The 57,671-nt window shown below is 41.2% G+C and carries 34 protein-coding genes and 1 pseudogene (2 of these 35 cut by a window edge); 18 read left to right on the top strand and 17 right to left on the bottom strand.

Going from position 1 to position 57,671, the window contains the following annotated elements; all coding sequences use genetic code 11:
- Window positions 1-327, bottom strand: partial view of an aspartate aminotransferase family protein gene (locus V7L01_RS19380; protein ID WP_335037438.1) — the 5' end (the start) only. The gene continues 957 nt to the left of window position 1, outside the view; 327 of the gene's 1,284 nt are visible here — the first part of the coding sequence; it begins with the start codon at window positions 325-327; its stop codon lies beyond the left edge, outside the window.
- A gap of 439 nt (window positions 328-766) precedes the next feature.
- Here V7L01_RS19380 and V7L01_RS19375 point away from each other — a divergent pair, with 439 nt between their 5' ends.
- Together V7L01_RS19375 and V7L01_RS19370 are read left to right on the top strand one after the other, a co-directional pair.
- Window positions 767-1,783 (top strand): potassium channel family protein, encoded by a 1,017-nt coding sequence (locus V7L01_RS19375; protein WP_335037436.1) that lies wholly within the window; start codon window positions 767-769, stop codon window positions 1,781-1,783.
- Window positions 1,784-1,873: 90 nt separating this feature from the next.
- Window positions 1,874-2,899: a leucine-rich repeat domain-containing protein gene (locus tag V7L01_RS19370; protein ID WP_335037434.1), complete on the top strand. Its 1,026-nt coding sequence runs from the start codon at window positions 1,874-1,876 to the stop codon at window positions 2,897-2,899.
- 366 nt (window positions 2,900-3,265) lie between these two features.
- Here V7L01_RS19370 and V7L01_RS19365 read toward each other — a convergent pair whose 3' ends face one another.
- From V7L01_RS19365 to V7L01_RS19355, 3 genes are all read right to left on the bottom strand, one after another.
- Window positions 3,266-7,207: a DUF2157 domain-containing protein gene (locus V7L01_RS19365; RefSeq protein ID WP_335037432.1), complete on the bottom strand. Its 3,942-nt coding sequence runs from the start codon at window positions 7,205-7,207 to the stop codon at window positions 3,266-3,268.
- 188 nt (window positions 7,208-7,395) lie between these two features.
- A complete protein-coding gene (locus V7L01_RS19360) occupies window positions 7,396-8,979 on the bottom strand; it encodes a glycosyltransferase family 39 protein (protein WP_335037431.1) in 1,584 nt (527 codons plus the stop codon).
- Window positions 8,980-9,203: 224 nt separating this feature from the next.
- Window positions 9,204-9,746, bottom strand: coding sequence for a GNAT family N-acetyltransferase (locus V7L01_RS19355; protein WP_335037429.1), 543 nt, complete (start codon window positions 9,744-9,746; stop codon window positions 9,204-9,206).
- A 214-nt stretch (window positions 9,747-9,960) separates the two neighbouring features.
- Here V7L01_RS19355 and argZ point away from each other — a divergent pair, with 214 nt between their 5' ends.
- Entirely contained in the window at window positions 9,961-12,072 is a 2,112-nt protein-coding gene (argZ, locus tag V7L01_RS19350; RefSeq protein WP_335037427.1) for a bifunctional arginine dihydrolase/ornithine cyclodeaminase, read from the top strand.
- A gap of 68 nt (window positions 12,073-12,140) precedes the next feature.
- Entirely contained in the window at window positions 12,141-12,671 is a 531-nt protein-coding gene (locus V7L01_RS19345) for a DUF2085 domain-containing protein (protein WP_335037426.1), read from the top strand.
- 325 nt (window positions 12,672-12,996) lie between these two features.
- Here V7L01_RS19345 and V7L01_RS19340 read toward each other — a convergent pair whose 3' ends face one another.
- The 8 genes from V7L01_RS19340 to V7L01_RS19305 all read right to left on the bottom strand — a co-directional run bounded on the left by V7L01_RS19340 (window position 12,997) and on the right by V7L01_RS19305 (window position 22,002).
- Entirely contained in the window at window positions 12,997-13,221 is a 225-nt protein-coding gene (locus tag V7L01_RS19340) for a hypothetical protein (protein ID WP_335037425.1), read from the bottom strand.
- A gap of 126 nt (window positions 13,222-13,347) precedes the next feature.
- Window positions 13,348-14,625, bottom strand: coding sequence for a glycosyltransferase (locus V7L01_RS19335; RefSeq protein ID WP_335037423.1), 1,278 nt, complete (start codon window positions 14,623-14,625; stop codon window positions 13,348-13,350).
- A gap of 513 nt (window positions 14,626-15,138) precedes the next feature.
- Window positions 15,139-16,425 carry a glycosyltransferase gene (locus V7L01_RS19330; protein ID WP_335037421.1) on the bottom strand — a complete coding sequence of 429 codons (1,287 nt, stop codon included), beginning with the start codon at window positions 16,423-16,425 and terminating at the stop codon, window positions 15,139-15,141.
- 128 nt (window positions 16,426-16,553) lie between these two features.
- Window positions 16,554-17,021 carry a DUF2141 domain-containing protein gene (locus tag V7L01_RS19325; protein ID WP_335037419.1) on the bottom strand — a complete coding sequence of 156 codons (468 nt, stop codon included), beginning with the start codon at window positions 17,019-17,021 and terminating at the stop codon, window positions 16,554-16,556.
- Between the two features lie 78 nt (window positions 17,022-17,099).
- Entirely contained in the window at window positions 17,100-18,083 is a 984-nt protein-coding gene (locus V7L01_RS19320; protein WP_335037417.1) for a glycosyltransferase family 2 protein, read from the bottom strand.
- A gap of 230 nt (window positions 18,084-18,313) precedes the next feature.
- Window positions 18,314-19,318: an NAD-dependent epimerase/dehydratase family protein gene (locus tag V7L01_RS19315; RefSeq protein WP_335037416.1), complete on the bottom strand. Its 1,005-nt coding sequence runs from the start codon at window positions 19,316-19,318 to the stop codon at window positions 18,314-18,316.
- Window positions 19,319-19,526: 208 nt separating this feature from the next.
- Window positions 19,527-20,705, bottom strand: coding sequence for an ABC transporter permease DevC (gene devC / locus V7L01_RS19310; protein WP_335037489.1), 1,179 nt, complete (start codon window positions 20,703-20,705; stop codon window positions 19,527-19,529).
- An 88-nt stretch (window positions 20,706-20,793) separates the two neighbouring features.
- A complete protein-coding gene (locus V7L01_RS19305) occupies window positions 20,794-22,002 on the bottom strand; it encodes an ABC exporter membrane fusion protein (RefSeq protein WP_335037414.1) in 1,209 nt (402 codons plus the stop codon).
- 1,501 nt (window positions 22,003-23,503) lie between these two features.
- Between V7L01_RS19305 and V7L01_RS19300 the strand changes: the two are divergent.
- The 7 genes and pseudogenes from V7L01_RS19300 to V7L01_RS19270 all read left to right on the top strand — a co-directional run bounded on the left by V7L01_RS19300 (window position 23,504) and on the right by V7L01_RS19270 (window position 40,965).
- Window positions 23,504-23,782: pseudogene (locus V7L01_RS19300) on the top strand (hypothetical protein).
- 173 nt (window positions 23,783-23,955) lie between these two features.
- Entirely contained in the window at window positions 23,956-29,400 is a 5,445-nt protein-coding gene (locus tag V7L01_RS19295) for a beta-ketoacyl synthase N-terminal-like domain-containing protein (protein WP_335037412.1), read from the top strand.
- A gap of 125 nt (window positions 29,401-29,525) precedes the next feature.
- Window positions 29,526-31,253, top strand: a complete 1,728-nt coding sequence (locus tag V7L01_RS19290; protein WP_335037410.1) for an SDR family NAD(P)-dependent oxidoreductase — start codon at window positions 29,526-29,528, stop codon at window positions 31,251-31,253.
- A 188-nt stretch (window positions 31,254-31,441) separates the two neighbouring features.
- Window positions 31,442-36,190, top strand: coding sequence for a PfaB family protein (locus V7L01_RS19285; RefSeq protein ID WP_335037409.1), 4,749 nt, complete (start codon window positions 31,442-31,444; stop codon window positions 36,188-36,190).
- A 204-nt stretch (window positions 36,191-36,394) separates the two neighbouring features.
- Window positions 36,395-38,071, top strand: a complete 1,677-nt coding sequence (locus tag V7L01_RS19280) for a PfaD family polyunsaturated fatty acid/polyketide biosynthesis protein (RefSeq protein ID WP_335037408.1) — start codon at window positions 36,395-36,397, stop codon at window positions 38,069-38,071.
- A 2-nt stretch (window positions 38,072-38,073) separates the two neighbouring features.
- Window positions 38,074-39,588 carry a thioester reductase domain-containing protein gene (locus V7L01_RS19275; protein ID WP_335037407.1) on the top strand — a complete coding sequence of 505 codons (1,515 nt, stop codon included), beginning with the start codon at window positions 38,074-38,076 and terminating at the stop codon, window positions 39,586-39,588.
- A gap of 573 nt (window positions 39,589-40,161) precedes the next feature.
- Window positions 40,162-40,965, top strand: a complete 804-nt coding sequence (locus V7L01_RS19270) for an SDR family NAD(P)-dependent oxidoreductase (protein WP_335037405.1) — start codon at window positions 40,162-40,164, stop codon at window positions 40,963-40,965.
- Between the two features lie 54 nt (window positions 40,966-41,019).
- On the opposite strand, the gene hetI is transcribed toward V7L01_RS19270, so the two are convergent.
- A complete protein-coding gene (hetI, locus tag V7L01_RS19265) occupies window positions 41,020-41,736 on the bottom strand; it encodes a 4'-phosphopantetheinyl transferase HetI (RefSeq protein WP_335037403.1) in 717 nt (238 codons plus the stop codon).
- 292 nt (window positions 41,737-42,028) lie between these two features.
- On the opposite strand from hetI, the gene V7L01_RS19260 reads away from it, so the two are divergent.
- Window positions 42,029-42,994: an acyltransferase family protein gene (locus V7L01_RS19260; RefSeq protein WP_335037401.1), complete on the top strand. Its 966-nt coding sequence runs from the start codon at window positions 42,029-42,031 to the stop codon at window positions 42,992-42,994.
- 158 nt (window positions 42,995-43,152) lie between these two features.
- Here the strand turns inward: V7L01_RS19260 and V7L01_RS19255 are convergent, their stop codons facing one another.
- Window positions 43,153-44,217 (bottom strand): YheT family hydrolase, encoded by a 1,065-nt coding sequence (locus tag V7L01_RS19255; protein WP_335037399.1) that lies wholly within the window; start codon window positions 44,215-44,217, stop codon window positions 43,153-43,155.
- 157 nt (window positions 44,218-44,374) lie between these two features.
- Between V7L01_RS19255 and V7L01_RS19250 the strand changes: the two genes are divergently transcribed.
- Both V7L01_RS19250 and V7L01_RS19245 read left to right on the top strand, forming a co-directional pair.
- Complete coding sequence (locus tag V7L01_RS19250; protein WP_104905330.1) at window positions 44,375-45,118, top strand: response regulator transcription factor; 744 nt, start codon at window positions 44,375-44,377, stop codon at window positions 45,116-45,118.
- Between the two features lie 432 nt (window positions 45,119-45,550).
- On the top strand, window positions 45,551-46,015 hold the full coding sequence (locus tag V7L01_RS19245) for a hypothetical protein (protein WP_335037397.1): 465 nt from the start codon (window positions 45,551-45,553) through the stop codon (window positions 46,013-46,015).
- A gap of 211 nt (window positions 46,016-46,226) precedes the next feature.
- Here V7L01_RS19245 and V7L01_RS19240 read toward each other — a convergent pair whose 3' ends face one another.
- Window positions 46,227-46,394 (bottom strand): hypothetical protein, encoded by a 168-nt coding sequence (locus V7L01_RS19240; protein ID WP_335037395.1) that lies wholly within the window; start codon window positions 46,392-46,394, stop codon window positions 46,227-46,229.
- 166 nt (window positions 46,395-46,560) lie between these two features.
- On the bottom strand, window positions 46,561-52,176 hold the full coding sequence (locus V7L01_RS19235) for a DUF4347 domain-containing protein (RefSeq protein ID WP_335037394.1): 5,616 nt from the start codon (window positions 52,174-52,176) through the stop codon (window positions 46,561-46,563).
- A gap of 357 nt (window positions 52,177-52,533) precedes the next feature.
- Between V7L01_RS19235 and V7L01_RS19230 the strand changes: the two genes are divergently transcribed.
- Window positions 52,534-52,824: an SDR family oxidoreductase gene (locus V7L01_RS19230; protein ID WP_335037393.1), complete on the top strand. Its 291-nt coding sequence runs from the start codon at window positions 52,534-52,536 to the stop codon at window positions 52,822-52,824.
- 43 nt (window positions 52,825-52,867) lie between these two features.
- Here V7L01_RS19230 and V7L01_RS19225 read toward each other — a convergent pair whose 3' ends face one another.
- On the bottom strand, window positions 52,868-53,659 hold the full coding sequence (locus tag V7L01_RS19225) for an SAM hydrolase/SAM-dependent halogenase family protein (protein WP_335037392.1): 792 nt from the start codon (window positions 53,657-53,659) through the stop codon (window positions 52,868-52,870).
- Between the two features lie 285 nt (window positions 53,660-53,944).
- Here V7L01_RS19225 and V7L01_RS19220 point away from each other — a divergent pair, with 285 nt between their 5' ends.
- The 3 genes from V7L01_RS19220 to V7L01_RS19210 form a co-directional block, all read left to right on the top strand.
- The gene (locus V7L01_RS19220) at window positions 53,945-54,850 is read left to right on the top strand and encodes a hypothetical protein (protein ID WP_335037390.1); all 906 of its coding nucleotides are present in this window, start codon (window positions 53,945-53,947) and stop codon (window positions 54,848-54,850) included.
- Between the two features lie 14 nt (window positions 54,851-54,864).
- Window positions 54,865-56,787 carry an Hsp70 family protein gene (locus tag V7L01_RS19215; protein WP_335037389.1) on the top strand — a complete coding sequence of 641 codons (1,923 nt, stop codon included), beginning with the start codon at window positions 54,865-54,867 and terminating at the stop codon, window positions 56,785-56,787.
- Between the two features lie 288 nt (window positions 56,788-57,075).
- Window positions 57,076-57,671, top strand: the 5' portion of a protein-coding gene (locus V7L01_RS19210) for a M90 family metallopeptidase (protein ID WP_335037387.1). The gene runs 229 nt beyond the window's last position; the window shows 596 of its 825 coding nt (coding positions 1-596); the start codon lies at window positions 57,076-57,078; the stop codon falls past the right edge of the window.

Genomic DNA, 57,671 nt, shown 5'->3' with positions numbered 1-57,671 from the left:
AAGCCATTTTGCCAATTCACCTTGCTCAGGAATGTAGTACAAATTAGAGACATGGTGCAGCTTCTGGATTTGGCGTGTTACCGCTTCTACCATAACTGGGTGGGCGTGTCCCAAAGTACAAGTGGCAATTCCCGCTACAAAGTCCAGATATTCTCGTCCCTGTGTATCCCAAACCCGGCATCCAGCACCCCGTTCTAGGGCTAAGGGAAACCGTCCGTAGGTAGACATGACAGCTTCATTAAAGCTATCTGCATCAAAAGGACTAGATGTTACAGACCCTGAATCTGGGGGGATGGTGGCTTGTTCAACGAGAGTTTGTAGGCTCACTACAGCTCCTCCTGAAAGTTTTTCATTATATAGTTATTTACTAGTTTCCTAGAAATCCCTAAAAAATACTTTTTATTCAGCACAACTTGTACTTCTTCTTAGGCTAACGCCTATATCACCTCAAAGACATGGCGGTGCTGAAAAAAATTTTTGTACTCAACGCTTGAGCAACAGGCAAGTTTGCATAAGTGCAGCCCTTCAGTCTTTTGAATCTTACTCAGCAGCCCTACATTTATATATGGGGTTCTCCCCTCTGCTCCAAGCTTTGTGCACCTTATCCTCTTCAATCACCTGTCATAGCTAGATTTGTAGTTTAAATGTACTAAAAAGCACAAATGCGATAAAGTTAGTAAAAAACTAGAAAAAGTAGGCTAAAAGTACTATTTTTACCTCATTCTCAACACTTGAGCAAAAATATCAACGTATCCAAAAGGAGTTAATGGCTGGGGCGATCGCTCTTGGCGGTGTTTTCCTCATTGGCACTTCGTGGTACTCATTAGTGGAGGGCTGGTCATGGGAAGATGCAGCTTACATGACGGTCATCACTTTAGCGACCGTGGGATACGGAGAGACGCACCCACTGGGTAGCCGAGGACGATTGTTTACCATTGCCCTGATTTTGTTGGGTGTAGTCAATATCGGTTACATTGTCAACAGATTTACAGAAGCGATCATTCAAGGCTACTTTCAAGAAGGAATTCGGCTACAGCAACAGAGGCGGTTAATGGAATCCCTAACAGAACACTACATCATTTGTGGATTTAGCCGCACTGGTCGTCAAATTGCCAAGGAATTTCGGGCAGAAGACGCACCTTTTGTAGTGATTGATGCTGACATGGAATCTGTGCAAAGGGCGCAGACTGAAGGTTACACCGCATATCAAGGTGACGCTACATTAGATGACACACTTCTGAAAGTTGGTATCGAACGGGCGATTTGTATTGTTGCAGCACTCCCTTCAGATGCCGAAAATTTATACATTGTTTTATCAGCCAAAACACTTAATCAGGCAATTCGGGTGATTGCACGGGCAAGTACAGAAGAAGCTTTGCAGAAGTTACGACGCGGTGGTGCAGATGAAGTGATATCTCCCTATATTACTGGTGGGAAACGCATGGCTGCTGCGGCTCTCAGACCCCAAGTATTGGACTTTGTAGACGGGATTTTGACAGGTGCAGACCGCCAATTGTATATGGAAGAATTTTTACTCGACCCTGCTTTTTGCCCCTTCGTAGGTCAGAGTTTGCAAAAAGCGAGATTGCGATCGCAATCTGGGGCATTAGTTCTGGCAATTCGCCGTGTTGATGGAACTTTAATCGGTGGCCCCACAGGCGATACGGTGTTAATGCCGGGCGATCGACTAATTGGTATGGGTACAGCAGAACAGTTGCGTAGCCTTAACCAAATTCTCGGCCCAATTGGTTCTCAGAAATTGCGACGACCGAAAAATAGCTGATTTTATTTTTCCTTAACTACTTTTTTATACCAAGTTTTAGGTAATCTTTGTATAGTGTAATTGCATACCTTGAAAGTATAATCTTATGCAATGAAACTTATATTAAGCACCGCCACAATATTGACTTTTACTTTGGGATTTTACACCACACAGACTATTGCTGCTCCTGTAAAAAATCCCAAAAGCTTTACAGATTGGTGTCAGCAGAAATCAACTTTACCTCCACAGACAAAACATACTGTTGAAGTACTTTTAAAAAAAGCCCAGACTCAAAATTGCAAGCAGGCTAACCAAAAGCTGACTAATTTAACTAAACTCTCCCTCAACTCAGATAAAATCAGTGATATCAAGCCTTTGTCTGCTCTGACAAAATTGACTTCTATCGACCTCGGCTCAAATGAAATCAGCGATATCAAGCCTTTGTCTGCTCTGATTAATTTGACTTCTATCGACCTCGGCTCAAATGAAATCAGCGATATCAAGTCTTTCTCTGCTCTAACAAAATTGACTTTTCTCTCCCTCCACTCGAATAAAATCAGTGATATCAAGCCTTTGTCTGCTCTGACTAATTTGACTTCTATCGACCTTGGCATAAATGAAATCAGCGATATCAAGCCTTTGTCTGTTCTGACAAAATTGACTTCTATCGACCTCGACATAAATGAAATCAGCGATATCAAACCTTTGTCTGCTCTGACTAATTTGACTGCTCTCTCCCTCCGAGAGAATCAAATCAGCGATATCAAGCCTTTGTCCCCTCTGACTAATTTAACTTCTCTCTCTCTCCGCTCAAATGAAATTAGCAATATTAAGCCTTTGTCTGGTCTAACTAATTTGACTTATCTCTACCTCAACTCAAATGAAATCAGCGATATCAAGCTTTTGTCTAATCTGACTAATTTAACTATTCTCTCTCTTGAATCAAATGAAATCAGCGATATCAAGCCTTTGTCTGCTCTGACTAATTTGACTGAACTCTCCCTTAGCTCAAATAAAATCAGCGATATCAAGCTTTTATCTAATCTGACAAAATTGACTTTTATTAATATTAGGAATAACCCGATCGCACGCAAAAGATGTCCTGTACAACCAGAATCTATTTGTCAATTTGATTAGCCTGATAATTGACAGTCGTCACATTAACTCCGAAGCAATAACCAAAATATAAAGGATAGCGATCGCAATTAATAAAGTTTCCTTTATTAGAATGATTTAGTTACTGGGTCTTTTCACTTCTGCTTTTTTTGTAGTTCATTTACCAGTTAAGAGGCACTGTAAAATCTGCATATAACTGTCAAACCATCTGATGGCAAATGTTCTCCTTCAGTAGGTGAAGATAGCCATTTTTGCATACGGCTACACGGTATATCCCAAATTCCGCAGGTACGAAATAATTAGCAGAAGTTGCTACAGACTGCACGAAATACAAAAACGTCAACCCTGGAGCAATATTTTTTAACTTTTGACTTCCGCCTTGCGCCCCTATTGCCATGATTGAAATTCATCAATGGCGCTACGAATTAAGGAAGTTATTTGAGCGCGACGAGTTTCAAAGTTGGCGGCGATATAAATCAGTAGGATGCCAACTAGCAAGCCAACAACCCATTTTAAAAAGGAGTACTGCAAGCTGAAAATTACTGATTGATAGATTGTAGTGATTAAAAAAGTGGCTGTACCAATGTAGAGAAAAGCCCGCACTCGCAAAGCTAATCCAGCAAAAATGGCGATGAGGCTGAAAATTCCAGGTATCCAGGCTGTATCTTGATTAAATAAAATTGCCCACCCACAAATTAAACCACTACCGAGCACTCTCAGCATATGGCGAGCTGCTTTGTACTCTGGTAGCCTCAGTTGGGTATCTACTTGAGCAATATAAAGCAGTGATAACCCAATTGGTGTCACATACCACAAAGCATCAGTCAGGCGTAATTCATCAAACCAACGGTAAAGCGCCCAATTAATCAACGCCACACTTATATAGGTAAAACGGATGTTTTTACCCACTTTTGTAAGGAAGATGTAGAACCCAGCTGCGAGTAGCAAGGTAATGGGGTAAGTTTGCAGTCTGGTTTCCCATAAAATTATCAGTGGTATAATATAAGCCACTTGCTGCCAAGGTCTTTTAGACCAACCCCAATTCTCCCAAGGCAGAATGTACAGAAAATAAGCTACCACACAGGCGATCGCACCGTTCCAAGGAACTAACGGCCCAGCCCAAAATTTTCCTACTGCTGTCTCGCGCCAATAAATCCTCATGCCAGCTACCTCTAATAAGCCGAGGTAAACCCATATCTCGGCGATTGTGATTCTTCCGAAGATGCTGGGGGAAGTGCGCGAATTTCTTCCCTGAAAAATAGCATAGCGAATCAAAAATGCCCCCGTTCCCAATCCCACTAAACGGTTAACTGCAATGGGAAGAGGAATGGCAGCCATTAATAAACAGCTACTCCAAGCCCAATGAATATGGGCAATTCCTTTCAGTTCTTGGGGAGTTAGGCGTAAGTAGCTGACTAGCCTTGGCGATAGAATCCGGTAGGCATACATGATACTGGCGCCAAGGGCAGACATGGCAATCAATCCATCACCTAATGCTCCTCCTGAAGTTTGTGACATTTGATAGAACAAAAGTTCATAGGCAGAAATCGATACGCCAATGATGCCTAAATACAGCAGGGGTTTAAAACTCTCGCGCCGTCGCCCCACGCCAATGATAATTAAAGCTACACCCAAGGAATACAAACCAGTCCACTCGGTGAAGGTGTTCAAACGCAGCAAGATACTGAATGCACCATAAATTAATGGCAAAATGTGAAAACTGCTAGGAAGCCTTTCTAATTGATGTCGTCGTCGCCACCACTCGCCGACAAGTTGAGCAATTAAACCTAAGGCGATATTTGCGATCGCAATCTTAACTATTGAGCGTTCTCCAAATCCCAGCGCTTGGGCAGTCAACAATTCCAAAGACCAACCGATGCCATAAAATGCCAAATTTGTCGGTTGTCGCCAACTGCGATAAACAATGCTTCCCAAGGTGATAGCAGTGGCAGCTAAATACAAAAATCCAGAAGTGATAAACCCTGAGTAAATCAAGATTGAGTGCAGCGTCAAACAAAACAACTCAAAACCACACAATGCGATCGCCCATTTATCGCTGGCGGCTGCATATATAACTGCTAATTCGTTACCGCGTCGGCTCAAAACTGTCCGCGCTAACCATAAACTTAGGGTTGCGATCGCTCCTACGACAAACCAACCTGCTAGCGCGAGGTGAGGTAAACCAGGTACACCCACCCATAACAGCGCCACAATGAAACTCAGAAGAAATCCTTCTGTAATTACCGCAGATATTTGGTTTCGCAAATAGCGCGTATTTGCGAACATCAATCCCGTACCCACCGCCAAACCGATTAATCTGGTTGCTGGTAGCTGTAAAATCAGTAGTTGGGCAACTATCACAGTCAGAACACTCAAGAAACGACTAGTAGTCCGACGCTCTATAATTGTGGCATTGCCAACACCCGTGAGAGCTATAGGCGTAACTAGCCAGATGACTCCCCAATAAGCTGTGCTATCAGCTATGCCATACCAAGATGATTCTGCATTCATCCACAATATCAAAAAACTGGCGGCGGCTAGTCCTAAACCGATGTCCCATGCACTACGTTGCCATTGTCCATTGCTCAGGCTAAATCTCCATTCTGCAACCATTAGAGCTAATAAAATACTTGCCCAAGCTTGTTGACTCAGGGTTGGTAATAAGCAATTAATGGTAAAGCAAAACGTCAGCACTCCCATGATGTGAGTTAGGTATATCAGGGGAAGCGATGAGGGAGAGCGGCGTTGAGTAACGAATCCCAGAGCGATTGTGGAAAATAGCAGATTTAGCGATCGCAATGCGGGATTTACTAAAGCGATCGTTGTTAAAAAAGCTCCAAATAAGAGGGTAAGCAATTCGCCAAACTTAGCCAATTCTCGCTTTTGGCTGCGATACAAGCTATCTGTGAGCGCCACCATCAAAATTACATAGGGAAATAAAGCTACACTCAGCAACGCCGAAGGTTCATTTTGAGAATTGGTAAGTTGAGTACCAATTGCGATCGCCAATTTCTGTAAGTTATCAGGTACTAATCGCCAACCTAACCAAATCGTCTGTAAGCCAATAAAAAAAACTGCTGCGAAGTCTATCTTTAAACTGTACCGCCGCAAGCGACTTCCCACAAACCACAAACTCAAACCACTTACAGCTATTGCTTGCCAGGGATAATCGACTACCGAAACCAGCCAACCCAGAAAAAGTAAAACGCCACCAAGTCTTTCCCAAATTAACAGAGATGAAGGGAATGGAGAAGATGAGGGAGATATTACCGTTACCTCCCCTGCTCCCTCTGCTCCTCCTCCCCTTTCCCCTCCCTGCTCTGCTAACCAAGTCATTAACCAGCCGCAAATACCAATAGCTAACCCTAGCTGAGTAACATTTACGCCAGTAACAAAAATCGCCCGCACTAACAGAACTATCAAAGCATAAATAATTACAGCAGCAGGCAAACTAATATTTGATTTATGGCGATCGCGCCGATCTTCTTCACTGATAAAATTAGGCTGTTGGTAATTTTGATAAATAGTAATGATAGTTGTGCCGATCGTTGCCGCATAAACGGCAATCAACGGAAATCCTGATAATTGCCAACCCCAATGCAGATAACTCAGCCCCAGAATATTTGTTAGAGGTAATTTGCCAGGATGTAAATTGGCAAAAATAGTCCGATTTTTATAGAGTAAAACAGTAATAGCAGTGAGAGTTGGACAGGCGATCGCAACTACAATCCAATCCAGAGGATTTTGCCACAAGCGAAAGCTATCCATTGCCCAAAAGTTCACCGGGACTAACAAAAGGGTGGCAATCAGCAATGTTTGAGCCGTCAATCTGAGGTTGTTTTGCTTAGTCGCCCAGAAGCTTAATCCCCAGAAAGTCAAAGTATAAGCAAATAAAACTCCATACTGCCCAGACGGAGGAAACCTCTCCCACTGACTCGCAGCCAGTACCCCGGATGACACCACTACCAAGAATACCCCTAGAAAAAGCAGCCAACGGACACTCAGTTCTGCCCCCAAGGACTGCAACATTGCGCTGATAAAGTTGGGTTTAGCTGGTTTTTGTTGCGGTTGTCTATGGCTGCTAGCTTGTAAAGTTGGTAAGGGCAACTGCTGCACGGGAGCAGAAGTGACAAACGCTACCTTTGTTTCAGCTTCAGCCTGGGGTTGTAACACCACCGCACAGACGAGAAAATCTCGACATAGCTGCCTAACTTGGGCATCGGATATCAAACCTAAGCGCAGCCATATATCCAGTCCTTCTAATAACTGAGGATGGGAGGATGGCAGCCTGATTTCAAATTTTAGCGGGTGGTCAAGAGGCAATGACATAAGCCGCAGCCATATGAGTATATACTTAAAGCATCGGTTTAATTAAAGTATATTTTGGCTCTAATTGTGCCACTTCTTAGGCTGATTGATATTAATTTTTAACCTCCGAGCAATATTCAAATGCCAACTGTCTGCTTTTTTTTGGTTCCGCATTGCAGTCTCTCAAGCGACGCGCCTGTACATTTGGTTTAGGTGGATTTTGTTATTTTCCAGAGGAAGTCGTTTATCTGCTCTAACTTGGAGTTATAAATTTTCTCAATTCCAGCTTTTAAGAAATCGGAGGGATTGAACAAGAATATGTCAGTAAATCCGTTAGTAATCTCTGGTAACTGATTTTGATTTACGAGTTGAAATCGTACTTTTGGATCGACTAAATAACTAATAGTTTCTATTGATGGAATTATGCTATAGTCACTAATTAAAAGCGGTTTTTCACCTTGAGTAATAATGTTAGCAATTTTAGGATACTCTTGGTACTTTTCAGGAAATTGGTTCCACCAAATTTGGGTTTGAGAGTGCAGCAGACAAGATATAACTCCGCCTACAATTACTATAACCGCTACAAGTGACCAGAGCTTTTTTTGCCAAATTTTAGGATAAATAGACGTGAATTTAGTCGTAAATAGGTAAGCAACAGCTAACTGTATACCTAAAACTGAAGGAAGTGTATATCGACTAGTAGCGTATCGCTTTTGAAAGACGAAATCCACTACCAGTAAGGGAAGCCCTAGAGATCCAATTAAGGTTAAAACAAATAACCAAACTTTTTTAGAGGTTCTTCGACAGAGAAAATAAATTGAGTAGCTCATAAGAGCTAAAATAATTAAAATAAAAGGAATTAAGGCAATCTTAAGTTTTCCTGGATCGCTAGGGCTAATACCTAAATCAAGAAACGTCCGGCTAAAGATACCTGCCCACCTTGCAACTGATGCAAATAATGTTTGTTTAACATTCGCCCAAGTTACTGCTTCTGGCTGAGGGTTGATAATAATAATCCAAATCCAAGGTATAAAAGTTGCAAACCCCGCAAGCGATGATAGTAGATAATAAATCGATGTTTTATTCAATCGGAAGCGTTCGATTGCAATTAGATAAATTCCCTGTGAGAAAGCAACCAAGGTAAAAAATATATGAGTATAAAACCCTAGTGATAATGTTGCTGCATAAATACACCAACTAACCTTTGTTTTAAGGCGCATAGCTCGCAGCAGTGCTAGGCTCGATATTAAAATGGCTACTATCCATAAACTGTATGCTCGTGCTTCTTGTGCATACACGATATGAACAGGTGAAATGGCTACTAAAGCGATGGCTATCCACCCTGTTAGTGAAGACTCAAATAATTCTTGACATAGCCAATAAATACAAGGGAAAGTCAGCAGACTAATCAATGCCGAAAAACTTCTCGTCACGGCTACAGAATTGCCAAACAATTCCACCCAAAACCGGGACATCAAAATATATAACGGCAAAATCTGTGAGTCTTCTAAAATAATTCCTTTAATTGTATCAATTGTGTTTTTTTCATGATTTGGATATTGGTATTTATGCAAATCTTCTATGCCGATTAAACGACCATTACGTAATTGCTGATTCATTTCTGACTGCATATAGCCAGATATGCGTAATGAAGAGAACACTTCATCAGCCCAATAAATTTTTTTGTCAATATTGACGAAGCGAAAAAACACACCTAATACTAATAAGATGATGATTAAAAAACGTAACCAAGAGCAAGAAAAAATCCAGTTCTGTGACAATTGCTTTTTCATTCAGTTTTCAGTCTCCTCAAAGCCTTAATCAACGGCGATCAAATTTTATTTTTTTCGCCATAATCGTTCTATTAGCAGATATTTTGGTTCTAAGATTATTCTCAAAGGGACATTAACGTTTATTTAAACCCCAACCTGGCAACAGAGGAAGATCCTGAGCCTGGTTTATCGAGTAGACTAAGCTAGCGATCGCCTATTCATGGTTTACCTAACTCGTTATGTTTTTAACCCGATGGTTGATTGATTCGTCGCTCTATATTTAAAAATTGTAAAAAATACCGTTTATGCCCTGGAGGAAAGTCTTTTAAAACGCCAAATACCTCATAGCCTAGACGCTCATAAAAACCCAAGGATTGAAAACTGAAGGTATCGAGGTAGACATGAGAGCAACCGCGCTGTTTGGCTACTTCCTCGGCTTTTAGCACGAGTTGGCGTCCATATCCTTGACCTCGTAGCACTTGTGTAACCCAGAGATGAGATATAAATAACCATCCCCATTGGGTTTTACCAACTAACCCAGCAACAATGGTGTTGTTAGGATCTCGCAGCAAGATAGCCAATGGCTGGTATTCGTCTTTTTCTAGCTGACGATCGTTGTTATATTCCACCAGATTGCTGATGAGGAGCCGAATTGATTCTGGGTCGGGATTATCATCAACTGTGATTTTTAGCTCTGCCATCCGAGTTATCAGCACCAAGTGTTTTAGAGTAACATGAAATTGCACCGCCAGTGACAGCAAGAAAGGGGAGAATTCAACGTCATTCATTTGTAAGATTAGCTCTAGCCTGACGCTATTTTGCCACCTTCTGTACTTATTCTCCTAACTTTGTCTCTTCGAGTAATAGAATTAGAACGAAGCCTTTGTACAGCCTTCAACAATCAAAAGAGAGAAGCTTTAGTAGCAGATTTTACAAAATCTAGAAAAACGAAAATCTGTATTCAAAGTAAGCTTGTAGCATCTAAACGCTTGTAAGATTTTTATGACTTCCCGTATTCGCTTTTTAATGTGTCCCCCTGACCACTACGACGTGGACTATGTGATTAATCCCTGGATGGAAGGGAATATTCACAAATCATCGCGCGATCGCGCCGTAGAACAGTGGCAGGGACTGCACCAGATCCTTAAACAACACGCCATTGTAGATTTAGTACCACCTGAAAAAGGTTGGCCGGATTTGGTTTTTACCGCCAACGCTGGCTTGGTACTGGGGAATAACGTCGTCCTCAGTCGCTTTTTGCACAAAGAACGTCAGGGCGAGGAGCCTTTCTTCAAACAATGGTTTGAGGCAAATGGTTATACAGTCAATGAACTTCCCAAAGATTTGCCCTTTGAGGGAGCAGGAGACGCACTGCTGGATCGGGAAGGACGCTGGTTATGGGCGGGTTACGGTTTCCGTTCGGAATTAGATTCTCACCCTTATCTAGCTAAATGGCTGGATATTGAGGTGCTCTCCCTACGATTAATAGACGAACGTTTCTATCACCTGGATACCTGTTTTTGTCCCCTAGCAAATGGCTATTTGCTGTACTATCCCGGCGCTTTTGATTCTTACTCCAACCGCTTAATTGAAATGCGAGTCGCACCAGAAAAGCGGATCGCGATTGAAGAGGCTGATGCAGTCAACTTCGCTTGTAATACGGTGAATGTGGATAGCATCGTCATCATGAACAAAGCGAGTGATGCTTTGAAAACCCGCCTTGCAGATGCAGGTTTCCAAGTGCTAGAAACACCGCTAACAGAATTTCTCAAAGCTGGTGGTGCGGCTAAATGCTTAACTCTGCGGGTGACAGAACCAGTTAGAGATGAAATTCATGCCAATGTTTCGGTAGAAAGCCGCGTCATTCGGATGGAAGGGCATTTGTTAGATGCTGGCTTAATTAACCGCGCTTTGGATTTGATTATAGATGCCGGCGGAAGCTTCCAAGTCCTGAATTTCAACTTGGGAGAACAACGGCAAAGTACCTCAGCCGCAGAGGTGAAGGTATCAGCACCATCTCATGAGGTGATGGAAGAAATCATCTCAATGTTGATTGATTTGGGTGCAGTAAATTTACCCCATGATGAGCGAGATGCTATCTTGGAGCCGGTAATCCAAGATGGCGTTGCGCCTGATGATTTCTACGTCAGTACAATTTATCCCACAGAAGTGCGAATTAATGGTCGGTGGGTGAAGGTGGAAAATCAACGGATGGATGGCGCGATCGCCATTACCCAAACTGCCAATGGCTTCGTCGCTCGGTGTAAAATACTCCGCGATTTAGAAGTTGGCGAACAGGTAATTGTAGACGTGTTAGGTATCCGCACTATCCGCAAAACTGAATCGCGCGAACTCCGCAGCACCCAAGAATTCAGCTTTATGTCGGCGGGGGTTTCCAGCGAACGGCGTGTGGAATTGGTTGTTGAGCAAGTGGCTTGGGAATTGCGGAAAATCCGCGATGCTGGTGGTAAAGTAGTTGTCACGGCTGGGCCTGTGGTGATTCACACTGGTGGCGGCGAACACTTGGCGCAACTGGTTCGGGAAGGATACGTGCAAGCGTTGCTGGGTGGTAATGCGATCGCAGTTCACGACATCGAGCAAAATATCATGGGCACTTCCTTGGGTGTAGACATGAAGCGGGGTGTCGCCGTTCGTGGTGGACACCGCCATCACCTGAAGGTAATTAATAGTATCCGCCGTTATGGCAGCATTCCCAAAGCTGTGGAGGCGGGAGCAATTAAGAGTGGCGTGATGTATGAATGCGTCCACAATAATGTACCTTTTGTGCTTGCGGGTTCGATTCGGGATGACGGGCCTTTGCCTGATACCGTAATGGATTTGATTAGAGCACAGGAGGAATATGCCAAACACTTAGAAGGCGCGGAGATGATTTTGATGCTGTCATCAATGCTGCACTCCATTGGCGTGGGGAATATGACTCCGGCTGGGGTGAAGATGGTGTGTGTGGATATTAATCCAGCTGTGGTGACTAAATTAAGCGATCGCGGTTCTGTGGAATCGGTGGGTGTGGTGACAGATGTGGGATTATTCTTGAGTCTGTTGATTCAGCAGTTGGATAAGTTGACAAGTCCTTATGTGAATAAGGTAGGTTAGGAGAACGTAGACGGGAAACGGCTTCCCGCAGGGTACCGCGAAGACGCAAAGGGCGCGAAGAAAGGAAGATGACAAGAGTAGCTTTCAGTGAATTGCAGGTTAATTGGGTTAGTTTGATTGCTGATTTCTTGTTGGTAGGGATGGTTTTTGGCCCGCCTATCGCTCCCTTTTTGGCTGCGTCTGGAGTGTCTTTGCTTCCTGGGATTGCGGACATCATTTATTTCATGGGTAATCATGTCTGTCCGCAACCAGATATGGGGTTAGATTTAGCACCACCGTTTATTATGGCTGTGTGTATGCGTTGCTACGGCACTGTAACGGGTTTGCTAATTACTCGTCTGCTGTATGGGATAACTGGTGGTAAGGGATTTTACTGGTTAAGTCAGTATGGTTGGAGTGGTGTTGCTTTAGCTAGTGTGCTGATGATGGCTTATCCTTTGGAATTGGCAGCACAGATTTTCGGCTTATGGAGTTTTAATAATTATCTGGTTACGCCTTTTGGGTTGATTACGGGTTTGGCGTGGGGATTATTTACTATGCCCATTTTGCATGGGTGGCTGGGTGTCAGCCGATACATTAATAATAAGGCGTCAGCGTAACTTTTGCGTAGGCGTAGCCCGTCGTAGACATCACTTAGTCAGCATTCCTTAAATCGCTGCTTTGACAGCAGTTAGTCGCTCATGATGGGACTGACTTTTTGCGGCGGGGACGCTTGTGTTCTGATTTTTGCTAGCTGAACCGGAATTCAACTCGTTGGATAAATTGCTGAAAAAGTTGGCGATCTCCCTGACTCAACCCAGAAAATGCTAGAAATTCAATTTTACTAATAATCTAAATCCCGATCCAATCAGCATTTTGTAACAGTTGCAGCAGTTTTGAATTCCCTTGTAACAGTGCTACGATCGCTAATCCAACAAGTAGCGACTACCACTCATCCCGCAGCACCTTTTGCATGGTTAATGCATCTCCCTCCCAGACCAATTTCCCTGCAAGATCGGAAAAATCATAATCAGATTTTTGTGTTTTGTCTGATGCAACTGGATTCCGAACAACCACAATATTCACCTGTCCAGGCGCTAGATGTGTTGGGATATCAAGATGCAAATGTCCCGACGCATCAACAATTGTCGTCAGTTGAAAAACTTCCATTATTATCCCAGCTATTGAACCTGGTTTTATTTTAATGCCATCGCACCCTTTAACTAACAGCTTTAATCAAAGTCACAAACAGATCGCTAGTACTGTAAATACTAGCGATCGCGGTGTTTGTTATCGTTATCGTTTTATACTGCCTGTACTTACCTCCACTTTCTGCGATCCTTCAACAATTTGGTAAAGTTTGTGTTCAAATTTTTGCATACATGCTGACCAATCAAAATCGAGTATAGAGGGGCGAGCGTGCCTAGTCATATCTGCTTTCAAATCGGGATTTTCTAGAATCGCAATTACCCTTTGGGCAAAGTCTGTGGGATTGTTAGGTTGGGCAAGGAAGCCGTTACGACCAGGAAATACCTGTTCTGAGGTTGAGGGTGCAACAACGGCAACTAGAGGAGTTCCAGACGCTAACGCTTCGTTATTTGTAGTGCAGAAGTTTTCGGTAACGGAGGGGTTGACAAAAACATCCGCTCTAGCAAACCAACCTAAAAGTTCTGTACCGTGAGACTCACCCCATACAGTAATACCCGATCCAAACTTTTTAGCACGCTCCCGGATCTCCTCATCTAGCGGGCCACTACCAACAATCACCAAATGGACATCAGGGATTTTGGCAGCGATGAGTGGAAATATATCTATGAGTTGGTTGACATTCTTTTCGGGAGTGATGCGTCCGACAAAGAGGAGAGTCGGTCGGTTGTCGTTAGGAATTGGGTTGTAACAAATGTTTCGCGGGTGAAATTTTTCGCAATCGATGCCTTGATAAGCAACGTATTCGGCGCGTTGACATTTCAGTTCTTCGTATTTAGTGAGTTGTTCTTTTGAAGAGAAGTAATTGAAGTCATAAGACTCACTAAATTGCTTGACTAAAATGGGAATAATCGGACGAACGAAGCTAAAGAATTTATCTCCAAAGTAATATTTGATATACGCAACAATATCTGTATGGAAGAGTGATATTATTGGCGTGCCTGTTCGTTTTGCGTATTCGGTGCCGACTGGACGACCATAACCTTGCAAGAAAAATGAGTATAAACCTCTCATTTGCGCGGCTTCTTCAACCACTATAATGTCAGGCTTAAATTTCTCCAGCAACTTGGTATCGCTCCAATGTCGATAATTCAACGGTTGAGGAAGAGACTTATAGAACAGCAGTGGCTCTGTGGGGAATGCGTAAGCAGAGAAGTTGGGGAAAGACTGAATTTCTTCTAAACCTACCATAGGGCGATCGCCTACATTTTTGGGGTAGCGATCGTTAATTTGCGGATGGATTAGAAAAACCTCATGTCCCTGCTCTAGCAACCAACGAACCCGTTGGTGTACGGCGACGGAAACTCCAGTCAAGAAAGGAGCGTACAATCCTGTAAACAGTGCAATGCGAAGTTTTTGATTAGTCATAAAAAAGGGAATATTTCACGAAAATGCTGGTTTTGAATTTAGGATTTACGCAGCAAATGTTTCATGAACATCCTGATTATCTGGTTCAGGAATTCCCACTCATCCGATTAAACTAAGGATTTACGCATTTTCAAATAGCCGAAAGTGTCGATGGTGAAGTAGATGTTTATAATGCTTTTCATTTGTGTGTAATACACTCTGAGCACTGTCCAACGCTAGTAGGGAATGAGTTGGGAGTTAAGTCTGTATTAGACTCAACTGAAACAGCTATATAAACTAGGCTTAGAAACTATCAAAACATCCAAAATACTAATTCAAAATCCCCCTTAATATATTTGTCTAAACCCTTGTCATTAATGCAAATACATTTTGGTAATCAACAAAGAAAAACGTGTATTTTAACAAGGGTTATAGCTAATATAGTTTTACTAAATATAAGATAATATAATTTAATGACTAGGGAATGTTTAGTGTAATAACTTTCATGCCCTAGTTCATATATAGCAATTCAATTCAAAGAGAAACCTTGCTATCAATAGGTTGATCCAACCATTGATAAGGGCGATATTCCACTAGACGGACATTCCAGGGCCCTTGAACCCGATAGGCGACACCGCGCCAAGTAACTGTTGATATCCACAGAGATGATAGCATCGCTAACCCATAAACCCACTGTGTCAGCGGAATCGCAATCAACATTTTGATAATTGTAGCAGCTGATAATTTTGCGTAGACGTGAAACGGCTTGCCGATAGGCATCGCCTGGTCATTAGAACGAACCACTCGCTGTATCTCTAATTCCAACACGAGCATTATTAAGAGCAATCCGACAGTATAGACTCCATAGCAGCCTAACAACAGAGTTGCAGCTTCCCATTTTGCCTCTAACAACGACTCTAGAACTAAAAAAATGAGTGCAGTAGGAAACAAAATGCTAGAAACAGCTTCACTAACTAAAGCTAACCAACGTGGGTGATAGAGTCGAGAGTAAAGAATCAGCCGCTTGAGATAATCTATTAAGTTGAATAAATTAGTCTCTTCACGATTTACAATCATCAGCGAAGGCACAAACTTTACCTGCAACCCATGTTTTTTGAGGATGTTGTGCATCATAAAATCTTCGCCTAAAGCTTGTCCCCACTTATCTAGCAGTTCTGTTTGGCGAAGTACTTCTGTTTTCACAGCCAAAGTCCCACCCCAAGGAATCTGGAAGAGAAACATTTGCACTACTGTGGATACATTGCCGACGTAGCGCACTAAAGATCCCCAATACTTGCCTGTAGGTACATACCAACGGTTACCTGTTGTTGCCCCCACTTTCGGATCGCCTAAAGGACTGACTAATTCTCGCAGCCAATTTACATGCACTATGGTATCAGCATCTACTAAGGCAACCACCTTGTAAGAATCATCCAGCTCGCGGACAGCTTGGATTAAAGAACTGCATTTGAGACTACAATTGTTGCGTACTATTCTTAAAGGGCTGATTTGAACGTTGGTTGCTTCTTGCTCTGTGATAGTTTCACTGGCAATTTTCCAAGCGGGATCTTCGTGACTATCAACGATCAACTTTAAATCATACTGTGGATAGTTTTGATTTAGGAGCGATCGCAAACATCTAGGCAAAAACGGATCGGCTCCGCGTAAGCAAAGAATCACTGCGGTTTTGGGCAACTGGTCATCTGGTAATAAGTTTTTTTTAGATGAGCGCAGATACCATATAAAGACAAGCGTTAAACACACCTGAATAACCAACCAACCTGTCAAAGACTTAGACAGAAATATTGCCAAATCTTCCATTAAATTTTTAGTCTCCGGTAGAATATCGGCTTGTTTATATGTAGGTGTGAGCTAAACCGTAATTCTGAATAATTGGTAATTAGGGGACAGGTGACAGGGAATAATCTGTACCCTGTCCCCTATTCCCTTTACGAATCCAGCGAATATTTCATGTTAATATTGACTGTTGTATTTTTGTTTACAACAAAACTGGCATCACGAAACTTTGGTGTACCTGTTTGTATGGACACAGTTGGATTTTTGGAAATCCCAAAACCTTCTTTGGGAATACCGAAAAAGTCTTTATTGAGTTTGCGATCGCCATTCTGATCGTCAACCACAGCTACAGCATAAGTTCCAGGTTTCAAACCGGAAAATTCTTTTTTTACAGTATTTCCAGTAATCTTAGCGCAGCCACTTTGAGAGCCACTAGAACTACTCATCGGAAATCCTTTTTCAGTTGCGTAAACTCGAAAGCAAATCTCACCTTTTTGGTGATGTATTCCATTTACCACAACATTTAGTGTTGCAGTTGGCTCTGCATTCACTGTTTTAGCAAAGCTGATGCTCGCTAAAGTAGCAAAGACGAAATAACAAACTTGAGATAGCTTCAGCATAATTTTGTAGCCAGAATAGGTAGTTTTGGGGTTGATGAAAAGCTGTATTCTTCAGCTTTTATTTTTGAATTGATTCGTTCAAAAGGTAGTTTGCTGTTTTTTAATTGCTGCTGGTTGCCAAATTTTCCAAAGCCTTTGCAGCGCTATTAGCAAATCTTTCAGCAAAAGATATTCTGTCCCATTTAACTGCTGATGTAGACTTCTATGACAACGCAGCCGCTCATTCAAACTCATGGGACTACGCCATATGGAGAGTATATACTCCCAGATTATTCTCCAATGTGGCAATAAAATTTGTCCTTTCTTTGCTGAATCAAACCACACTGCATATGCATAAAAATCAGGCAGCATACTCAATGGTGATTTTTGATTGTTGTTAGCAAACAACAAATAATTGGGGAAAAACATACTCATTGATTGTTGCGGATGACTTCTGGCAAAAAACAGGTATTCAGGGATTTCATAAAACCTACCAAGAATACCAAGTCTTAATAACAGAATTCCATCTGCATTACCATAACCACCCATAGGTGGTATCCTTCTCAGGGCACTAGCGCGAATTACACCATAACATTGATAACATAAATGCTTGGTCAGCAATTCGTGAAAACGCTCGTGTGATTTTAGTGCATCTGCCTTGAGTTTGATATCGTAACTTTGCAGATAACTCCCCTCTTCATCAATGAAATATGTCCGGGAGTGACACAAGATTATGGTGGGATCTTGGTCAAGCACCTCGACACACTTCTTGATAAAATCTGGAGCATGTAGATCGTCATAGGCTGCCCATTTAAAGTACTCACCCGAAGACAATTTAAAGACGCGATTGAAGTTACGAGCGCAACCGATATTCTTGTCATTGCGGTAGTAACAAATACGTCGATCTTGCTCTGCGTATGCTCTACAAATTTCTTCAGTTTTATCTGTAGATGCATTATCTGAAATAATTAGCTCAAAATCTTCAAAGCTCTGAGCCAAGAGTGAATCTATGGCTTCTTTGATAAATTTCTCACCATTATATACAGGTAATCCGATGCTCAATCGTGGCTGATTGCTACTCATAGAAAACAAGTACTCGGAAAATCCGTGGTTTATTTTATGCTTAATTGCAGATAATTGTTAGGCAGATGCAACGTAAGAATTCAAGAGTCAGAAGTCAGAATCCAGAAGTTAGAATACTTTGATACCAAGCTTAATAATTTCCAGAAAATCAAGCGCGATCTAGCTTATTCATTTTGTAATTATTCTGGATTCCAACTATTTAAAATGCAACAAGGATTTCAAAATTTGGACTATTTAATCAAGCTTTGAACATCTGTTTTTTGTAGCCATTCATGTGTTCGCTGCATTCCCGATTCTAGGTCAATTTTGGGTTTATAATTTAACAGAGTTTCTGCTTTGACAATGGAATAAGCATAGGGACGAGTCATAAAATCTATTGACTCTGGTAAAATATCAACTTTTTTCCGAAAAAGTTTTTGTCCTTGAACGCGTAGCTTTAGAAACAACTTGATTTCATCTTTCGGTAATGAAAGGGGTGCTGATAAACCTTCCATTGCTGCTACACGCATAAAATACTCTTTCCAGGAAGTTTCTTGTCCGTCGGTGATATTAAATATTTCACCGTAGGTTTCTTTTTCTATTGCTAGAAAAATGCCATCAATCAGGTTATCTATATATACATGATTCATTACTCCTTTACCATCGTTGGCACAGGCAAATAATTTTTGACGCATCATCAGAATTGGTCTGACTATCCAGGGAATACTTCCTGGCCCGTAAACATCTCCGGCTCGAATAATGATGATGCCAAAATCTGGAGGATTATTTAGTTCTAAGAGTGCTGTTTCGGCTTCTATTTTCGTTTGACAGTAGGGATTATTTTCGCCAGACAGTGGGCCGGATTCTGTAACACCATCAGGATAGTTGAAACCGTAAACCATCACACTGGATAGATGCACAAATGTTTTGATACCAGCCTGTTTTGCGGCTTTAGCTATGTTGACAGTACCACCAACATTGACATCACGAAAATGGTTAATTGCACCAGCTTCTTGGGCAATTTGCTCAGTATGTAGAACGACATCTACTCCCTGACAAGCCTTTTGGGCAGTGCTAGGATCGGTGATACTACCAATAATTACTTCAACGCCTAAATTCTGTAATTGTTTGTTCTGTTCTGTAGAACTTTGCAGTCCACGAACCTTCATTCCTTGCGCTATAGCTAACTCGGCTGTACGCAAGCCAACAAGTTCATCAATCCCCGTAATTAGGAGGGTTTTGTTTTGGAGGTTCATAAAGTTGGAACTATTGTTAAATAGGTGAATTTGAGTTGTTAGATTAAAGACTTCAAAGTTACACAAAATTGGAATTTTGGTAAAGACTTGTCATCTAAAATCTAAAATTGGTATAAGGAGTAACTTTTCTGTGGAAAGACTGCACAGTACTTAGTTATGAGTCTATGGCAGGGCAAAATGATTTGATTGTTTTGCTGCTAAGAATCAACTAGAAAATATCTCCCGGATCTGCGGAGCGGAGTTTGTTGATAGCAAGTGCCCCTGAAGTTACACACATTAATACTGTTGAAGTTAAGACAAGTAGTGCATTATTAGTAGTCATAATTATTGGTAATTTAGTTGCTTCTGCTGCAAAACTATATAACAATACAGAAGTAATAAATCCGGGAATGTAACCTAAAATTGCCAAAATTAAAGCTTGTTGAAATACCACATTTAATAAATAACTATTGGCATAACCTATAGCTTTTAAAGTGGCGTAAGCAACGAACTGTGTAGCAATATTGCTGTAAAGAATTTGATAAACAATAACTACACCAACAACCGCAGCCATTGTCAACATCAAGTTCAATATAAAGCCAATAGGTGTTCTGACTGCCCAATATTTTTTCTCAAAATCAATGAAGCCTTGGCGCGTAAAAACTTGGACATCATTAGGCAAACTTGCTTGCAAATTTTTCAGGACTGTTTCTGCATTAGTACCAGGTTTGAGAGAAATCAAACCGATATCTATCATATCTGCCGGGCGAGTATTAGGATTTATCCTCAAGAAAGTTGAGTCACTAACAAGTAAATTTCCGTCTACGCCAAAGGAAGGGCCTAAGCTGAATAAGCCACCAATTCTGACTCTATAGCCAATTAATGAATTGAAGGGAAATATTTCAATTGTCTGTGCAGTATCTCCCGCATCAAAATTGCCAGCTATTGGCCCAAACTCTGGACGAGAACTCCGGTCAAAAAGCACGACATCGGGAATTTTGAGTTTATCTAAATTTTTCTCAACTTCTGGGAGATTTATCACAGGTCTACCTGGATCGAAACCAATAACGTATATTGAATATTTCTCACCAGTTGCCGGATTTTTCAGTTTGGCAAATTGCAAATACATGGGGCTAACTGACTCTACGCCATCAAACCCCAGAGATTGGTACAAACGAGTCCGCGAAAAGCTTTGATTTGAGGTCAAAGATTTATATTGCGAACTAACTAAAAATAAATCTCCCTTGAGATTTTGATGCACTGCGGTTGCACTTGAATAGAGGGCATCTTGAAAACCAAGTTGCACAAACATTAGCAGCACAATAAAACCAATCCCGGCTACAGCTACTAATAAACGAACTTTTTGCTGGGCTAGCTGTAGCCATGCTAAAGGAATTTTGAAAATCATGGATTTATTTATCATTTGTCATTTGTCATTTGTCATTTGTCATTTGTTAATGACTAATGCTCTATGCCTCATGTCCCATGCCAAATGACTATATTTGAATGGCGACATCCACTTGTAAGTTAGTTAAACGAGCTACCCGCTCGCTATCTGCGGGATTATCGATAGAGATTTTCACTTCAATTATTCTGCGGTCTGTATCTGAACCAGGGTTGATGCTGAAGATGCTTTGTTTGTCAACTTGCCAACCAATCTCTTTTACAGTTCCTTTTAATTTTCCAGTAAATGCAGTGCTGCTAATGGTGGCTTTTTGTCCTACACGCACTTTTTTAACATCGGTTTGATACACCTCTGCAATCACATACATTTGAGATGTCTTACCTATCTCAGCAAATCCTGTGCTAGTGCTGATTACTTCTCCGGTTTTGGCATGAATTTTCAAAATTTTGCCATTTATGGGAGATTTGATGTAACTTAAATCCAAGTCGGCTTTGGCTTGCTGAACAGAAGTTATTGCACTGTTAACTTCGGTTTGTGCTACCTGAACATCTACACTACGCACTTCGCTAATACTCGTGAGTTGCGCTTGTGCTTGCTTGCGTTGTTCTTGGAATGTGTCTTGAGTCCGCTTGAGAGTGGCTTGAGCTTCTGTTAATTGCTGTTGTGTAGTTTTTAGTTGCAAAGCTTTGGTATCTGCTACAGAAGCCGCGATCGCACCTTGTCTATATAATTGCTGATAGCGATTATTCTCGGCTTGAGCATTGTCTACTTCCGCCTGGATGCGGGCAATTGTTGCCTCTTGGGTAGCAACGTCTCCTTTATATTGTGGCTCTAACCGGGCAATTACAGCCTTTTGAGCATCAACATCTCCCGTTTTACCTCCAGATTTCACTTGCGCTAGTTTGGCTTTGGCAACTTGCTGTTGGTCTAAAGCTTGTTGTAAAGCTGTTTTAGAACGACCATAGTTTTCGAGATAGGCCAATAATTGCCCTGCTTTAACCGTATCTCCTTCTTTCACTAACAGTCTGTCTACTCGCACCCCATTATTGGAAGCGGGAGCAGTCAAAGAAGTAACTTCACCTTCTGGCTCCAAACGTCCTAAGGCAGTCACAGCAACTTTCGCTGGAGCAGCAGCTTGTGGAGGAAGCGCTTGCTGCGTCTGAACTTTAGGTTTAGACCAAAACGGTGCCAAACTATAGAAAGTGATTAATCCAGCCGCTAAAGTAAGAGAAGCTGCTAAAATTACTTGCGATCGACCTACGGGTTTTCTGAATAATCGACTTTCTTTATTTGCTGCCATATTTTCATTCCAATTATGATTTTTTAGGGGATATCCTGGTTATATTTAGTCGATTAGAATAGACTCATCAGCAAATTACCAAGAGGGCTTTTCCTCTAGGGCTTCTACCTTAATAAAGTGGATGGGTCTAAATTGGTTTTATATGAATTGTTGTACGCTTTTATCGCCCAAACTTACTATTGTGGCGTGAAAATTAATGGCGTGTTACTTCAAAGCTTCCTAAGTTATATCCTAATTTGTCATCTAATCCCGTAGCGTAAAATACAATAGCGCTAGCCAGCAAACTTAACTCTCAAGAACAACGAAGCGCTAATAAAAATGAACTAAAAATTTGGAAAAACTTGTCATTAAGTATGGCAATTAAATTGTAATTTGTCAAGCAATTTACTTTCCATAAGTCCTGATTCTCTAACTAAAATATTTCATCACAGTAATATTAGAGACTGAAGAAATTTACTCATTACTAATTTTTCGCCTAGTAATTTAATACCAACATATAGTTAGTTATTAAGCAGATTTAATATTACTAACAGATTATTGTTAAGAAGGTTGTGTACTATAAGACATTCCGATCTATTTTGTTAACAACATCCTAAAAGCCCTCTTGACGGTATTAAAAGTTTTAGATCCCTCTAAATACCCTGTTTTAAGGGGAGGATCAATAAGTGCTTAAAATCACAGCTAAACACTTTTAAAATATCCTCTAAAGAAAACTTTAGCTATTAGCCTCATAATTAATTCTGAGGCGATTATGACAACTAGTGCAAGATATTAGTTTTGACTGACTTGATCTATTAACCCTGCAATTGATTGTAGAGCTGCTCGGTTGGTAAATGTAAAATCTGAGCTTTGCTTCAGTTAATTTTTTACTGAATACTCATTTAACTCATATTATGTTTATCAAGTAACATACTAAAAATTAATATTTGCTTTATAAATAACCGCTTTGCTTCTTAACTTGACTTATATTGAAAAATAACCAAAAACTTTGACTCAATTATCAGGTTTCTCTGAGAAAAGATACTTATGCTTATTCCATCTATCTATGTATTAATGAAATTTTTACTTACTAGACAACAGATTTACATTGTTAACTTAATTCAGCGCAAATTTTTGGCTAACCCGTAGATAACAAAATATCTCAGACATTTATATAGTCACAAATTATACTATTATGCTGAATTGTATTGAAAATTTAGATCGGTAATGGTGAAGAGTTATTTATAAAATAAGTTTAAAGGAATGATTTAGTTTCTGTAAAGTATGCTAGTGTTTTTATTAATTCAATGCTTTAAAGTAGTTATACAAACTAGTTATTTAATTAAAATTTTGAAATCAAAAATAACTAAAAATAACTGCTTTGTCATTACCTTGCGGTCGTTTAATTACTTTTTGAAGTTGCATAAGCTTGGATTAAAGTGGTGTCTTTTCTGTAACGAATTTGTCAACTTCACTGGGTCAAATCCCATAAAATATATTATCCTGGACACTGAAACTGGCTATGACATTGATCGAGATACAGAACGTTGTCATTAACACCAGTTATGTTGCTGTGGTTAGGCTAGATTATCAAACGGTTTCAGGTGAGAAAAGCATTTCTGTTTCTATCGTTACTCCTCAGTTTTCATCGCTCCAGTAGGATACCATTGCTCAAAATCTCTACTATTACAAATGGATTGAATTCACTGGTCAAGCAGCTATTACACTCCAACACTATTTTACCAGTTTTAACAACGTCATTGACCTATTGCCACAATATCAAGAGTCTAGCGTTGTATAGCATTTTTGTGCGATCGCAGTTCTCAGGGCAGTATATGTCGTGTGGTGTCGATTTAGCAAAAAGCATTTAGCACAGACACAATAGCTAACTGCTTACAAGACGAGAAATTTTCATTATTTAGTAGGCAACAGAAATTACTGTAGCTACACAATCCACAGTACTCACTATGCCCTATGTCTGCTTATTCAATTGATACTGCCTTAGCGGAGTTAGAGAGCCTTGTCAATAATTGTGAACAGGCTGTGATTAAGTCTATCGAGGGAAAAAAAATGAAATCGGATAAATCAGTGTCAATCAACAAAATTAACAGACAATTACAACACAATCCTATCGCCATTGTTGGGATGGCTTCTCTATTGCCTCAAGCCAGAAATTTGCGGGAATACTGGCAAAATATAGTAAACAAAATTGACTGTATTACTGATGTTCCTTCCACTCACTGGAGTGTCGAAGATTATTACGATCCAAATCCCAGAACTACTGAAGATAAAACCTACTGTAAAAGAGGTGGGTTTCTTCCAGAGGTAGATTTTAACCCGATGGAATTCGGTATACCACCCAGCATTTTGGAAGTCACAGATGTATCGCAACTATTAAGTTTAGTGGTTGCGAAAGAAGCGATGGAAGATGCAGGTTATGGCGAAAAACGTGATTTTAACCGCGAGATGGTTGGGGTAATCTTAGGCGTGGCTATGGCCAAGCAATTAGGAATGCCACTTTCTGCTAGGTTGGAATATCCGATTTGGGAAAAAGCACTCAAAAGCAGTGGTTTATCCGATGAGGATACCAAAAAAATCGTTGATAAAATCAAAAGCGCTTATGTGAAGTGGGATGAGAACGCTTTCCCTGGAATGTTAGCTAACGTAGTCGCGGGTAGAATTGCCAATCGCCTAAATTTTGGCGGGATGAATTGTGTAGTTGATGCCGCTTGTGCTAGTTCCTTTGGTGCTTTAAAAATGGCAATTAGTGAGCTAGTTGAGCATCGTTCTGACATGATGCTGACTGGTGGCGTTGATACCGACAACACCATCATGGCTTACATCTCGTTCAGCAAAACACCTGCGGTTTCTCCTAGCGAAAATGTCAAACCTTTCGATGCTAAATCTGATGGAATGATGTTGGGTGAAGGTATCGGAATGATTGTCCTCAAACGGTTAGAAGATGCTGAACGGGACAACGATAAAATATATGCCGTAATTAAAGGTATTGGTACTTCCAGCGATGGACGTTACAAGAGCATTTATGCTCCCCGCAAAGAAGGTCAAGTCAAAGCCTTAGAACGTGCTTATGAAGATGCTGGCTTCTCTCCCGCTACCGTTGGTTTGATGGAAGCACATGGCACCGGCACAATGGCTGGAGATCCGACAGAATTCGGTTCTTTAAAAGACTTCTTTGATGTTCATGATGACAAAAAGCAGCACATCGCTTTGGGTAGTGTGAAATCGCAAATCGGACACACAAAAGCGGCTGCGGGTGCGGCGAGTTTGATTAAAACTGCTTTGGCTTTACATCACAAAGTATTACCGCCCACAATTAACATCACCGAGCCAAACCCCAAACTCAACATTAAAAATTCATCCTTTTATTTGAATACCGAAACCAGACCTTGGATTCGTCCAGAAGGGGAAGCGCCAAGACGCGCAGGTGTAAGTTCTTTCGGATTTGGCGGAACTAACTATCACGTCGTTTTGGAAGAATATGAAGCTGACCAAAACGCCGCTTACCGCTTACACAGTGATGCTAGTGAAGTGCTGTTGTTTGCTCCTACGGTAGACCAATTGTTGAGCAAATCTGAAGAGATTTTAGGTAAGTTGCGATCGCCAGATGCACCAACACATTATGCACAATTAGTCAAGGAATGCAAATCGCCACAGATTCCCCTCTCTGCTGCCAGATTTGGTTTTGTAGCTGAGAATCTGGAAGAAGCTTGCAAGTTGCTGCAAACTAGTATTGACTGGCTGAAACTCAAAGGAACAGCAGCATCTTGGGAGCATCCCCAAGGGATTTATTACCGCTCCTCTGGTATGGAGTTGGGCGGAAAAGTTGTCTCTCTATTTTCTGGACAAGGTTCGCAATACTTGGAGATGGGACGCGAACTGGTAATGAATTTTCCTTTGATGCGCCGTCTTCATGGTTATATGGATAGCCTGTTGCTCAAAGATAATTTGCAGCCGTTGTCAGAAATCGTTTTCCCTCATCCTGTGTTTGGAGAGGCAGAAAAAAATGTCCAAATTGCTGCCTTGCAACGCACAGAATACGCTCAACCAGCGATTGGGGTGTTGAGTGCAGGGATGTACAGCATACTGCAACAAGCTGGGTTCAAGTCAGATTTTGTGGCGGGACATAGCTTTGGCGAACTAACAGCGCTATGGGCTGCGGGGGTTTTGAGTACCGAAGATTACTTGTTCTTAGTGAAAGCTAGGGGGCAAGCAATGGCTGCACCCGAAGATCCAGATCATGATGCGGGTAGTATGTTGGCTGTCAAAGAAGACATCAGCAAAGTGGAAGCAGTGCTGAGACATTTTCCCCAAGTTGCGATCGCTAATCAAAATTCTCCCACTCAATTTGTCTTGGCTGGGCCTACCGCAGAAATAGCAAGAATCAAAGAGGCTTTACACGAAAAAGGATATACAGCTGTATTGTTACCTGTTTCAGCAGCGTTTCATACACCGCTAATTGCCTTTGCTCAGAAATCCTTTGCGATCGCTACCAAGTCTGTCAAATTCCAAAGTCCCAAAATCCCTGTTTACAGCAACGTTACCAGTAAGCAGTATCCCAAGGAACCCCAAAATATTCAAAAAATCCTGGAAACGCACCTTTCTAACTCGGTGCTGTTTAAGCAGGAAATTGAAAATATCTATGCGGCGGGTGGTACTTGCTTTGTGGAATTTGGGCCGAGAAGAATTCTCACCAACTTGGTGAAAGATATCCTTGGCGATCGCCCACATATTACCGTATCTTTGAACCCCAGCACTCAAAAGAATAGCGATCGCTCTTTGCGAGAAGCAGTTGTGCAGTTGCGGGTAATTGGTATGGCTTTGAATAACCTCGATCCTTACCAACTTCCCCAAACTATCCCCCCAATTGAGACGAAGAAGACATTAAATGTCCGTTTAAACGGCATAAACTACAGATCCGAAAAAACGAAAAATGCCTTCGCTCTAGCTTTGCAGGATGGGCATAAAGTCACATTACCCGCCCCCGAATATTCTGAAGCGGCTCCTTTATTTAGCAGCCCAGGTGTAACTCCACCTGTAGCAGTGATAGAAACTAACGGACATAAAAAACTTACCCCAGTAACGAACGGTGTGACTGCTAGTATCATCACCCAGCCAGAGCAACAGATGAATCCTGTTACCCTGTCACAACCAGTCCAGGAATCTAAGATGCAACCAACACCAGAAAAACTTACAAATTACGAACAACTTTTAGCAAGTTTAGAATATCTCCTGACACAGTTTCAGGAAAATCAAGCTGAGAATTTACAAGTTCACGGTACTTATCTCAACCATCAAATGGAATACGCCAAAGCGTTTTTCCAACTGATGCAGCAGCAGAATTCATTGTTGAGTGAAAGTAAATCAACAGCCGAAACTGCCAAAATGAAGCTAGTTGTCATGGAAAGCTTAGAGCGTAGCATGATGCAGTTTCATTCCCAACAAGGTGAAACTCTACGCATCCATGAGCAATATCTCCAAGAGCAGTTGGAATATACTAAGAGCTTTTTCCAACTCATCCAGCAAGAATATTCTCTAATCATCTCAGGTGACGGAGCAACTCAACTAACAGAGAAACTCAGCAATTTCACTCCGTTCACAACAGAAACAACTGTTACTGATGCGCCAGTACCCGCTACTACCAAGATAGTAGAAAGCCAGCCTTTGCCTCTAACTGAGCCTGTAGCGAAAAATGGCTCAACTGTTACCCAAGCACCTCTCCCACCTGTTGTAGAGCCTGTAGTTGCAACTTCTGTATCCGCTACTTCTAAGAAGGATGAAAATTCCTCTTCTTTGCTCCCCAATCTCTTCTCTCCACTCCCTACTTTTGAGACAGTGGAGCCTGTAGCGGCGTCACCTGTTCCCCCAGTAGTAGAACCCCAAGCCGAGGTTGTAGTCAAAATTAGCTCACCTCCAGCCAACGAAGTTGTTGCCTTTATCCCAGAACCAGCGCCCACAACTGCTGCACCTGTATCTGGCGCAACCATCGATATTGTTGACTTGGATAAAAACCTCTTAGCCATCACCAGCGACAAGACCGGCTACCCAGTCGAAATGCTGGAAATGGACATGGATATGGAGGCTGATTTAGGAATTGACTCTATCAAACGGGTGGAAATCTTGGGGGCGCTACAAGAAATGTACCCCAACTTACCCAAGCCCAATTTAGAAGAACTGTCAGAAAAACGCACCATTGGTCAAGTTGTAGAGTATCTGCAATCCCACGCTTCCAAAAGTATTACTGTAGAAATTGCAGTTCACGAAGTACAACAAGCAACTGAGATTCCAGTAGAGGCTGCACCAGTAGTTGAGGTAGTCATTGCACCGGAACCAAGCGTAGTTGTCGCATTCACTCCAGAACCAGAACCCGCTACAAGTGATGAATTTGCAAACTTAGGTGAAACCCTGTTAGCCATCACCAGCGATAAGACTGGTTATCCAGTCGAGATGCTGGAACTGGAAATGGACATGGAAGCTGATTTAGGGATTGACTCGATTAAACGGGTGGAAATCTTAGGGGCGATGCAAGAAACGTACCCCAACTTACCCAAACCAAATATCGAAGAACTCGGCGATCTCCGCACCATCGGTCAAATAGTCGATTACCTACAGCAGTTGGCTGGAGGTGAAAAAAAAAAGTCTGAACCTGAGTTTGTCCAACAGCAGCCACCGGAATTAGAGCATAATATCCAGCGCCATCTCGTCAAACTCAGAAGTCTACCACAGCCCGATTATTTGGATTTTACGTTACCAGAGGGACACATCGGTTTAATCACCGATGATGGTTCCCTCACCACCTATAAATTAACTGAATCCCTAATCGAGAAAGGCTGGAAGGTAGTAGTTATCAGCTTTCCCCAATCGCTCATCGCCCAACAAGCGCCTTTACCTACAGGAGTAACCCGCGTCACCTTAGCAAACTTGAGTGAAGAACATCTTCAACAACAATTGCAAGCGATCGCATCTCACTGCGGAACGATTGGGGCCTTCATCCACTTACATCCAATGTTTGTAGGAAATCATACCGGAAGTATTTCTTATAACGAATCAGAAAAGGCGATCGTCAAGCACGTATTTTTGATGGCGAAACACCTAAAACCCTCGCTCAACGAAGCCGCAAAACATGGACGTAGTTGTTTCTGCACAGTTGCTCACCTTGATGGAGCCTTCGGTTTAGAGTACAAAGTCAACTTCGGTGCGATCGGCGCTGGTTTATTTGGATTAACCAAAACCCTCAAATGGGAATGGCCAAAAGTTTTCACTCGTGCGATCGACCTAAGCCCCAGGCTTGACGCTAAACAATCAGTACAAAACATCATCGCCGAACTTCACGACCCCAACCTTTATATAAGTGAAGTTGGCTACGGCTCACAAGGGCGAGTCACCATCATCGCCGATTAAAAATCTTTTCATCTCTTCTCTCTGCGCTCTCTGCGTCTCTGTGGTTCGTTTAAAAAAAAACCGCAGAGGCGCAGAGGACACAGAGGAAGAAAAAACCAAAATTATGCAGGTATTCACGAGGATTTATGACACAAACAGCCCAGCTTAGTCCATCATCTGTCTTTGTCGTGAGCGGCGGTGCAAAAGGGATTACGGCTGAGTGTACTATCAGATTAGCCCAACAGCAACCCTGCAAATTCATCCTCCTCGGTCGCTCCGAACTATTAGAAACCGAGCCAGATTTTGCTCAAAACTCTGATGATTCCGCATTGAAAAAATGCATCATGGAAAATCTTCTTTCTCAAGGAGAGAAGCCCACACCCATGAATGTGCAAAAAATATATAACAAAATTACCTCCAGCCGGGAAATTAAAAAGACTTTAGCAGCAATTGAAAAAACCGGAGCTAAAGCAGAATATATCAGCGTCGATGTCACAGATACGCCAGCTTTACAAGAAAAACTTGCCACTGCTGTACAACATCTCGGCCCAATTACCGGAATCATCCACGGCGCTGGAAACTTAGCTGATAAGTTAATTGAAAAGAAAACAGAAGAGGATTTTGAAAAAGTTTACACCGCTAAAGTTCAGGGATTAGAAAACCTGCTAACTTGCGTCAACCCTAATCAACTTCAGCATTTAGTTTTGTTCTCTTCAGTAACAGGCTTTTACGGAAATCCTGGACAATCTGATTATGCGATCGCAAATGAAATTCTGAACAAATCAGCCCATATATTTAAGCAAACTTATCCCTCATGTCACGTAGTCGCTATCAACTGGGGCGCTTGGGATAGTGGCATGGTGACAGCAGAATTAAAGAAAATTTTTCAAGAGCGAAAAATTGATATAATTCCGATTGCAGTCGGGGCACAAATGCTTGTGAAAGAAATGGGTAATAGCAACCATGCAACCGCACAAGTTGTTATTGGTAGCCCATTAGTTCCAATGGCTACAGAACTAGATTCAGAACTACGAACCTATCGTATTCGCCGCCAAATGACATTGGAGGCTAATCCATTTTTACACGATCACACTATTGCTGGTTCTCCAGTTTTACCAGCAACTTGTGCAATGACCTGGATTATCAATGCTTGTGAACAATTATATCCCGGTTACAGATTGTTTAATTACCAAGATTTCAAAGTTTTGAAGGGGATTACTTTCAATGAGACATTAGCAAAGGAACATTTTTTAGAGATAGAAGAAATTTCTAAAGTTAATCTTGAAAGAATCGAACTTAAAGCCAAAATTTCGAGTAAAAACCCACAAGGTAGAATCCAGTTTCATTTTAGCGCCCAACTCAATCTCCAGCGAGAAATCCCAGATGTACCCACTTATGAATCTCTCAATCTCGAAGAAGATAATATTATCACCGCTACAGGAAAAGCTTTTTACCAAAATGGTGGGGCTACATTATTTCATGGCCCTGCTTTTCAAGAAGTCAAAAGAGTTTTAAACATCAGTCCTGAAAAAATCACAACAGAATGTCTTTGGCCAGAACTCACCGCACAGCAACAAGGACAATTCCCTGTCCAATGGGTAAATCCTTACACGACTGACTTGAGTATGCACGCTTTATGGATTTGGACACAACACTTTCATGAAGAAGGTTGTTTACCTGGGAAAGTAGAAAAATTTGAACAATTTGAAATGATACCACATAACGAAACATTTTACGTTTCTTGTGAAGTATTAGCTAAGACACCAAGTAGTGCGATCGCAAACTTTATCATACACGACCGCCAAGGTAAAATATACTCACGAATGCTCGGCGCTCATGCCATTATTTGGTCAATGAAAATGCTCAGAAGCTAGTAATCTCTCAAATTCAAAGTTTGTAGTAAGGACTTTAGTCCTTCTTAATATAAGCACTAAAGTGCTTACTACAAACTATCAAAATCTTAGGATTGCTATAACTTGCCTCGTTTAAAGTTTGGGGAACAGCGTAAATCCTGCCTTTTAATTATCTCTTGCTAAATACCCAAACTCGGAGCATATAAATCGTGGAAAAAATAGCCATCATCGCATTATCATGCCTATTCCCCGATGCAAAGAATCCTGAAGAATACTGGCAGAATATCGTTCATCAAAAAGATTCGACATCCTCTGCAACCGTCGAAGAAATCGGAGTAGATCCGACAATTTTTCACAATCCAGTCAAAGGTACACCAGACAAAACCTATTCCCTCAAAGGCGGATACATCCGCGACTTCCAGTTTAATCCATCTGAATACAATCTACCATCAGAATTTGTTGCTAGTTTAGATAACACCTTCAAATGGTCATTATATGCCGCTAAACAAGCAATTGAACAAAGTGGTTATTGGGGTAATCAAACTGTTCTGTCAAAATGTGGCGTAATTTTAGGTAATTTGTCATTCCCGACAAAATTATCTAATCAATTATTTTCTCCAATTTACCAGCAAGCTATTAATCCTGCTGTCAGAGAACTTTTGCAGGATGAAGACTTTAATTTAGCTGTCCCAAGTGCAACTAAAGCATCTTTATACAATGCGATGATATCTGGTTTACCAGCATCTATCGTAGCTCAAGCTCTCTCTCTATCCCAGATTAATTTATGTCTGGATGCTGCTTGTTCATCATCATTTTATGCGATTAAACTAGCATCTCATTACTTATGGTCACACAAAGCTGATGTCATGTTAGCTGGAGCCATCAGTTGTGCAGATTCGCTATTCGTGCGGATGTTATTTTCCGGTGTTCAAGGGTATGCAGAAAACGGCATCAGTCGTCCCTTAGATAAATCATCTAGAGGGCTAATTCCCGCCGATGGTGTTGGGATGGTAATGCTGAAGAGATATTCTGATGCCGTTAGAGATGGTGATAATATTCTCGCCACTATCTGCGGTAATGGACTATCGAATGATGGCAAAGGTAAGCACTTACTCAGTCCTAATCCTAAAGGACAAACCTTAGCTTTTGAACGAGCCTATAATGAGGCAAATTTTAGTCCAAAAAGCATCGATTATCTAGAGTGTCACGCCACTGGCACATTACTAGGAGATACAACCGAATTCAACTCCATCGAAACATTTTTTAGTCAAAATCAAGCTGCGCCTCTGGTGGGTTCTGCCAAAGCAAATACTGGTCACTTGCTAACTGCTGCTGGCATGGTTGGCTTGACTAAAGTGATTTTGAGTATGTCTCATGGTGTAATTCCAGCAACCATGAACGTTTCTGAACCTTTAACATCAGAGAATGGTACAATTTCCGCCGATAAAATTGTTAGAACAGCTACAGCATGGCCTAGTAATAACGCACCAATTAAACGGGCAGCTATTAGTGCTTTTGGTTTTGGTGGCACTAATTCTCATCTGATTTTAGAACAAGGAAATACAGCAGAATCAGTTGAATCAATTCCACCTGTTCCACCTACCAAAGTCGCTATTGTCGGCATGGATGCCTTTTTTGGTAACTGCAATGGTTTGGATGCTTTTGAACGCAGTATTTATGATGGAACACAGCATTTTACTTCCCTACCGCCTCAAAGATGGCATGGGATAGAAAATCAAGAAAGTGTTCTGAAAGAGTACGGTTTAACAGACGGGAAAGCACCAGTAGGGGCATATATCAAGGATTTTGAAATCGATACTTTATCGTGCAAAATCCCACCAAATGAAATCGAGAAGTTAAACCCACAACAATTGTTGCTTCTGAAAGTTAGCGATCGCGCCGTCAAAGATGCGAAACTACAGGAAGGTGGCAATGTGGCTGTGATTGTCGCCGCCGAGACAGAATTCTCTGTGCATCAGCTACAGCAAAGATGGAATTTGTCTTGGCAAGTTAAGGATGGCTTACTCAACCAAGGAATTTCTCTACCTGCTGAACAGCTTTCCCAACTGGAAACCATTGTTAAAGATAGCATTCACCAACCAGTAGAAATCGGCGAATATGTAAGTCACATCGCCAACATCATGGCGAGTCGGATTTCTGCTTTGTGGAATTTCACTGGCCCTGCATTCACCGTCAGCGCTGGCGAAAATTCTGCCCTCAAAGCCTTGGAAATTGCCCAAATGCTACTCGCTACGGGAGAAGTTGATGCAGTCGTTGTGGGTGCAGTAGATTTAGCCGGTGGTGTGGAAAATGTCTTGTTCCGCAGCCAATTTGCCCCAATTAATACGGGTGTAAATACCTTGGGTTACGACCAACAAGCCAATGGTTGGACGGTTGGCGAAGGTGCGGGTGCAGTTGTCCTCAAACGCTACAAAGCTGCTAAGGAAGATAATGAACGCATCTATGCAGTAATTGATGCCATGAGTTTTGCACAAGGTAATTCTACTTTGAGTGACGCTTTGGTAAAACCTGATGCTTCAGCTATCAGTGATGTCTGCAAACAAGCTTTCGAGATGGCGGAGATTCAACCCACAGAAGTTAACTATGTGGAAGTTTTCGGTAGTGGCGTTCCCCAGGAGGATGAAGCCGAAATCACAGGTTTACTGCAAGCTTATCCGAAAGTGGGCAATGGTTTGCACTGTGCGTTAGGTAGTGTTAAATCCAATATCGGCCACACCTATACAGCATCGGGAATTGCTAGCTTAATCAAAACCGCTCTCTGTCTTTATTACAGGTATATTCCCGCCACTCCCAAATGGTCTGGTGTCAAAACACCGCAAGTATGGGAAGGTAGTCCTTTCTATGTGGCGATGGAATCAAGACCTTGGTTTGTCGATAAAGGCGGCACACGCAGAATAGCAGCAATTAATAGCATGGGTATAGATGGGAGTTACGCCCATTTAATCTTATCGGAGGAACCCAGCCAAGAGGAACGCGACAACAGATATTTGCAACAAATGCCTTTTCATCTGTTTCCTATCGCAGTTAGCGATCGCTCCACTATACCCGATATACTAAACCATCTCCAAAAATCCATCGAAGCTAGTTCTTCTTTATCAGCTACCGCCAGCGAAACATTTGCCACCTTTCAACAGCAATCTGATCCAAAATACGTCTTATCAATTACAGGACGTAACACAAAAGATTTACTCAAAGAAATTGAATCTGCCCGCAAAGGTGTAAACAATGCCTTTGAAAATGGTACAGATTGGCAAACACCACTAGGTAGTTATTTCACAGCGAAACCATTGGGTAAAACTGGAGCAGTTGCTTACGTTTATCCCGCAGCAGTTAATTCTTATATCGGCATTGGTCGCACCGTCTTCCGCTTATTTCCGAAAGTTTTTGAGGATTTAAAAAGTAACAATCTCTACAATCGGGCTGCCGATGTCGAAAAGTTAGTTTACCCCAGAAGTTTACCTAAATTGACAACTAGACAATTAGAAACTCTCGAAAAGCAATTGTTAGATGATTCGCTGGCAATGTTTGAAAGTGAAATTGCCTTTGCTAGATACATGACAGCAATTTTCCGAGATGATTTTAAAGTCAAGCCGCAATCCGTATTTGGGTATAGCTTGGGTGAAACTAGTATGATGGTTGCCCAAGGAGTTTGGAGTGATTTTGAGGGCGGAAGTAATACCTTAAACTCATCACCTTTATTTGGCGATAAGTTATCTGGCCCTAAAAATGCTGTGCGTGAATATTGGGGATTAACAGATTCACCAAACAACAATTTTTGGAATACCTATGTTCTCATGGCTACTCCATCTCAAGTGCGAGAATGCCTGAAACATGAGAATCACGTCTACTTAACTCAAATCAACACACCAGAAGAAGTATTAATTGCTGGTGACGATGCAGCCTGTAAGCGAGTGATAGCAACTTTAGGTTGTAATTCTTTCCCTGCTCCCTTCGACCATGTGATACATTGTGAAGCGATGCGATCGCAGTTCGAGGAAATCAAGAAGGTAAACAGCTTACCATCACAAAATTTTCCTGGGATTGTGTTTTATTCTGCCGCCGATTATCAACCAGTTGCACTCGAAAGAGATGCAATCGCTCACAACATCGCCAAAGGATTGTGCCAAGAACTTGATTTTCCGCAATTAGTTAATCGTGTATACGATGATGGGGTGAAAATATTCCTAGAAGCGGGCGCTGGTAGTGTTTGTTCACGATGGATTGATAAAATCCTCGGAAACAAAGAACATATCACAGTTTCTCTGAATCGTAGAGGGATGGATGACCATGCTTCGATGGTCAAAGCATTAGCAAAATTACTCAGTCATCAGGTGAATGTAGATTTATCACCACTGTATAGTAAAGCTCAAGAAACGGCTAATTCAAATAAAGCAACATTGAGAACAGTTACCTTGGGTGGAAAAGCGATCGCTGCTACAATTTTGAGCGAAGATAATCGTAACCTTGTTAAAGATTTCGCTGGTGAGCTTAGGAGCGATCGCTTCAAAATACAGCATCCAGATATACCTAATGTCCAACAATCTGAAATCACAGATTATCTTAACACTTCCAACCACATAACCCAAGAAGAAAGTCATTCCTATAACATCTTGCCTCTGTCAGAAGAAGTAAAACCGAAAAATATCATTGATAACGTTTTTGAACCGAAAGAACAATTACAATCTTCTGAGTCAAGCGCAATTAGACAGCCAACTTCTCTTTCCTCCCCACGCGTCAGAACTCAAAAAATTAGTAGCATCATCAGCATGTTCGATTTAAATAAGACCCAGTATCAAAAGCTCAATGCTAATAATTCAAAGATAACTAAAGCACACACTGCCTTCTTACAAGCTAGACAAGATTACAGTCAGCAAATGAGCGAAATCATTCAATTGCAACTAGCTTGCGCCCAAAACTTGCTTAACGACGAATCTTAATATCTCATACCAATTCTCTCTAAACCTTCTCTTGCTTCGCGCCCTTTGCGTCCTTTGCGGTTCGTTTAAAAATTATTACGTACATCTCCGAGAGAATTGGTATTAGTCTCTTACTCTGTGCCCTCTGCGCCTCTGCGGTTCGTTAACAGAGTCTACACCCTTTAACTTTATCATCCATTGTTTGTAATCCGAGGGATAACTGCCGTGACAACCGTAGATACGGTACTAAGTAAACACGATAATGGCCTTAATTTCTCTTCTTGGTCTTATAACAAAAACCAGGTTTGGAAAGGTTCTTTAGAAACTGTATCTTTCGAGAAACAAACCATCAAAGATAAATTGATGGTGTTAAATAAACCCTGCTACATCGTAAAAGTTGCCGGAAAAATCGGTGTCACTAATGAGGGGTATTTATCTCCTGGTGATAATGGCACAACAGCACAAGTAGAACTGCTAACATTTGCAGCCCCAATCCACATTCAACAGTTTGGAGATCCTACTTTTCTCTCCTCTTATGGAGTGAAATATGCCTACGTTACCGGCGCAATGGCTGGCGGAATTGCTTCTGAAGAAATGGTCATTGCACTAGGAAAAGAGCAAATTTTGAGTTCCTTTGGTGCAGGTGGTTTAACTCCAGAACGTTTGGAAGCAGCCATAAATCGTATTCAAGAAGCTTTACCTCAAGGGCCTTACGCATTTAATTTAATTCACAGTCCTAACGAACCTGCGATTGAACGCCGGGCTGTAGATTTATACCTCAAATATCAAGTGAGAACAGTAGAAGCCTCTGCATTTCTCGACTTGACCCCCAACATTGTTTATTACCGTCTTGCTGGATTGGGATTAAATAACGCCAATCAAATTGAAATCAAAAATAAAATCATTGCCAAAATTTCTCGCCGAGAAGTTGCGACTAAATTTCTGCAACCAGCACCAGCCAGAATAATTAAAGAACTTCTTGAACAAGGGCTAATTACTGAGTTACAAGCAACCCTTGCAGCTAAAGTTCCGATGGCTGATGATATTACCGTCGAGGCTGATTCTGGAGGTCATACAGATAACCGTCCCTTGGTTTGTGTGTTACCTTCTATTATTGCCTTGCGGGATGAAATTCAAGCCCAATATCATTACCAAACACCCATTAGAATTGGCGTAGCAGGAGGAATTGGAACACCACAATCAGCATTAGCAGCCTTTATGATGGGTGCTGCTTATGTAATGACCGGTTCCATTAATCAGTCATGTGTTGAATCTGGGGCTTGTGAACATACCAAAAAGTTACTAGCCCAAGCAGAAATGGCTGATATGATAATGGCCCCAGCAGCAGATATGTTTGAAATGGGAGTCAAATTGCAAGTTCTCAAACGGGGTACAATGTTCCCCATGCGAGCGCAGAAATTATTTGAACTCTATCGCGCTTATGATTCCATCGAAAGCATCCCTCTTGCAGAAAGAGAGAAATTAGAAAAGCAAGTTTTTCGCAAAACTATTGCCGAAGTATGGGAAGGAACTGCGACTTATTTATCCCAAAAGAATCCTGAGAAACTTGGGAAAGCAGTCAATAATCCTAAACTAAAAATGGCGTTGATTTTCCGCTGGTATCTAGGATTATCTTCTCGCTGGTCGAGTTCTGGTGAAAAAGGTAGAGAAGTCGATTATCAAATTTGGTGTGGCCCGGCAATGGGCGGTTTCAATGACTGGGTACGCGGTTCTTACCTATCTGAACCAAATAATCGTGGTGTAGTTGATGTTGCTAATCAAATTATGACTGGTGCAGCCTTTTTGTACCGTGTCCAAAATTTGAAAATTCAAGGACTGCAAGCTTCCGATTATTACAGTCAATATCACCCTGTTCGTTCTACATCATTGTTGGAGATTTAAAAATGACTATAAAACAGTCTTTCACCGCAGACGATATTCAAATATTTTTGGTATCTAACTTAGCTAAGTTGTTAGGAGTTGCAACTGATGAAATAGATATCAAAGAACATTTAGAAAACTATGGCTTGGATTCAGCCCAAGCAATGATTCTAGTCAGTAACTTAGAAAAGTTACTAGGATTTCAACCATCTCCGCTGCTTCTGTGGCATTATCCAAATATTGAAGCTCTTTCACAGCGTTTAGCTGAAGAAGTGCAAGAAGGTTTACCAGTTCAAGATACAAAGGTAGTAGCCTCTAATGCCAACACTCCACCCTCTGTTCTAGATTTAGGTGCTGAGGCTGTTCTTGATCCTACCATCCATCCTGGTGCTGCATCGAATGTGCTTGTGGATGAACCCAAGAACATCTTTTTAACTGGCGGAACAGGCTTTTTAGGAGCCTTTATCATCCGGGAATTGCTACAAGAAACTAATGCGGATATCTATTGCTTAGTGCGTGCTGCTAATGCCGAAGAAGGCAAAAGCAAACTCCAAAAGAATCTGGAACAGTATGCAATTTGGCAAGAAGAATTTACCTCCAGAATTATTCCCATTGTCGGCGATTTATCTCAGCCATTGTTAGGTATTGGTTCGGAACAGTTTCAAATTTTAGCTGCCAATATTGATACTATTTATCATAGTGCTGCTTTATTGAATTATGTTTTTCCATACTCAGCACTGAAAGCAGCCAATGTTTTAGGCACTCAAGAAGTTTTGAGATTGGCTTGTCAAATTAAAGTCAAGCCTGTACATTACGTTTCTAGTGTTGCTGTTTTTGAATCCACTGCTTATGCTGGTAAGGTTGTCAAAGAGCAGGATGAATTCAATCATTGGGAAGGCATTTATCTTGGTTACTCACAAACAAAATGGGTAGCTGAAAAGTTAGTCAAAATTGCTCGTGACCGTGGACTGCCTGTAACTATTCATAGACCGCCACTGATTTCCGGTGATAGCAAAACAGGCATTTGTAACACACATGACTTTATCAATCTGATGACTAAAGGCTGTCTACAAATGGGATATTTCCCTGATGTAGATTATATGTTGGATATGTCACCTGTTGACTATGTAAGTAAAGCGATCGTTTATCTATCACGCCAAAAAGAATCCATAGGTAAGGCTTTCAATTTACAACATCCCCAACCTGCCGCTTTGAAAATGCTAGTTGAGTGGATACGCTCTTTTGGTTATTCAGTTGAGATGATTCCTTACGAAAAATGGCAATCAGAGTTAATCAATAATGTCACTTCTGCTGACAATCCTTTATACACTCTGCGGCCATTTTTACTGGAACGCTGGTCTGATGAACAACTGACTATTCCTGATTTGTATTTACAAGCTAGAAGACCTCATATTAGCTGCCAAGACACTCTTCATGCACTAGCAGGTAGCTCTATTGCTTGTCCTGCCATTGACTCTCAATTGTTTATGACTTATACAGCTTACTTGATTCAAAGCGGTTTCTTGAATATCGCTTAGGAGTTCATAGCTTGCGTAGGATGTGTTAGGAACGTAACGCACTATCCCGAATACTTTCGCTGCGTTACGGAAGCCATAACACACCCTACAACTACAACAAAACAAGTTTATTTAGTCGATGTTTTTTAAAACTCAGTACTGCTGAATAGTTAATATTTCAGATGCCAGCAACAACTTATATACCAACAGTGGCAATATAATTGCCCTGTTTTTTTATGCTCAATCATGTAAATTTTTAGTATTCACCCCTTGACAGAAGCAATCGAGGATAGAATGGTTAGTGTCGGGCATAAAAGTTTGATTTTACCTGCTGGCTTTTGTGAGTAATCAAAAGCCAGCACTAGTAATTTGAAATAACCGAACTTCTTTAATGCTCAACTTATTCGCTGCATAAATCCTAAATTGGCGTTTGGACTGCTACATCTATCCAAGGCATCACACAAGCATTTGAAAGGGTAATCACTCAAGACATTTCTCGTCAGTTGAGATATTACGCGTACTTAATTGTAGAACGAGAACGACTGTAAATGCAACGCAGCTTCATCATCAAATTGAATTCACTAACATTCTTACATGAACACAACACATCAAAGACAGAGCAAAAAAACTGCTCTTATTACTGGAGCCGCCGGTGGAATTGGCTACGAATTAGCATGTATTTTTGCTGCTCATGGTTACAATCTGGTATTAGTAGACAGAAATGGGCCAAAGCTTGTAGAAATTGCAGTCAAATTCCAAAAAGAATTTGGAATTTTTGTCAAGGCTATTGTTAAGGATTTATCTATATCAACAGCTCCTGAAGAAATTTTCACGGAGTTGCAACTCGCCGATATTAATGTTGATGTGCTGGTAAATAATGCTGGATTTGGTATCTATGGATTATTTCACGAAACAGACCTAGATACTGAATTGGAAATGCTACAGGTCAATTTGGTGTGCCTCACCCATTTAACCAAGCTATTTGTGAAACACATGGTAAAGCAAGGTGAAGGTAAAATATTAAACGTTGCCTCGGCTGCTGCTTTTCAACCAGGGCCTTTGATGGCGGTTTATTTTGCTACTAAAGCTTATATCTTATCTTTTTCGGAAGCGATCGCTAATGAATTAGAAGGTACAGGTGTCACTGTGACAGTTCTTTGCCCAGGCTCAACTGCATCTGCTTTTCATGAGCGAACCGGGATGGCTGACTCTAAGTTGCTCAAGGGTAAGAGGATGATGGATGCAAAAACAGTAGCCGAAATTGGTTTTCACGGCTTAATGAAGGGCAAAACCATTGTTATTCCCGGTTTTATGAATAAACTACTTGCAAAAAGCGTCAGATTTGTGCCTAGAAAACTGGTGACAAAAATTGTGAGAAATATGCAGGAAGATAAGTAGGGGCGTTGGGCATGGGGCATTGGGCATTGGGGAAAAATGACTAATGACTAATGACTAATATTGCCAGCATTTTAAGTTCCAGCCAAAATTCTCTACAGCAACAGCAGCAACATAATTGTTAGCAGGTATTAGTTCAAAAAGACTCCAGTCTTCAGATATTTGTAATTTGGCTGGTTCTGTGGGAGTCAGCGATACTTCAATTTGCTCTAACTGGGATAGTCCGTCTCCAGTTGCCTTTAAATAAGCTTCCTTACAAGTCCAGTAACGGAAAAATACCTCTTGCTGTTGGTTGAGAGATAGCGATCGCAACATCTCATATTCTCTCGGTAAAAAAAACCGTTTGGCAAGAGCTTCCAAATCAGACATCGGGCGAATATATTCTAGGTCTACACCAATTGGGTGGGTACAATTCACCGCACACAAACCCAACCCTTGGGAATGAGATAAGTTAAACGCCAGCCCACTATCACCAAATACATCTGCTAATACTGGTTTGCCACGCTGTTGATAATTAAACTCTACTTGTGATGGCTTGATACCCAAGTAGCGCCCTAATATAGTTCTGAGAATACCGCGACCAGCAATGAAACGCTGCCGATGTTCCTGAAAATAGAACCGTTCAGCACGAGCTGTTTCATCACTGGAAAGAGTTGCTGCTAAATTTTGCAATTGTGATTCTGGTTGGTCAAGGTCTATGCGCCAGACATGAATCTCATCCTGTAATAGAGTTAAATCTGTCAGTGCAGGTTGCCAGATATTATGAGCGGTCATAATAATTCGTAATTCGTAATTCGTAGTTCATAATTAAATTTTGAATTGGCTGTGAGATTAACTTTGAGTAGGTTCTTTGTTGGTGTTGACATTGTAATTCGGGAAAGTAAAAAGTAGTACTTTAGCATAAAGTGAGCGTTAGAGCCAAGCTATTTATACTCCAGCCCAATCAAATACTTGCTGGCTTTCGTGTTTTTTCTATGTAATTGAATAATTGACTTATGTTATAAAATAAACTATTTACTAATCATACTAGAATAACACTAAGTAATTTTAGTTTTGGAGATGTCTAATGGGAATCTATCGTTTCCTGTTATCAATCTTTGTCGCGATAAGTCATGCAGGAGTACTTATAAATGGCTTAAATCCCGGAGTGATAGCGGTAATATCATTCTTTGTTATAAGCGGATATGTAATGACAGCCTTGATCTCTAAAAATTATTTTGCTCCTAACAAAATTGTTTGGTTCTATCTCGATAGAATTTTGAGAATTTATCCGCAGTATTTATTTAATCTAATAGCAGTTTTAATTATTTATTCTATCTTTGGATTAAAATCCCATTTTCTTATTCAACCTACAGTAATTGGATTATTACAAAATCTTTTGATCCTACCTATGGGGTTTTATATGACTCCTTGGGTAGGAGACAAATTCATGATTATTCCACCTGCATGGTCGCTGGGTCTTGAAGGATGTTTTTATATCTTAATTCCATTTTTATTAATATATAAATTAGAAAAGGTGTTTTTTTTATTATCATATATAGTTTTTCTGATAGCTTATTTAGGAATTATTAATACAGATTATTTTGGTTATAGATTAATATTTGGAACAATATTTATGTTTTTTTGTGGTAGTTTTTTACATAAGAATAACAATATATCTACAAATCAGCCAGTAAAGTATACATTAGTTTTTTCTTGTTTATTATTGGCAACAACTTTTTTCTATCCTTCCTTAATATTGCCCTACAATCGAGAAGTATTGATAGGATTAATATTAGGAATTATCATTCTACCTTTATTAATAAAAATTAAAAGAACATATTTTGATGACTTTTTAGGCAATCTATCCTACGGATTATTTTTATCTCATTATTTGGTTATTTTTGAGTTCGAGACACTAGGAATACAGTGGAACTTAAAATGGATTTTGCTAATGCTATTATTTTCTACATTTCTTTCAGCAATAGGGTTTTTATGTTTTGAAAACCCAGTAATTACTTGGCGTAAAAACATTAGAAATAAACATAATTAAAGGATGTTGATAGACAGAATAAGACGCTAATAATAGTAGGCAAGCATATATGGCAAGACATAGATTTTAAATACAATCAAACTAGGATTTGCTTGTACCCCACTTCTTATGAATCTTAATTACAAATTACTTAGCTTGTTTCTTGCCAAAGGTAAGTATTATGAATTACGCTTTTCCTCCAACCATTGTAAAACCCGATTCCATGCCCACCAAGGGTCAGAATCTTGTACTTGACGCTGACACTCTTTACTGCTCAAATAGCCAACATGTCCGCCGTACTGAGTGAGCAACAAATCTATTGCAGGATTGCGATCGCACGCTTCTTCTAATTCCGGTATGATACTTGGGTCAAAAAGTGGATCATCGGCAGCATATAAAATCAAAGTCGGTTTCGAGATTTGCGGCAATATTTGTAAAGCACTACTCGCTTGGTAATATGCTTCCACAGAAGGAAAACCTAGTCGGTTAATTACCAGTTCATTATCAAAACCCCAGATACTGTTCGCCCGTTCAATCGCTTCTGGTTCAAGGCTTCCAGGATGAGCATCATGTATCCGCCATGCCAGTTTTTTTAAATTTTGGGCAATCCCTGCTTCCAAATATCTGCCGAAGGGCTTTGTAACTAGATAAGATAGCGATCGCTCCGAATCCAAACTCGGACAAATCACCATACCACCGCCAATATCGCTATCTTCTAATCCTAAATCTTCATGCTCCTTAATCACCTCAAGAGCAACTTTCACCGCCCATAACGCCAACTGTCCTCCTAAAGAATATCCTGTAAACCAAAATTTACCCGGACATCCCATTGCCTTTGCACCAGCAGCGATGCGAACAAAATCTTCTCCCTCATACAAACCATCAGAGGTGAGAGTCGGGGACAACTCGGCAGTTTTGCCATGGGCCCGCCAATCAAATAACACCACAGCGTATCCTTGAGCGTAGGCTTTACGCGCTAACACTCTCAAAAACCATTCTGTCTCTAGCTCTCCAGTAATGCCATAAGTACCGATAATCGTGCTATGAGCATTTTCAGGAATGGCAACCAAGCCAAAAATTGGCACACCTTGGCCACCAATAAAAATTTTCTCGTGATAAGAAGGTTCTGGTAAGAGAGTAGTACTTTCCCAGTAACGTTTTCCCCACAAAGCGGTGTATACAGTCATGATCGCACCGTTTTGTAAAAACCAAGACGGATTGTAGGGGGGAGTATAACACATCATAGACTATAAGATTTCATGTAATTGAGTCTTGATTTCACAGTCATTTAATCTTAATATTTATGTAAGATTTAAAAACTTTTTTAGAATCGATTCAAAAATCTTTGTATCTATCAAAGGTTGTTAATTATCCTTAATAAGTAGTAATAATTTTTTAAGAATGCCGAGGATTCTTGTCATAGACGATGACCCAGCGATTTCAGAACTAGTTGCCGTCAACTTGGAAATGGCTGGCTACGATGTTAGTCAAGCTGAAGACGGTATCAAAGGTCAAGCGCTGGCCCTCCAGCTGCAACCAGACTTGATCATGCTCGATTTGATGTTGCCCAGAGTAGATGGGTTTACCGTTTGCCAACGCCTGCGTCGCGACGATCGCACCTCTGAGATTCCCGTGTTAATGTTGACGGCTTTGAGCCAAACTCAGGACAAGGTGGAAGGCTTCAATGCTGGCGCAGATGACTACCTCACCAAGCCTTTTGAAGTTGAAGAACTGCTGGCGCGAGTGCGGGCACTTTTGCGGCGGACTGACCGCATTCCCCAAGCCGCAAAACATAGTGAAATTCTCAACTATGGCTCACTCACCCTCGTTCCCGAAAGATTTGAGGCAATATGGTTCAACGAGACGGTGAAATTGACTCACTTGGAATTTGAGTTACTTCACTGCTTATTGCAACGCCACGGTCAAACAGTTTCTCCTAGCGAAATCCTCAGAGAAGTTTGGGGCTACGATCCTGATGATGACATAGAAACGATTCGAGTGCATATTCGCCACTTGAGAACCAAGCTAGAACCCGATCCTCGTCATCCCCGCTATATCAAAACAGTATATGGTGCTGGATACTGTCTTGAATTACCCGGTATACCTCCATCAAACGAAGGGGCTTCGGTAACAGTAGTTGAATGAAATCGCGCTAAATTCCCTTAACTAAGCCATGAATTAGGCAAGAACTCTCAGAAACTCTTGTTTTTCACCGCTTAGTTAAGGTTATTTGTAGTATTTACTGGTGTGTAGAGATGTTGCAATACAACGTCTCTACAAGCGTATCCTTGAGAGTTTAAAATAAAGCATATTTTGTCAATGAGTTAAAATACTCAAAATAAGCTTAATGAAAATGATAATCTTGTGAGAAAGAGGAACAGGATTCGAGTGTAGATCGCACTTCTTTGCCTCTTTTTGATTATCATTATTTTTAAAGTCTTTGACAGCTTAAATATTATATGAAAAAGTTATGAAAAAGTATTGTAACGACAGAAGAACTTTGTCAAAAACGTGCTTAATTCTTAGGTAAATTCAATTATGAAACTGAAATAAGTTACAAAATTGGAGTTAAGAATAATGCGGTTTTTTATAAAAGGTTATTTGGTGAGTATGTTGGCTGGAGTTATAAGCTTAGTGGCAAACCAAGCTTTGGCAGTAACGGGGCCAGGAGCTACTATGAAGAATTCCTATCCCCAAGACAATTCATGTTTAAGCACTTCGAGTTATGGGGGAATTATCAATAACTGTAGTTACAGTGTTCAAGTGGTAGGAACTCTGCAACTATCACCAGGTTCTCACCCAACGTCAGTCAGAATTAATGGAAATAATAGCTCGTGTCAAGCAATTTCGATTAATGGTGTTGGAAATGGTGCCGCATTTAGTTCTCTAGTTAATACTACTTCTGGGCCAAAAGTTTGGCAAACCCTGAATCTTGGTACCCTTTCTGTATTTGATGGGCCTGATGGGAATAATGAAACTGGTACACTTTTTACGTGTTCGCTCGAAGCTGGTGGCATTATAGCTAATTTCACAGCAAAGTAAGTTTCTGAAGCTATAGATCGAAAGTTTTTGCCTATATAACATACGCATGATGGAAGGCTGTTGGGCAGTGGCAATCATCGATGAGAGGTTAACAATAAATGACAAAAGTGCAGCTACCTTAACCTCTCACCGATGCTATATGCGTAATCGATAGGCAAAATATTTGATCTCAAGGGTATTAGTCTAAAATCATGTAATTACGAATTACGAATTACGAACTACGAATTATTTTAGTACCTTGCCATAAACTACGATTGGGTTGAACATGACGCAAGGACTTGATAAAAATTACAGGTACATTCTCTTGATGAAAACAAGTTTCTAAAGCTGCTTGTTTTACACAAAGTTGATCGCCTAATATCCAAACCCAAATTGTCACATTGTTAGTACCATTAACACCGATACCTACAGATAAACATAGATAGTGCTTATCTGTAGGGTGTGGGGAAGTGGATTTGATTTAGGAGTTTTCCTCTAGAATTTCTGGAGGCGATCGCTTAAACTCCATTCCAAAATAATCATGCCGGAACACGAGGATGCAGATTTTAGAGAACTGGTATAAAATCACTCTCTGTAATCAAGCTGGGATTGATGCCACTCAAAATGGCTAATGTCTCATTTGTGGAAGTAATCCGAATAGAAGTCTTATTACTACTTGCAGAGATAGTTAAAGCCCCATAAGTTAAACCGCCGAATAAACCAAGTTTGTCGATGCCATCCTTAAAATCAAAGATGGTATCACTGCCGTTTCCTGATGCGAGAACAAAAATATCTGCACCTGTTTGTCCATAGACTAAATCGTTGCCAGCACCGCCAATCAGGATGTCATCACCTGCACCACCATAAAGGTAGTCATTGCCAGCATTACCAATCAGGCGATCGCTGTCATTCTGACCGTACAGGTAATCATTTTTACTCCCGCCTAAGAGACTATCATTACCATTACCACCATAAAGATAGACACTAGCAACGGTGAATGATGAAGCATCTAAGGTATTTTTACTAATGCCACCTGTCAATGTTACCCGTTCAATATCGATCAGGCTATCACTACCTAAACCGCTAAGTTGAGTGTTAGTTAAGGTAAAGTTGACATCAGCTGATTCATTTACGTAATCAATGCCATCACCACCGTCGATAATATCATCGCCTTTACCGCCATAAAGGTAGTCATTGCCAGCACCAGCAATCAGGCGATCGTTACCATCCTGACCGTAAAGATAGTCGTTTCCTGCATAGCCGTAGATAGTATCATCAGTTGTACCGCCATTTAGCCTATTGCCTGAAGACGTACCATAGATGGTCTTTTCGCTGACATCATTCAGATTGACAGCGATCGCTTGTTTGGTACTCGTATCAGTGCCATCACTGACACTAACCTGTAATTTAAACTTAGGATTGCTCTCAAAATCAAGGTCATCGCGATCGCTAACAGTAATTTGTCCAGAAGTGGGGTTGATGCTAAAAGCAGCTTTCCCATCTCCATCGAGGTCAAGATTGCCATCAATAATTGTCCAGTTGGAAAATGAGGTAGTTCCCTCGATATCGGTAGCAACTACAGTACCAACCACCGTGTTATTACTGCTATTTTCCTTAATGCTGAAGCTTTGATTTGCAGTAACAACTGGGGCATCGTTGACAGCAGTCAAGTTAATCGTCTTAGAAACTATGGCACTAGTACCGCCATCACCATCAGTCAACACAAAGCTGATAGTACGGGCAGTAGTGGAGGGATTCTCAGAGATGTTGGCATAAGTAATACTGCGTATCAAGGCTTGGATAGCAGCAGGTGTAGCTTTAGAGTTAAAGTTGATTACCAAGTCTTGAGTGCCAATACCGCCACTGAAAGTAGCGATCAAGCTAGTATCGTACAAAATACTTGTGTCGTTGACTTCGATTTTATTTGTTGTGTTGCTTTGGATAATGAGGCGATCGTCAGCACTTCCACCATTACTGAATTGAACAGTTAATTTACCTGAATCTAAATCTTGGGAATCAGGGTCTAGGACGGTTGCACCAGGGTCAATGAAGATAGCAGGGTCATTTTCAGTGTACGTGGGATTAGTTCCTGGCAAACTGATTGTCGGAGAATCGTTGACAGCAGTAATATTAATCGTCTTCAAGACAGTACCACTAGTACCGCCATCACCATCAGTCAACACAAAGCTGACAATACGGGGAGTAGTGGAGGGATTGTCAGAGACATTGGCGTAATTAATGCTGCGTATCAAGGCTTGGATAGCAGCAGGCGTAGCTTTAGAGGTAAAGTTGATTACCAAGTCTTGAGCGCCAATACCGCCACTGAAAGTAGCGATGAAGCTACTATTGTACAAAATGGTTGTATCGTTGACTTCAATTTTATTTGTTGTGTTGCTTTGGATAACGAGGCGATCGTCAGCACTTCCACCATTACTGAATTGAACAGTTAATTTACCTGAATCTAAATCTTGGGAATCAGGGTCTAGGACGGTTGCACCAGCGTCAATGAAGATACCAAGGTCATTTTCAGTGTAGGTGGGATTAGTTCCTGGCAAACTGATTGTCGGAGAATCATTGATAGCGGTAAGATTAATCGTCTTGGAAACTGTGGCACTAGTACCGCCATCACCATCAGTCAATACAAAGCTGACAAGACGGGGAGTAGTGGAGGGATTTTCAGAGACATTGGCGTAATTAATACTGCGTATCAAGGCTTGGACGCCAGTAGGCGTAGCATTATAGTTGAGGTTGATTACTAAATCTTGGATGCCGATACCACCAGTGTAATTACCAATTAAACTAGTATTGTAAAAAACATTTGTACCAAAGTATTCAATTTTATTTGTCGGGCTGTTTTGAATAGCAAAACGGTCATCAGGAGTACCGCCATTACTCAAGCGAACAGTTAATTTACCTGAATCGAAGTTTAGAGAATCAAGGTCTGCGACAGTTGCATAAGGGTCGATGAAGATGCCAGGTGCATTTTCAAAGTAAGTGGGGTTTGTGCTGGGCAAAGTGACTGTAGGCGCTTGATTACCAACATTTAAGGTTACTGTGGCAATATTAGAATCTGCGATCGCATCATTAGCTTTATAGCTAAATGTATCAACACCTTGAAAGCCAGCATTAGGAGTATAAGTAAAAGACCCATCAGAATTAAAAACAAGGCTACCGTTGTTTGGCCCAGACACTAAAGTTGTTTTCAGTGGCGTATTTTCAATATCTGAGTCATTGGTTAATACACCAGCAACTAAATTGTTAGGGGTAGCGCGGTATTGAATGCGGCCTTTGAAGCTTTCGCTGGCAGGGTCGCCATCACCGTATTCTTGGAAGGTGGCATCAAAGTTGAGAATTTCGTCGCCAGAACCGTAGGTGATTTGGTTGACTGTAAACTGACCTGTTAGACTGTTATAGCCTCGTCCATTACCACTGACATCTAAACCAGGTTGATTAGAGGCTTGGAATGGAAAACGCGCCGCACCTGTGTATGTAGTGCCTGCTGTCAGTGGAGCATTAAATGGAGCTGCAAATGAAAGATCCCACGAATCGCTAATACCAGAGAAACTAATTCGGATAGCATTATTCTTACTATAATTTGTGGGGTAGGCACGGACAGCGCTAATCTTATTTGGAGTGGGACTATAGCTATAGTAATCACTTTGACCGATATAGTTACCGCGATCGCTATCTAAAGTCAGCGATGTAATCGCAGCAGCAGTCTGTAATTGTGTGTTTGCCGCTACAAAATAAGTATCGTTTTTAACTATTGGTGGCTGATTAGTGCCAATAGCGGCACTGCTAACCTTGATATCATCAACCCCAATCCACTCATCTTCTCCATTCGCATCAGTAGTAATAAAGCGAACTTGGACTTTTGCTTGATTGGTAGCTTCGGGTGGCAATAAAACAATTAGGCGTGCTTCCCGTGCGTCAGAAGACACTAAAGTTGAAGCGTTATTAGAAGCATCGGGTACAAAAGCTGTTGGCAGATTTATGAAATCTCCTGTTTCCCCAACGCGGTATTGTACAGCAACAGATTGAATCGCATTGCGTGTTGAGGTATCTATGTCACGTAGGGTGAAATAAAGTAGAACATTCTGCCGTCCAGTAGCATCTAAATAAATAACTAAATTCGGCGCTGTAGCAGTTGATGAGCCTCTGAGGGCAACAGTTGGGTTGCTCAATGCGAATTCCGTAATTCCACTATTCGTATAAGTACTTGGATTAGTTTGATTAGCATTCACATCAACAGGAGTTGCAGAAGCATCAGCTAGTACTGTTTGTGGGTTAACACCCGTGCTAGTAACTAAACCATCACCTCGAAAACCCCTAATGTTAGGTAAATTACTCCAATCATCATCCGTAGTAATCAAATTAGTATTTGACCAGTCTTGGAGAAAGTCGCTTGTTGCTAGTTGGTAATAAGGTAAATTCAAAGGAGTAGGAAGATTGCTAGAGGGTGCCTCGTAACGTGTTACAACAAAATTACCGTTGTCACTTCCTGTAACCACAATTTTACCGTCAGACTGAACGGCAACCGCCGTGTTTTGAAAATAACTACTGCTAACAGGAGTTATGACTTTACCGCTATTGCCAAAGCTGGTATCTAAGCTGCCATTGGAGTTGTAGACAGTTAAAGCAAAATCACGGCGATCGCTGTTTTGAGCAAACCCAGACACAACAATTTTGCCATTCTGCAAAATAGCCAAACTTTGGCCAACATCAAGGCTGCTGCCTAAATCTGTAACAACCTTACCGCCATTACCAAAATTAGCGTCCAGAGTGCCATCAGAGTTATACCGTGCTAGAGCAAAATCTGCATTAGCACCAATGTTTCCAGTAGATCCGGCCACAACAATTTTGCCATCAGATTGGAGAGCAACACTATCTGCAAAGTCATCTGTGCCAGGAAAGTCTGTGATTACTTTACCGTTACTACCAAAATTAGTATCTATACTGCCATTGGAGTTGTAACGTGCCAAGATAAAATTATTGTTGCCATTAATGTTCATGCCACTGCCAGTGACTACAACCTTACCGTCTGGCTGAATCAAGATACTTGCTATAAATTCTTGGCCGTTGCTCATTGAGGTAATAACCCTACCCCCATCACCAAAGCTAGTATCCAGACTACCGTCTGAGTTGTAACGTATCAGGGCAAAGTCATTATTGGGAGCAGTACTCATGGAACCGTCATTCGGGCTAACATATCCTCCCACAACAATTTTGCCGTCTGACTGGACGGCAATGCTTTGTATCCATTCGTTTTTACCCTCAAAGTTTGTAACAACTTTTCCGCCATTGCCAAAGCTGGTATCTAAGCTGCCATTAGAGTTGTAGCGTACAAGAGCAGCATCAGTTTGGTTACCATTGAATGTAATTCCAGCGATTAAAATTTTACCATCTGGCTGAATGCTAACGTCGTAAGCCCTATCGGTTTGGTTAGCAAAATCTGCGATCGCCTTGCCGCTATTCCCAAAGCTGCTATCGAGGCTACCATCTAGATTATAGCGAGCCACCGCAAAGTCACCATTGCTATTGTAGGTTTCTCCTACTACTACAATCTTGCCATCCGCTTGAATCGCAACAGCATAAGCTGTGTCACTACCACCAATATTTGTAATAACTTTACCACCAACGCCAAAGGTACTATCGAGGTTTCCAGGGGCAAGTATTCCCATATAACTCGAAAGTGTCTCTTGTCGAAATGCCAAAGCTATAGGATCTGGCATTGAAAAATCTTTGCCGACTTGAACCTGTAAATTCCAATCTCCTCCTAATGCCGCATTCCCTGTTGGTGTAGTAGAAGCAGCAATATTTGCTCCTGTCAATTGGTGCAACTTATGTAAAAATTCCTCTCCTGCATCTCCAACTGCGACGTTACAGCCGTAGAGTATTAGAGATGGAGAGAACCAAGTTTCTAGCTTTTGGGTATAGCGTTCTAAACTGCTGAGACTGAGTTGCGTATTACCCAGGTAGAGGCAACCGGGAGAACCATGAGAAACAATGTGGACACTTTCAACTCTGGGGCGTTGTAAAAGTGTTTGAGTAATTTGCTCTACCCCATCTTGCCTCGATTCAAGAACTATTACCTCAATTCCTGATACAACACTTTTCAGCAATATTTCATAGTTGTTAACGGAGGAATCAAGGAAAAGTATGCCTGTATTCTCAATATTCATGTTCTTGGAGTTCTCCGTTAATTTAGATATCTAATTGTTAGTGAAATTTTTGGATAATAGATAAGAGATTAGATAATTTAAGGACAAGAGTAGAATCCATAAATTATTTATTGAAAATTCAGCTTGATTTTTTACTATCAAGAAACTTCAAAAAGAAAAATTATTCTCTCTTCGCTATTTTGCTGCTTGCAGATATTAATTACATCGATATATTTTCTGAAATATTATTAAGAAGCTATAAAGCCTCAACAAATAATTAGGAATAATTACTACTTTAATAAGAAAGAATTCAGGTGCTAGGAGCGGAGGCGCATGAATCAATGGATATCTGACAATTTCCACATTAGACCCAAATAGATGTCGTCCTACTGCGGCCATTCCAGCAAAGCTATCTCGACAACCCGTCACAATTCATCACAACCCGCAGCTTGGACTGCTGTGCCAACGTTAACAATTGTGACGAAGCAGGTCAGAGCGATCGCTATTAGATTTTTCTCTTTTCATACCTTCTGGTATAAAACTCAGCACAGAGAGCGCGTGGGAACACTGTATGAAGTAGCAAAAGCTGTCGTGTTCCTGGCTTCGGACGACAGCAGTTATTTTATCGGCATCGAATTGTTCGTTGATGGCGGCGTGGCACAAATCTAATCGTTTTTAGTCAAGATGACTCGATAAAGCCAACTAAGCGATTTTAGGCAATTTGAGTTACTTGCTGATTCACACGGGGACGACCAAAGCGTTCCCAAGCACTCCCTCCTCGCAGAAATAGCTCTAAAAAGCGCAATGGTTCTCCTGAATCGCCTGTTGACCAACCGGAACTACCGGGAGCAAAGGCTAAAGTTCCTTCAGACACCTTGAAGCTGCCATCAGAATACACTGCATCGCTGACCACATCTCCAATCCGGATTACGATCTTGCTTTGAGGCTCCAAATTCAGTGTATGCGCTGCAATAGTTGTTTTAATGTTGCCGTAGCCATCAATCCAGGCAATTCGATCTGGTGGAACATCTGGAATTTGCTCGCTCTTAAGGCTATCTCCCAGAACGCTAAAATCTTCATTCATAATGGCAGCCGCAGCCGGAGGAAACACATCGCGCGAGCGAAACTGCGATCCACCACGAGAAACGTTGACCACTCGCAATTCCTTTGTATAGTCTTTGATAAAGGAGAGTGTGTAGCCTGCATTCACACCCACTACTTTTACACCATTGGATAAAAGAGCATAAGTTAGTCCTTCGCCTTCATTATCCCGACGGGCTTCAGGATCATCCTGACGAGGGGCACAGTTATGATAAATTAGGCGATCGCTAGGCCCAGGGTTAAGTCCTAGTTGGGCAATCCAGAATCCCGTTGCCAATGTACTGAATGCTGGAACCGAAAGCAAATGAATTTGGGCATGGGGAAAAGCTATCAGTAAACGTTGTGTGACTTCTGTAAATGCCGGATCTCCTGTACCGTAGTCTGCAATGACGCAAATAAACATTCTGCTCCTCCTCCATTAGGGTAGTAATTTGAAACCAACCTAATTCATAATTCAAAATTAAATCCCGGATGTAACATAATTATGAATTATGAATTATTCGGTCATGATGTGATTAGGGACTGACAAAAAGCAAATTATCCAAAATTATTTGTAAATTTGTAGGGGCGCAAGGCCTTACGCTTCTAAGATTGGATATTTTTTAACTGCAAGTCCCTTACAGGTTGAAATAAGCAGTTGTCTGCTTATTTCACTCCTATTAATAACGTTAAAGTCTTAGTCAACGCAATGAAAACAATCACTTCACTTTTTAACGAAGAACGCAACCAACTTCAGATAGATATTGATAATACAACCAACATCGAGGAGATAGTTAAGTTGGTTCAGAATCGACTTGATAATCTCGAAAGAATTTACATTGAAAAACTTAATCTGGCTCAAATTCGTTTGGCTTCCTTTTTCCTAGATACCCTGCGGCAGTCCATCGCTACTCTTGCTGCGGCTAACTATTCTCAAATTGCTCCAATAGAGCAAAAGCAATTTACTAACCCAAGTACAAAGTTTTTTTCCAGTAGATTAATCCTAAAACTGCTAAAAGGACTAATTTATATAGGCATCTTAAGTTCGTTGTTCTCTTTAACTAAAACTACCCCAGGTGCATGGATGGCTATTTTACTAACCTCTATACTTCTAGGGGTAGAAGTTGTGCTTCAACTTGAGTTAAAGAGCCAACAAAATTCTATGTCTTCAGAGCTATTGGAATTACCTAAACCTATGCTTCGGGTTGATAGCAAAATATTTTTAGATCATCTTGGCGATGCTCTCAACACTATCGACCTAGCAGTAGCTAGAGTAGAAGAATGGAATAAACATGAAGGCGATCTAGCAATAGAAGAACTGCCAGAGTTATTAAATTTTCTGCAAAGGCTAATGGGCGCATCAAAACTTGATAAACCCCAAATGGCTTATGAACTTGCAAAACTTCTGCCACAGATTTTAATGTCTCAGGGAATTAACGCTCAAATTTACCGACCAAATGACCCGCACAGCGATCGCGAGTTTTTTGACTTTGAGCCAAGTATCGACCCCGATACCAAAGATCACGTAACTCTAACTCCGGCTTTGTTAAAAGGCGATCGCTTGATTCGGCGCGGTAGGGTAATTGAGCCAGCATATTCCTCTGCTAGAGAATAACAGACAATAAGGGTATGGAAATTTTAGAAACAATCGGTTTTGATTTGGGACACGGTGAAACGGCTGTCGCTAAAGCTGTAGTGGAAAGCATCGACCCCCCCCAGATGCTGGAGATTAATAACAAAAAGAACCAAATTACAGCCCTTGGTTGGCATCCTAAACTCGGTTATCTTGTCGGCGAACAAGCATTAATTCAAGCTGGCGTTACCCAACTGACAATCTCTTTCAAGCAAAAACCCAACAACGATCCCAAATATCGGGAAACAATTAGCACTTTTGTAGCAACCTACTACCGCCTTTTGAAAGAAAGCAAACAACTTGAAGGTGGGGAAAGTAGCTATTTTTACATAGGTTGCCCTTCAGGATGGTCAATTAGCGATCGCACCGAATACCAAAAGTTACTTCAAGAAGCTGGTATTCCCCAAATAAATGTTGTACCCGAATCGCGGGCTGCTTTCATGCAAGCCAAGGAAGCCGGGAAACTGGAGTATGACAAACTTGTTGCATCGGTGCTAATTGTCGATATTGGTTCTTCAACCACAGATTTTACTCTGGTTAAGAGCTTAGAAGAAATCCCGATAGATTTCGGGAGTAATACTTTAGGTGCATCTCTAATTGACAAGGCTATTTTTGCCCGAACTCTCGCCAACCACGAACAAAAAGCATTACTCGAAAAAGTATTTAAGGAATATCCGCATCACCAAGCTCGTTGTGAACTTGCCTGTCGCAAAGCTAAAGAAGATTACTTTTCTAACGAACAGCTATACAGCGATCCTGAATCCTTTGCGCGTGGCTTCGAGTCGATTAACGAACAGATTTATTTTATTCCCCAAGTCAATAAATTGATGATGGAGGAAATTTTAAACCAGCCCTTACCGGAACTGGAAAATCATAGTTGGGTGCGATCGTTTAGCGATTCTTTAACTGAGGCGAAAGAAAAGCTAGAAAAACTTGGAATCGTGCCGAAACTTTTGCTGATGACTGGCGGTGCATCTCGGATGAAGTTTACCCACTTGCTTTGTCAAGAAATGTTTCCCGAACCAGAAACGCTGCTTCGCCCCGATCCAGAACCGGAACGGTGCATTGCACTGGGATTAGCACGAGTAGGACGATGGGATCTGCGTGCTGCTGCTTTTAAGCAAGAAGTCAACAAACTATTTACCTCGAATACGCTTAAAGGTTTGATTGAAAGGCATATCCCGGAGTTAATCGAATCGTTAACTAAGCCTTTAACAGATGGCTTGATTGTCAACGCAGTTAAACCTGGTTTAAAAGATTGGCAAAAAAACAAAATACGGACTTTAGCCGATTTGGAAACATCTTTAATTAGTCGGGCAGAACAGTGGCTCAAAAGCGAACGCGCTGTGCAGATAATTAATCATCAATGCGCTTCTTGGTTTAGCAATAAAATCCAACCAGATTTAGCCGCACAAACCGATCCAATCTGTCGAAAGTTTCAGATACCTAGAAGCAGTTTGAGGTTCCAGGATAGTATTGATCCAAATTTTGTTAACCCAGAGTTACGAATTGGAGATGCTATTCTGGCTGAGACAGTGGGCTTTATTGTCAATGTAGTAATTGGTGGAGGCACTGTAGCTAGCATCATCACTCTCATACTCACTGGACATTTAACCTGGCCCATTGCATTAGTATATGGGGCTTCGGTAATGGCGGCAGGAATGGAGCTAAATCGCAAGAGTGTTCAAGAAGTAATCAAGGCAAATGTGGATGTACCTAGTTGGGTTCGTTCTAGTTTTTTGAGCGACAAAAAAATCGAGGATATGTGTGAGCAAATAAAGCCGGAGTTAGAGAAAGTTCTTCAAGAACAATTGACAGCAGATCGAGAGGCTTTTGATAAACTGATTGACAAAGTTGAGCAAGGGCTTAAAAAAACTCTTTCTAACAAGGTTGAATCTTGCATAATTTTGATTCAATAGCGGTGATATATAGCAGTAAATATAGTTTTTACAAATTGTTATTGCATCACCTAAGTATTTTAAAATAGTGGCGATAGCCAGAATTATGCAAATGCTATCATTACCGTTTGCTAATCATGCAAGCTACATCATAGCCCCCTCCTCGCTTACGGGGAGGGGGTTGGGGGTGGGGTTCTGTACCTACTCAATCCAGAAGCGTTAGCCTACGGCATAACACACTCTACACCATCATCTAATTATTTGTGCCTACTTACCACTAACTTAAATATGTAAACTGCTCAGAAGTCAATGATTCAAACAATAGTTGTCTTTATCATCATTGGGCTAATTCTCACCGGAATTTTAATCAATCCTGTTTTAGTAAAAAGGCGAAGAAACCGTCTCAAACACCGTCCTTTTCCTCCGTTGTGGAATGCCATTATTGAAAATAATCTTCCCATTTATCTGTGCCTTTCTCCCGATCAAATCAGACGACTTCAGGGACATATTCAAGTGTTCTTAGCAGAAAAGCAATTTATTGGCTGTAGAGGATTACAGGTGACAGAGGAAATGAAACTAACTCTTGCTGCGATCGCCTGTTTACTTCTACTAAATGAACGTGGGCAATACTTCCCCAGACTTCGTTCAATTCTGGTGTATCCCAACGCTTATTTTGTTAAGGAAACCACTGCCATTGGAAATTATGTTGTTGAAGAAAGGCGTGTGGCAAGACTGGGCGAATCGTGGACAAATGACCAATTAGTACTGTCTTGGGAACAAGTGAAACAAGACACTGATAACTGGAGGGATGGACATAACGTTGTGCTTCATGAATTCGCCCATCAGTTGGATCAAGAGGATGGTAAAGCTGAAGGAGTTCCCATACTGCAACGCAACTCAGACTA

Source organism: Nostoc sp. (assembly GCF_036917095.1).
In the GTDB taxonomy this organism is placed as follows: domain Bacteria; phylum Cyanobacteriota; class Cyanobacteriia; order Cyanobacteriales; family Nostocaceae; genus Nostoc.
The sequence above is the reverse complement of the archived record's forward strand: the minus strand, read 5'-3'. Positions and strand labels throughout refer to the sequence as shown.

Coding starts and splice junctions, on each gene's coding strand:
- V7L01_RS19295 (WP_335037412.1), top strand. CDS start 23,956: ATGTCTGCTTATTCAATTGATACTGCCTTAGCGGAGTTAGAGAGCCTT.
- V7L01_RS19340 (WP_335037425.1), bottom strand. CDS start 13,221: ATGGAAGTTTTTCAACTGACGACAATTGTTGATGCGTCGGGACATTTG.
- V7L01_RS19235 (WP_335037394.1), bottom strand. CDS start 52,176: ATGAATATTGAGAATACAGGCATACTTTTCCTTGATTCCTCCGTTAAC.
- V7L01_RS19325 (WP_335037419.1), bottom strand. CDS start 17,021: ATGCTGAAGCTATCTCAAGTTTGTTATTTCGTCTTTGCTACTTTAGCG.
- V7L01_RS19365 (WP_335037432.1), bottom strand. CDS start 7,207: ATGTCATTGCCTCTTGACCACCCGCTAAAATTTGAAATCAGGCTGCCA.
- devC (WP_335037489.1), bottom strand. CDS start 20,705: ATGATTTTCAAAATTCCTTTAGCATGGCTACAGCTAGCCCAGCAAAAA.
- V7L01_RS19320 (WP_335037417.1), bottom strand. CDS start 18,083: ATGAGTAGCAATCAGCCACGATTGAGCATCGGATTACCTGTATATAAT.
- V7L01_RS19370 (WP_335037434.1), top strand. CDS start 1,874: ATGAAACTTATATTAAGCACCGCCACAATATTGACTTTTACTTTGGGA.
- V7L01_RS19355 (WP_335037429.1), bottom strand. CDS start 9,746: ATGAATGACGTTGAATTCTCCCCTTTCTTGCTGTCACTGGCGGTGCAA.
- V7L01_RS19360 (WP_335037431.1), bottom strand. CDS start 8,979: ATGAAAAAGCAATTGTCACAGAACTGGATTTTTTCTTGCTCTTGGTTA.
- V7L01_RS19245 (WP_335037397.1), top strand. CDS start 45,551: ATGCGGTTTTTTATAAAAGGTTATTTGGTGAGTATGTTGGCTGGAGTT.
- V7L01_RS19225 (WP_335037392.1), bottom strand. CDS start 53,659: ATGTTTATTTGCGTCATTGCAGACTACGGTACAGGAGATCCGGCATTT.
- V7L01_RS19305 (WP_335037414.1), bottom strand. CDS start 22,002: ATGGCAGCAAATAAAGAAAGTCGATTATTCAGAAAACCCGTAGGTCGA.
- V7L01_RS19275 (WP_335037407.1), top strand. CDS start 38,074: ATGACTATAAAACAGTCTTTCACCGCAGACGATATTCAAATATTTTTG.
- V7L01_RS19260 (WP_335037401.1), top strand. CDS start 42,029: ATGGGAATCTATCGTTTCCTGTTATCAATCTTTGTCGCGATAAGTCAT.
- V7L01_RS19330 (WP_335037421.1), bottom strand. CDS start 16,425: ATGGAAGATTTGGCAATATTTCTGTCTAAGTCTTTGACAGGTTGGTTG.
- V7L01_RS19335 (WP_335037423.1), bottom strand. CDS start 14,625: ATGACTAATCAAAAACTTCGCATTGCACTGTTTACAGGATTGTACGCT.
- V7L01_RS19290 (WP_335037410.1), top strand. CDS start 29,526: ATGACACAAACAGCCCAGCTTAGTCCATCATCTGTCTTTGTCGTGAGC.
- V7L01_RS19315 (WP_335037416.1), bottom strand. CDS start 19,318: ATGAACCTCCAAAACAAAACCCTCCTAATTACGGGGATTGATGAACTT.
- V7L01_RS19215 (WP_335037389.1), top strand. CDS start 54,865: ATGGAAATTTTAGAAACAATCGGTTTTGATTTGGGACACGGTGAAACG.
- argZ (WP_335037427.1), top strand. CDS start 9,961: ATGACTTCCCGTATTCGCTTTTTAATGTGTCCCCCTGACCACTACGAC.
- V7L01_RS19230 (WP_335037393.1), top strand. CDS start 52,534: ATGTCGTCCTACTGCGGCCATTCCAGCAAAGCTATCTCGACAACCCGT.
- V7L01_RS19375 (WP_335037436.1), top strand. CDS start 767: ATGGCTGGGGCGATCGCTCTTGGCGGTGTTTTCCTCATTGGCACTTCG.
- V7L01_RS19255 (WP_335037399.1), bottom strand. CDS start 44,217: ATGATGTGTTATACTCCCCCCTACAATCCGTCTTGGTTTTTACAAAAC.
- V7L01_RS19345 (WP_335037426.1), top strand. CDS start 12,141: ATGACAAGAGTAGCTTTCAGTGAATTGCAGGTTAATTGGGTTAGTTTG.
- V7L01_RS19250 (WP_104905330.1), top strand. CDS start 44,375: ATGCCGAGGATTCTTGTCATAGACGATGACCCAGCGATTTCAGAACTA.
- hetI (WP_335037403.1), bottom strand. CDS start 41,736: ATGACCGCTCATAATATCTGGCAACCTGCACTGACAGATTTAACTCTA.
- V7L01_RS19270 (WP_335037405.1), top strand. CDS start 40,162: ATGAACACAACACATCAAAGACAGAGCAAAAAAACTGCTCTTATTACT.
- V7L01_RS19220 (WP_335037390.1), top strand. CDS start 53,945: ATGAAAACAATCACTTCACTTTTTAACGAAGAACGCAACCAACTTCAG.